Source organism: Streptomyces sp. 8N616 (assembly GCF_052246385.1).
Lineage (GTDB): Bacteria > Actinomycetota > Actinomycetes > Streptomycetales > Streptomycetaceae > Streptomyces.
In genome coordinates this window covers 115343-173013 of record NZ_JBQQBY010000005.1, presented here as the reverse complement: position 1 = coordinate 173013, position 57671 = coordinate 115343, and the positions used below count along the sequence as shown (strand labels likewise).

The following is a 57671-nucleotide window of genomic DNA, read 5'->3' as shown; positions in this document are numbered from 1 at the left end:
CGGTGTGCGAGACGTGCGGACCGAGCACCGCCAACGCCCATGCGGTGTGCTGTATCGAGACATCGCTGCGGTACAGGCACGTGGTGACGGCCTGTTCGAAGGCCTCGCCCGGCACCAGCTCGGCAGCCCCGCTCACGCCGCCGGCGCTGCCTCCGCTGCTCGCGCCGCCCCCGCCCGAGGCGCGGTGGTCCTCGATCAGCGCCCGCGTCAGCAGGGGATTCCCGCCGCCGAGCCGGTGGAGGTCCGAGACGAGCGGGCGCGTGCCCCACCCCTCCTGGCCGAGGGCGGAGATCATTTCGGCCACTCCGTGCCGCTGGAGAGGGCGCAGCCGGATAGTGCGGCAGCCGGGCAGCCGCAGCAACTCGACCCGCAAGCGGGTATTTCCGGGCAGGAAGCCGCTGTTTTCCCCCAGCACCACCAGAATACGGCTGGCGTCCAGTCGGCGAGCCAAGTAGAGCACGCATTCCAGGGAATGGGTGTCGACATGGTGTACGTCGTCGATGCGGAGCACCACCGGACTTTCCCTTGCCTTTTCCAGGACAATCCCGCAGAGCTGGGGAATCGCATTCACCACCACGGCGGGCAGTGCTCCCTCGGCTCGCCGCACCGGCGCAGTCACCGCCACCAGGTCCAGCAGCCGTGCCGCGCGCCTGGCGTCCGCGCCCGGCAGATCCGCGCCGAGCAGCAACTGCCCCATCACTCCAAGGGGTAGCTCCCGCTCGGCATCCGACGCTGTGGCCTGGAGCAACAGCGCCCCAGCAGCGATTGCGCGCTCGCCGAAGGCACGGAGCAGCGCGGTCTTTCCGCTGGCCACCGCACCGCTTACCAATAACACTCCACCATGCCCGGCCGCGCAGGCGTCGAGCATGCTCTCCATGATCGATAATTCTTCGTCACGGTCCACCAAGTTCATGAGCCGACTTCCCCCGCCCCCCACATCCGGCGGCTGATTCTTGGAGTGGCACAGATGGTCAGCCGGATCCAATCCTTCAACGTGACCGGCCACGTGTGTGACGATTCTGCCGTACCGGAAAATCGGCCGCCAGCGCCATTTGACCCAATCATGCCGGACAACCGCGAAAATCCGCCACGCACCCCATGATCGGACTTCCTCATTCCGTATCAGGCGATGTCTCTTGTGGGCATTCCCAGGAATCGGAAGGCAATGAGCCGTTTTCCAACCTGCTTGATTGCGGGGCGAGTTGGCGAGAACGCGGGTGCCCGACCACGCACCCGGGGGTGGACTCGCCGCGCCCATGGCGTGGTTCAGCGTCGGCTGCGGAAGGTGCGACGCAGGTCATCGACCCAGCCGTCGGGGATCTCCCAGGGGATGACGTGGCCGCCGCTCTCGTGAGCCCGGGACGACCGGCTCACCCCGCACGGCCGGGAGTTGGGCCCCGGGCTGCAGGCGCTGTGGGACTGGGGCGCCGTCGCACCGGCTCAGCACGCCGAACCCGCCGGCGGCGCGTCGACGTAGCCGAATACGTCAGAGAGGGAGGTCGTCGGGCAGGACCCGGAAGGCCTTGTGGCGGCCGAGAGGGCGCACCGCGCGGAAATCGCGGCGGTCGAGGGTGAGGATCGCGTCGGTGTCGTAGTCGGCGGCAAGGGCTACGTTCACAGCATCAGCGAGGTCGAGGTCGAGGCTGCCGTAGCGGGCACGTACGGACTGCCCGACGCCCAAGTGATCCTCCGTGATCCCAGGCACGGAGACGCGGCCGCGGCGCATCCAGTGCCGGATGTCGTCGATCGCGCTGATGGCTGCCTCGCGACCGAGTTCACGTGTGGCACCTACCCGCTCCCGTCCGCCCCGTGACGCTGTCGGCGCGGGTTGTCCAGCGGCTCCGGCCGCAGCTCGTCGTCGCGCGGCGGAGTGGTCTGCGCGTCGGTGACGTCGGTGGTGCCGTTCGGGCCGTCGAGCGACTCCGGCTCCTCGGCGTCCTCCTCCGCGACCGGCAGCGGCAGTGTGTCGCGCCGGCCCATGACCCACACGCGGTGGGGGTCGAGGAAGTCGATCAGGTCAATGAGCGTGTTGTGGACGGCGGTCAGCCGCTTGAGCCCCGCCTCGGGGGCGTCTGCGAGGCCGTCGATGTAGTCGAGCACGGGTTGGAACCGCCGCGCGTACTCCGGATCGCTCTCGAGCTTCACACGGAACTCCATGTACCCCAGGCAACGCCGACGGGCCTGGTCGGCTGCCTCGGGCACGACCATCAACTCCCCGATGAGCTGTTGTTCGCCCCCCTGCAGCACTCCGGTCCGCCCGTGGTCCTCGTGTCCTGCAATCGCGCCTCTCACCGCGGCGAGCAACTCCACGAGCCGACGATTGCGCCGACGGCTGCCCAGATCGAGGAAGCCCGCCTCCCGGAAGAGGATGTGCACCCAGCCCTGGTACAGGGCCAACCGGTAGAGGCTTTCGTACCGGTTGTACTCGTCCTGCCGGGCCGTGCCAGGCGCGATCTGGGTGACCGGCCGACCGGACAAGATCGCTACGGTGTTGCCCAGGCGCGCCTGCAGGCCCGCCGCTGCCTGGAGCAGGGGATCGCGGTAGCGGCTCACACGGTCACGGCGAGCCTGTTCGCGGTCGGAGTGCTGGCGACGCCACTCGAACAGTCCGCCCAGCATCACGGTCACGATCGCACCCGCTACTGAGACGACTGCTGAGACCAGCGACACGGTGTCCATTGTTGGTGCCCCCTGGCGGATCGCTCGCGTGGCTGCCGAACCTACCGCGGGGCGCTGGCCTAGGAGTTCACTTCAGAGGTTATTCTGAACGATCAGTCATGAACGCCGCCCATACCCTTCCACGTACGTCGCCAGGGCCTTCTTGTCCACCTTGCCGTTGCCGCTGAGCGGCAGCGAGTCAAGGGCAAGGCAGCGGCGAGGGATCTTGTACGGCTCGATCTGCAGACGCAGCGCTGCCAGCGTCTGTTCGGCCGTGAGGTCACCTGTCACCACGAGCACCGACGATGGTCGCGCCGATTCGGGGTGGTGACCGGGCGGCAGGACGGCCGCCAGCCGAACCCCGCGAATGGCCTGTGCGGCGGCCTCGACCTCTGTGGTACTGACCCGGAAACCGCGCTCCTTGTAGATATCGTCGCGGCGGCCTTGGACGTAGAGGTAACCTTCCGGGTCCATCCAGCCGTAGTCACCGGTGCGCAGTGCGGGCTGCTGACCGTCGTCGCGAAGGAAGCGCTGAGCGGTCTGCTCCGGGCACTTCCAGTAGCCGTCCATCACGTGCGGCCCCCGAACGATGAACTCGCCCACCTCGCCCGGCGGCAGTGGGTTGCCGTTTTCGTCCGCGACGTGCACATGAGTGCCCGGCAGAGGTCGCCCTGATGCGCCGGGGCGTCGAAGGTCCTCGTCGGGTGGGTTGATCGCGACGCGTTTGCACTCGGTGAGCCCGTACATGAGCTGCACGCTCATGTGCGGCAGGGCGGCGCGAAGCTGGGCGAGCGTCTTCGGCGGCATTGCCGCTCCGGTATTGGTCAGCAACCGCAGGGGTGGCGGCTCGCCCTGGTGACGGGCGAGGAGCCAGGCCAGTGTTTCCGCGATGGCGGGGAGCGCGGGCAATACCGTGGCTTGGGATCTTACGAGATTGCGCAGCAGCGGCGGCCCGGCTTCGGCCGTGGAGCCCAGCCTGATGTGGGCTCCGCTGAGCAGGCCGAGGAACAGTTGGTATTTGCCGTAGTCGAAGGACAGGGGGAGAGGTGTGTAGACGACGTCATCACGCCGGTATTTCAGCCGACTGTGTATGGCTCGGGAGACAAAGGCCGCCTGCTGGTGAGTCGTGACCACGGCTTTGGGCCGAGAGGTGCTTCCGGAGGTATAGATCAGGCACAGGGGGCGATCCGGCGAGAGGGATTCCGGCACGGTTCCGGCGGGTGGTTCGCTGTCACTTGCCGAGGCGATCGCGCCGCTGTCAACGACGCGGACGCCTCGCCTGATCGCCACCTTCTGCATGTCGGGATCGTCCGCGACGACGAGCGCTGGGCTGGTGTCGTCGAGCACATGCTCCATGGCGGCACCGGTGGTCTTCTCATGGAGAACGCAGTACACCGCTCCGATGCGTGATGCGGCATACATGAGTTCCGGGACGACGACCGAGGTCGGAACGGCGATCACGACGATGCCGCCGCGGGGAACCCCGGTGCGCCACATCCATGAGGCGAGGCGGACACTCTCCGCGCGCAGCTGACCGTATGTGAGTTGTCGGCCTGCGCTGGTGATCGCAGGAGAATCCGGGGTCTTCTCGGCACGCTCATCGAGCCAACGGTGAAGGAGATTCTCCATGGTTCCCTTCCCAGCCCGTGTCAGCGGCCGCCACCGCGAACACGAGCGCCTTTTTGTGCGTGATGGTGACGTTGATTGTTGTGACGGAGAGGTTTCTGGCGATGGTTCGGGCTCTCCTGTGCAACGTGACCACGGGTTGTCCGGACGGGTGGCGGAGAATCTCGACGTCGTGCCACCATGCGCCGCAGACGAAGCCGGTTCCCAGCAATTTCACGACGGCTTCTTTCGCGCAGTAGCGGCCCGTGAGGAACTCCGCCCGCCGGGAACCGGCCATGCCGTCGACGAGCCGAAGTTCCTCTGCGGTGAAGGCCCTTTTCAGAGATCGCTCCCGCGACAGGACAGGTTCCAGGTCGTCGACGGTCAACAGGTCCGCTCCGATTCTCACGCGGCACCCTTCCCTGGCTGTTTCACCCGGTACTTACGCGCTCGCGCTCTCGGCCGGAGGTGCGCCTTCCAGCCGCTTCGCGACGAAATCGGCCAGGGTGCCGACCGTCGCGAAAATGCACTCGTCGAGTTCATGCGAGTCCTCGATGGCGATACCTGCGCGGTCCTCAATCTCCCCGAGCAACGTCAGCAGGTCAGTGGAGTCGAGGTGCAGGCCATCGACCAGACCCGTCCTGTCATCAAATTCCACGTCAGTGGTCGGCCGGACGCTCTTGATGGCCTCACGAACCACATCGGCGCCATGCTTGCTTGGCATCACTCATTACTCCTCAGCGACTTGGTTCAAGGAAGTCTTACGTGGTTTTCTTCATCGAACAGGGTGCGCCGTCACGGCACGCTCAGGACGAGCGCGCCCCCAGGGCACCGGGCTCTGCGTCGTCTTGAAAATCCACACGGATCTGGCGGGACAGCAGGTCCTCGGCAGTGTCACGCTTCCGGATCAGATGGTGCCGGCCCTTGTAGGCCAGGACCTCTGCCGGGAACCCCTGACCATTCATGTAGGCGATGGAGGCTGTCGGCCCGTACGCGCCGTACATGTGCACACCGATGAGCTCGCCCGGCTGGACCTCGGGAAGCGTCACGTTCCTGGCGATCACGTCGGTCGGCGTGAGGAGTGGGCCGGTTACGTGGCAGGGGCCGGCAAGCGGACGGTCGATGTCGGACAGGAACTGGGTCGGGAAGTTCCGCTTCACGGCGGTTCCCAGGCCCACGGCCGCCATGGCCGCATTGGTTCCGCCATCAGTGATCACAAATCGTTCGCCCCGCGAAAACTTGATGTCCCGGACTCGGGTCACGAACGTGCCGCTCCGGGCGACGAGGTAGCGGCCCGGCTCCATCGCAACCGCGGCGTCGGGGTGACGGCTGCGGAATGCCGTGACCGCTTCGTTGATGCCCTTGACCATCACGTCTTCGTCGGGGTCGGTCTCGCCCGGGAAGTACCCGAGTCCGATGCCGCCGCCGATGTCGACCATCGTGACGGTGATTCCCAGGGCGTCGGCCGCCTTGTCCGCCAGGTCGAAGATGCGGCCGGTATTCGCGACGACGACATCCGCATCCAGAATCCGCGTTCCGGTGTAGACCTGGATACCGATGATCTCCGTGTTCGGATGACGGCGGACAAGGTCGGCCGCATCCAGCAGTTGCTCCTCATCGACACCGAACTGACGAGGCCGTCCGGCCATCGTCAGCCGCCCGCCTTGGACTCCGAAGCTGGGGTTCACGCGCATCAGCACGCGTGTGCGCTTACCGGCCGCCCTGCTGAGCGCGTCGATCCGGCCCAATTCTGTGAAGGACTCGCAGATGATGGCCCGGACGTCACCTGCCACCAGCAGTTCCAGTTCCTCCCGGCTCTTGCCAGGGCCGGTGAAGAGGATGCGGCTGGGATGGACACCCGCCGCCAGTGCGGTCTTGAACTCGCCGAGGGAGCATACCTCCGCGCCCGCACCCAGCCGGCGCAGGAGGCTTACGATGCTCACGTTGGGGTTGGGCTTGAGTGAGTAAAACATCTGGACATGCTTGTCGAGACCGGCACGCAGAGCGTGATAGGTGCGTTCGATCTCATCCCCGTCATAGACGTATAACGGGGTACCGAACTCCTCGGCGATCTTCGAGATGCCGACTCCTTGGACTTCGTACTCACTCATGGTCTTTTCCTCGCTTTCGCTGATGGTTGGGACGGATGGCGGACGAACGCCGACGTGTTCACCTGGGCAGGCGGGAACGGCAAGACTGGAATCGCGTTCCGAAGCGCCAGTCCGAACGCGTCGGCATCCGTAAGGCACCTCTTCTCCGTACGACGCAAGGGATCGATCAGGGGAACGACACCGACCGTTGTCCCGTTACCGCGTTATCCAGTCGGCTTAACTGACCGCACTAGGGTGCTCGAGGCGGCAACTTGACGTCAAGCAGGCGCACTTGAAAAAGCAGCAGAAATACGTGCGCCTGTGCGCCGCGGAGAACAACACCAAGTTTGCCGTCCAACTCAGCCATTTCTGCTATGGGCTGCGCTGCTACTCATCTGTGGGCCTGACAATTGCTCATGTTTCTTTTCGGCCGGACGCTGGGCACGTGGGTGAGTAGGGTAGCTGCGGGAGCAATTGGGCCCACTGGGCGCGACTGATCGGCCGGATGAGCTCGCAGCTGCGTTTGGTCACCTGGGCCGGGTCGGTGTCCCACAGCCGGACCGTACCGTCGGCGCCGGTGGTGGCGAGAGTGCGCCCCTCAGGGCTGAACGCCACGCCGTAGGCGCTCCCGGTGTGCCCGGTAAGCGCGGCCACGAGTCGCCGGTCGGCCACGTCCCACAACTTGACGGCCTCGTCGTAGCTGGTGGTGGCCAGGGTTTGTCCATCGGGACTGAACGCCACCCCGTAAGCGCTTCCGGTGTGCCCGGTCAGGGTGGTGATGTGGCGGCGGCTCGCCACGTCCCACAGCCTGACCGTACTGTCGGAACCGGCAGTGGCGAGGGTTTGTCCGTCAGGGCTGAACGCCACCTGCCAGATATTTCCGGCGTGACCGGTGAGCGTGGCCACCTGGCGCCGGCTGGGCACGTCCCAAAGCCTGACTTCGCCGTTGGAGTTCGTGCTGACCAGAGTGCGGCCATCGGGGCGGAACGCCACGTTGTTCGTGGCGGTGCCGTGACCCTCGTGACCGGTCAGCACGGCGACCTGCCGGTAACTGGATGTGTCCCACAATTTGATCGTCCCGTCACCGCTGGTGGTGGCAAGGGTGCGTCCGTCGGGGCTGAACGCCACGCCTCCGACGGCGTCCACGTGGCCGGGGAGTCGGGTGATCCTGCGGCGGCTGGACGTATCCCACAGCCTGACCGTGCCGTCGTTGCTCGCCGTGGCCAGCGCACGCCCGTTGGAGCTGAACGCGATGCCCCGGACCGCGTGGGTATGGCCGGTCAGGGTAGCGATCACACGGCGTTCAGCGGCGTCCCACAGCCTGACCGTCCCGTCATCCCCGGCGGTCGCCATCGTGTGCCCATGAGGGCTATACGTCAGCACACCGTTGGAGACCAGGGGCCGGGGGGTGAGGATTGCGTCGCTGAGGCTCCACAGCACGGCGCTCTTGTCGTAGCCGACGGTGGCGAGGGTGCGTCCGTCGGGGCTGAACACCGCACCGTAGACGTTGCCGGTGTGGCCGGTCAGCGTGGTGATCTTGCGGTGGCTGGCCATGTCCCACACTTTGACCGTCTCGTCCCTGCTGGTGGTCGCGAGGGTGTGCCCATCTGGGCTGAACGCCACGCCCACGACGGCGCCGGCGTGCCCGGTGACCGTGGTGGCCTTGCCGTTCCTGGCCGTGTCCCACAGCCTGGCGGTGCCATCGTTGCTCGCCGTGGCAAGGGTGCGTCCGTCGGGGCTGAAGGTCACTCCGTTGACTTCGCCGGTGTGGCCGGTCAGTGTGGCACGCTCGCGGCGGCGGGTCGTGTCCCACAGTTTGACGGTCTTGTCGCGGCTGGTGGTGGCCAGAGTACGTCCGTCGGGGCTGAACGCCACCCCGTTGACCTCGCCCACATGCCCCCTCAGCGTCGCAAGCTCACGGCGGCCGGCCACATCCCACACCTTCACCGACCTGTCGCGACTCGCCGTAGCCACAGTCCGCCCATCAGGACTGAACGCCACCCCACTGACCCCACCCACATGCCCCCTCAGCGTCGCAAGCTCACGGCGGCGAGCCACATCCCACACCTTCACCGACCTGTCGCGACTCGCCGTAGCCACAGTCCGCCCATCAGGACTGAACGCCACCCCACTGACCTCACCGGCGTGACTGGTCAACCGGGCAGCGAAGTATCGGCTTTGGGAGCTGAGGAGCGCGCTCCGGGCCTCGACGAGGGTGGGATCATGCTCGAAGGCTTCGACGGCCTGCAATATCGACGCCTCCGGTTTACCGGCCGCGGCCAGCATGAAGGAGTCGGCCGCCAGCTTCCGGGCCACGGCGATCCGTCGCTGGTCCTGTGCGCTCTGGCGTTGCTGGAAGGCGACACCGCTTGCCGTAAGGGCCAGTACGAGCAGGGTGGCCAGCGTGATGACCAACTGGCGTCGGCGCCGGGTGCGCCGCAGGGCGGCCCGGCTGCTGGCATCCAGGAACGTGCGCTCCAGCGGCGTGAGATCGGCGTGGTGTGCGGGGTCGGCGGCCCAGTCGCGGGCCAGGTCAAGGGCAGTGCCTTGGTAGAGATGGGCGGATTCCCGGTGGGCACGGTCCCAGGCATCGGCGGCTCCGGTGAGCTGCTGATGGATACGCAGCCCAGCCCGGTCTGTGGCGATCCACTCGTGAAGCCGCGGCCAAGCCCGCAGCAGGGCCTCGTGGGTGATCTCGGCGGTGTCCGCATCGAGAGTGACGAGCCGTGCGCCGACGAGGGCTTCCAGAGCCGCAAGGGCGGTGTCGGGGGCGGGTAGATCATGAATCAGACGGGTGCGGTTGACTCGACGGCGGGTGTCCTCGGTGCCCTCGCCGACCTGGACCATCCGCAACATGAGGAGGCGGGCTGCCTGCTGCCCCACGGGGTCGAGCTGGCCGAAGGCCGCCTCGGCGGTGGCGGCGACCGCGCCTTTGATGCCGCCTGCCTTCTGGTATCCGGACACCGTCAGCGTGTGGTCCTCGTGGTGCTGCCAGGTGGCGCGCAGGGCGTGGGCGAGCAGGGGCAGCGCCCCGGGAGCGTGGCTCTGCTCGGCCTCATCGCTGGTGTTCAGATCGCGTAGCAGAACCTCGACCAGTCCCGCTTGCAGGGCATAACCGGTGACCCCGACAGGGCGGACGATCGCGTCCCGCACCTCGGAGGCGTTCATGGGACCGACGACGACCGGGGTGTTCTGCAGTGAGGGCCGCAACTCGGGGTAGGTGGCGCAGTGGCCGTAGAAGTCCGCCCGTACTCCCAGGACGACCAGCGCCGGCGGTTCGTCGCCACCGTCGCCACCGGCGATGGCGCACAACGCGCGGACGAACGCGCGGCGCTCGTCCTCGTCGGCGCACTGGGTGAAGACCTCCTCGAACTGGTCCACGACCACGACCAGCCGTACACCGGTGATCTCTGCCTGCCCGGCGCGTTCGCGCAGCATGGCGCTCACGGCAGCGGTCAGGCGGCCCGGCTTGTCGGCCCACTGCTCGGGTTGCTCGGATTTCTGGGATCGGTCGGGTAGCTCGGGCAGGCGCACTTCCGCGGCGCCCGCCAGCCGCCCCAGCCGGGTCGTCAGCTCGGTCAGCGGATGCTCTGTCGGGGTGATGAGCAGATGCGGCCAGGTCTTGGATCCGGGTACCGGCACATCTCCCCTGGCCAGGGCGGGGAGCAAGCCGGCGCGGAGCAACGAGGACTTGCCGGAGCCGGAGGGGCCGACCACCACCAGCGGGCCGGTCGTATCCATGCGTCCGGCCAGCGCGTCGGCCAGTTCCGCGGTCAACCGCTCCCGTCCGAAGAACCACTGGGCCTGGCCGGGGCCGAAAGCCGTCAGCCCGGGATACGGGCACACCGGCGATGCTCCGCTGTCGGAGGCCGAGGACGGCCCGGGCGAGGCCGGGCCGCCGAGGGCGGGCGGCGGCTTGTAGGCCGGGTTCGGGCAGAGCACCAGATCATCGATCCACGAACTGCCGTGATGGCGAGGGCGCGGGAAGCCCCGCGCGGGCAGGGCCCGGTTCAGGTAACGGCAGGCGTGACGCAGCGTCAACTGCCTTGGGCCTTCCGTATCCCCCTCGGTTAGCAGGCGGATCAGCTCACCGGTGAAAGCGGTGTGCGCGGCTCCGGGCGGGGCCAGCGCCAGTTCATCCCGGGCTGCGGCGGCCAGGACGTACCCACCATGCACCCTGGCCAGGTCGGCCTCCTGCCCGTCGGCGTCGCCGAGGACGCCCACCGCCCGCCCGGAGAAACAGCAGTCGAGCACGACGACGATCGACCGGGCCGGGGTCTGCAACAGCGAGTCGCGGATCGCCGTGTAGGCCAGTGCCGTGTGCGCCACCCGGCTGGGACGCGGGTCGGTGGCCGTCGTGGCCAGGTATAACTCACCGGCGGGGCTCACCAGCCCGTGGCCCACGTAGTGGACCCACAGCACGCCTTGAGCCCGCTCGGCTTCCTCTGCGACAGCGAGCCCCAGTTCGGTGGGGTTCGCAGGGTCCCGCAGGATGCGCAGGTTCTCCTCCGCCAGTCCGCACCGCTCCACCAGCGCCTGTCCGAGGTCGGTGAGGGTGCCGACCACCGCCGGAACCCGCGGCAGCCCGGAGGCTGCGGTGTGTGTGCCGGTACCCATCAGCAGCACCCGGGTTCCCGGTGTGCTCAACGTCGTTGTGAGCGTCGTCATGAGCACCCCTGCCCGGATGCGTTGCCCGGGCTGCTGCTCCCGGCCCGGCCGGCGGCCAGCGCGCCCTGCTCCAAGGCAGGTGGATCCGAATCCACCAGTCGGGACAACTCCCCGACCAACTCCCGCACTTCAGCCATGTCCGTGCTGCGGACCCGCTGGGCCGAGACCTCCACACCGGCCCCATCCGGCCGGGTCACCTTGCACACCACCTCACCCGTGCGGTGCCGCATCCAGGAGATGACCGCGCTCGCCAGCACCGCCGAAGCCCCGCCAGGGGCCAGCACGACCGCCAGCGTCTCCGGGACTGAGCCGAGAGTGCCGCGGCGTGGCGGCTGCTCGACCAGCCATACCCGGCCCCGCAACTCCTCCTCCGCAGCCAGCCACCCATGCAAGGACCGCAGCTCGTCAGCAGCTTCGGCAGCCCCTGCGCCTGTGACTCCTGCCGCCGTGACCTCGACTGTTAGATCCATCAGCCCCCCACCCGACACTCATGTCGATCCCGGACTCCGACACCGCCGACGAGGACCACGGCTCCCGCTCTCCTTCGCAGGACCAGGCACTGGCGGCCGAGAGCCGCAGACGGTAGCGGAAATCTCCCGGGTGGTTACGGGGGCGAGGAAGTCCAGGCCTCCCCTCGTCCGACTCCGGTCCCGGCTTTGCCCTGCTAACCGGCTGCGGCGAGGCAGGCCCGCCACCGGGGCGACGGATGGTGGTGAACCGGAGCCTGAGGGAGCGCCCCGCCGACAACGCGCCCCCGCACCCCCGGGTGAGCTCCTGGGAGTCTGTCGGTCTTCCACCGGCGGGTGCCGCGCAAGCCCTGGCCCCGGCTCGCCGCATCCGGACAATTCCGCGGTCCGGCGGCCGGCGGAAGTCTCGGTCGGCCTCGCCTCACAGCTCTCGGCACGTGCGGTGAGCCAGAGCGAGGCCATACGTCGTGTGAAGGATCAGTCATACGAACTCTCGGAGGCCACCCTGGGCTCTGTCGTATTCGGAGCCTCACGCCGCGTACAAGCCGGCACGCCGCGCGACGCGGGCCGGCCCTCACCCTCGCTCTGAGCCGGTGACCACGTAGTTCGTCGTCCCGAATCCATCAAAGGCACAGCCGAGACCGAGATCGAGGCCGCTGTAGCGGGCACGTACGGACTGCCCGACGCCCAAGTGGTCCTCGGTGATCTCGGGCATGGAGACGCGGCGATCTCGGGCATGGAGACGCGGCCCCGGCGCATCCAGTGCCGGATGTCGTCGATCGCGCCGATCGCCGCCTCGCGGCCGAGCTCGCGCAACAGCGCTGCTCGGCAACAGCGGCGTCAGCCCTCGTCGGGGACCAGCCTCAGCGAGATGCTGTTGATGCAATAGCGCTGGTCCGTCGGGACCGGGTAGCCCTCGCCCTCGAAGACGTGGCCCAGGTGGGAGCCGCAGCGGGCGCAGCGGACCTCCGTACGCACCATGCCGAACGAGCGGTCCTCGATCAGCTCGACCGCATCGGAGTCCTTCGGGTCGTAGAAGGACGGCCAGCCGCAGTGCGACGCGAACTTCGTGTCGGAGCGGAAGAGCTCGGCGCCGCACGCCCGGCAGGCGTAGACGCCGGTCGTCTTGGTGTCCGTGTACTCGCCGGTGAAGGCGGGCTCCGTGCCGGCCTCGCGGAGCACCTTGTACTCCTCGGGGGACAGCTCGGCGCGCCACTGCTCGTCCGGCTTCTGGACCTCGTAGGCCATATCGGCTCTCTCCTCAGTTCTCCAGGCGGGCGAGGATCCTGGGACCGAGGTCGGTCACATCGCCCGCGCCCATCGTGAGAACGAGATCACCGGGCTTCGTCATTCCTGCGATCACGTCCGGTGCGGCGGCCATGTCGTGCTCGGCCCGTACGTCCGCGCCGGCGGCCGCCGCCGCGTCGATGATCAGGGCGCTGGTGACGCCGGGGAGCGGGTCCTCGCGGGCCGGGTAGATGTCGAGGACCACGGAGGCGTCGGCGAGGGTCAGCGCCTCGCCCATCTCCTTGCCGAGCTCCTGCGTACGCGAGAAGAGGTGCGGCTGGAAGACGACGAGGATGCGGGAGTCCGCGGCGGCCGCGGCGCCGCGCAGCGCCTCCAGGTCGGCGGTCATCTCGGTGGGGTGGTGGGCGTAGGAGTCGATGACCTGGACGCCCCTGGCCTCGCCCTTGAGCTGGAGGCGGCGGCCGACTCCGGTGTACGCGGTGAGGGCCCGGGCGAGGTCGGCGGGCGCGATTCCGAGGCGGGCGCCGGCGGCCAGCGCGGCCACCGCGTTGTGCGCGTAGTGGCGGCCGGGGACGGAGACGGTGAAGGTGATCTCCTCGCCGCTGCCGTCGAAGGCGACCGTGACCTCGCTGGTCATGCCCTTCGGGGTGATCTTCAGGATCCGGACGTCGGCGCCCTCGTCCTCGCCCACGCGCACGACGTTCAGGCCCTCGCGGCCGGTGACGCGCGCGGCGAGCTCCCGGGCGCCGGGGTGTTCGCCGACGACGAGGTGGCCGCCGGGGCGGATCTTGGCGACGAAGGCCTCGAAGGACTCGTAGATCTCGTCCAGCGAGGCGTAGTTGGCGTGGTGGTCGAGCTCGACGTTGAGGACGATGGCGACCTCGGGGTCGTACTTCTGGAAGCTGCGGTCGCTCTCGTCGGCCTCGGCGACGAAGATCTGGCCGGTGCCGTGGCGGGCGTTGGTGCCTGGTCCTGCGAGGTCGCCGCCGATCGCGTACGAGGGGTCGAGGCCCAGCTCGGCCAGCGCCACGGCCAGCATCGAGGTGGTCGTGGTCTTGCCGTGCGTGCCGGCGACGGCGATCGGGCGCGTGTCCCGCATCAGCGAGGCGAGCGCGTCGGAGCGGTGCACGACGGGAATCCCGAGTTCGGCGGCGCGGGCCAGCTCGGGGTTGTCGGTGCGGATCGCGGACGAGACGACGACGCTGGTCGCGTCGTCGGCGAGGTGCTCGGCGGCGTGGCCGATGTGCACGGTCGCGCCGAGCGCCCGCAGGGACTCTGCGGTGGCGGACTCCTTCGCATCGCTGCCCGCGACCTTGGCACCGCGCTGGGCGAGGATCTTCGCGATGCCCGACATTCCGGCGCCGCCGATGCCGATGAAGTGCGGTCGGTCCATGGCGGAGGGGATGCCGGGTGCCATGCGTGCGTCTCCCAGGTCGGTGTGGCCGTACGAGCGGTGGGCGGCGGTGCGCCGGCGGGGCTCGCGCTCGTCAGGCGCGGTCGTAGGTCGCGGTCGTCGTGCTCGCTGTGCGAGGGGACAGCCTATTCGGTGTGGGCGTACAGCTTGAGCACGGGGACGCCGACCTTGTGGCGGGCGCGGGAGGTCCAGTCGCGGTGGAAGAACTCCTCGACCAGGTGCGGCCGGGTCAGGACGATCACCTCGTCGGCCTTGGTCTGCTCCACGATGGAGCGCAGCAGCTCCAGCGGCTGCTTCTCGACGACCTGGCCGATGGCTTCGCTGCCCGCCTCGCGCAGCGCCTCGAGGGAGTGGTTGAGCGCCCGCTCGGCGGGCTGGAGAGCGGCCTGCCCCTCGGGCTCCCTGCCCTCGCGGACGGCTTCGTCGAGCTCGCCGAGCGCCACGTCGTCCAGGGCCCGCAGCAGGCGGTCCTGGTCCCCGTGCGGCTGCATGAGCACGACGAAGGAGGTCGGCTCGTCACCGTGCAGGCTGGTGACGAGTTCCACATCGGTGGGAACCAGCGGCTTCTCGATCATGAGTACGGTCGTGAACACGGCAGGACCCTCCGTCCTCGCGGGCCACACGCTCTACGGAAACCATCATTCCGCACCGAATGTCAGATCCGACGGTAACGAGTGAAGAGAAACCCGGCCTCCTCCAGGACGGACGTCAGGGTGAACCGGCCGGGATCGGCAATCGCATGCCCGTCCATGATCCGCGGCGCGGCGCCGACGGTGACCAGGGGCGCGAGCGTCAGGCACAGCTCGTCGAGGTCTCCGCTGGCCGCGAACTGGCCGAGGAGGCGGGGACCGCCCTCGGTGAGTAGCCGGGTGTGGCCGCGGTCGGCGAGCGCCTGCACGGCCCCGTCGGGATCGATGCCCTCGCCGTCCCCGGCGATGATCACGTCGGCGCCGGCGGCGCGGGCGGCGTCGGCGCGGTGGGTGTGGTGGGCGGCGCCGGTGAGCACGATGGTGGGGACGACCGGCTCGGAGAAGAGCGGGCCGGCGAAGTCGAGGTCGAGGCTGGCGGTGACCACGGCGATCGCGGGCGCGGGCGCCTGCCCGAGCGCCTTGCGGCGCTCGGCGAACGCCTTCCGCGCGCGAGCGGGCCGGTACCCCTCGTGCCGTACGGTCTCGGCGCCGACCACGACCACGTCGGCGAGGCCGCGCAGCACGCCGAAGATCCGCATGTCGGCGTCGGAGGAGAGCGGCTGCGACCGGCCGCCGTGGTGGGCGGCGCCGTCCAGCGACGACACCATGTTGCCGCGCAGCCAGGCGCGGCCGGAGGCGCCGGGCTCCTCGGGATACGCGTAGGCCTCGGCGAGCTCGTCGAGATTCCACTCCCGCCACTCGCGATCGGCGAGCAGCTCGGGGGTGGCGGCGCTGCGGTCGGGGGGGAACAGGCGTCGCATATGGGCAGTCTGACATGGTGCCCTCGCCGGGCGGGCCATGCGGAATCCCGGTGCCAGGCGCCGGTCGCCCCCGGCCCCGGGGGCGGGGCGAGCCCGCGCGGGCCCGGGAGGTCCCGGGCCCCGGACCGGGCTGCCGGGACGCGGACACCTAGCCGGGCCGGCCGCGGGCGCCGAGCCGGGCCTGGGTCCGGCGGGCGCCGGGCCGGGGCGGGCGCCGGGACGGACCCGGGCGCCAAAGCGGACCCGGGCGCCGGGACGGACCCGGGTACCAAAGCGGACCCGGGTACCAAGGCGGACGCGGTTGCGAGGGCGGACCTGGGTGGTACGACGGACCTGGGTGGTGCGGCGGACTCGGGCGAGGCTCGCTGCAGGTTGGCGGGGATTCCGCGCGGAGTGCAGGGCCGGCAGAGGCGGGTGGCGCCCGCGGGGGTTCGGGCCTGCGGGGCCCAGGTCACAGCGGCGTCCTCCTCGGAGGGATTACGCTGAGGGGCTGTGTCGTCATCCGTGCATGCATCCGAGCCGGGCTCGAAAGCCGCCGCTTCCCCCGACGGGAGTCCCCTCGCGCTGTGCGGGCGCGAGCCCCACGTCCCCGCCGAGCGGCTCGTCGCCGAGATGGTGCCGCCGCCGCGGTTCGACGCCGTCCGCTTCGCGACGTACGTACCGGACTCCGCGCAGCCCAGCCAGGCCGAGGCCGTCCGCGTGCTCAGCGGCTTCGCCGACGGCATCAGCGGGGCCACGGCCGCCGGCGGCGGCAAGCGCCGCTGGTTCGGCAGGAAGCCCGCCGCCCCGTCCGGCCCCCGCGGCGTCTACCTCGACGGCGGGTACGGCGTCGGCAAGACGCACCTCCTCGCCTCCCTCTGGCACGCCACCCCCGCCACCCCCGACCGCAAAGCCTTCGGCACCTTCGTCGAGCTGACGAACCTCGTCGGCGCCCTCGGCTTCCAGCAGACCGTGCAGACCCTCAGCGGCCACCGCCTCCTCTGCATCGACGAGTTCGAGCTCGACGACCCCGGCGACACCGTGCTCGTCTCCACCCTCCTCGGCAAGCTCGTCGACGCGGGCGTCGCGCTCGCCGCGACCTCCAACACCCTGCCCGGCAAGCTCGGCGAGGGCCGCTTCGCCGCCGCCGACTTCCTGCGCGAGATCCAGGGCCTGGCCGCGCGCTTCCGGCCGCTGCGGATCGACGGCGAGGACTACCGCCACCGCGGGCTGCCCGAGGCCCCGCCGCCGTATTCCGATGAGGAGGTCACCCGCGTCGCGTACCGCACCGCTGGTGCCTCGCTCGACGACTTCCCGTCTCTCCTCGGCCACCTCTCCCGCGTGCACCCGAGCCGCTACGGCGCGCTCTGCGACGGCGTCGAGGCCGTCTGCCTGACGGACGTGCAGGCCGTGCCCGACCAGTCGACCGCGCTGCGGCTCGTGGTCCTGGCCGACCGGCTGTACGACCGGGAGGTGCCGGTGGTTGCCTCCGGCGTGCCGTTCGACCGGCTCTTCGGCGAGGAGATGCTGAAGGGGGGCTACCGGAAGAAGTACTTCCGGGCGATCTCGCGGCTCACCGCGCTGGCGCGCGACGCGAAGCCGCTCGTCGAGGCGTAGTCGGGGGCGTGACCGAGGGGCTCGCGGCGCGGGCGCAGAAGGTTCCCGCGACGCGCACCGCGTGATACACACGGCCGGGTCATATCTCTGTCCGCCAACAGGGAGTTGCCCATGTCTGCGACACGACGTCAGGTCCTGGCCCGTACCGGTGCTCTGGGAGCGGGGATCGCCTTCGCCGGGAGCATCTCGGAGATCTTCGCCGGTACGGCGGCCACCGCGCACGACTGGGGAGGCAGCGGCGGCTACGGCCCGCTCGTCCCCGACCCCGAAGGACTCCTCGACCTCCCCGAGGGCTTCCGCTATACCGTCCTGTCCCGCGAGGGCGACGAACTCCGCTCCGGCCACGGCAAGGTGCCCGGCAACCACGACGGCATGGCGGCCTTCCCGGGCCGGCAGGGCCGCACCCACCTGGTGCGCAACCACGAGAACCGGGTCGACGCGAAGATCCGCGTACCGGCGGTCGACGGCCTGACGTACGACCCCGAGGGCAAGGGCGGCTGTACGGCCCTGGAGCTCGGCAGGGGCAACCGCGTCCTCGGCGAGCGGGTCGCCATCGCCGGCACGGCCGTCAACTGCGCGGGCGGCCCGACCCCTTGGCACACCTGGCTGACCTGCGAGGAGACCGAGGACAAGGCCGGGACCAACGGCTACACCAAGGACCACGGCTTCATCTTCGAGGTCGACCCGTACGACCCGCGCCACACCGAGCCCGTGCCGCTCACCGCCATGGGCCGCTTCCAGCACGAGGCGATCGCCGTCGACCCGGGCAGCGGGATCGTCTACGAGACCGAGGACGCGTTCGAGAAACCCTTCGGGCTCTTCTACCGCTTCCTGCCCGCGAAGCCGCTGGGCGGGCGGGGTTCGCTGCGCGCGGGGGGCCGGCTCGAGGCGATGCGGGTACCAGGCGTGCCCGATCTGTCCGTGGTGCAGGGGGCGGGGACGACCTTCGACGGCATCGAGTGGGTGCCCGTACCGGACCCGGCGGCCAAGGAAACCCCGGTCCGGTTCCAGGACTTCGGCCCGGAGGGCATCACGCACGCGCAGAAGCTGGAGGGGTGCTACTGGGGCGGCCGCTGCGTCTACTTCGTCTCGAGCTTCGCGAAGAGCGCACAGGGGTCGGCGGCCGACCACTTCGGGCAGGTCTGGCGGTACGACCCGGAGCGGCGGCGGCTCACCCTGGTCGTCGTCTTCGGCCCGGACACGGATGTGCAGATGCCGGGCGAGTCGCCCGACAACATCACGCTCGCGCCGGGCGGCGGGCTGATGGTCTGCGAGGACGGAGAGGGGGCGCAGCACGTCTTCGGGCTCACGCGGCGCGGGCAGGTCTACGCGATGGCGCGCGGGCGCCAGAACATCGGGACGCCGGAGGAGCCGGCGTGGGGGGAGTTCGCGGGGATCACGTTCTCGCCCGACGGCCGCTCGATGTACGTCAACTGCTATACGCCTGGGACGACGTTCGCGGTCACGGGCCCCTGGCGCTGAACGGCCCCGGGACCCGGCACCCGGTTCCCGCCCACCCGCCCTTGGGGGCGGGTTGGACGGCAACGGGGACCCGATCGGGGGTTGATGATGTGCCGAGGGCGTGGCGGGATCTTACGCTCCGTACATGATCCAGAACCTCGCGCACCGGCCCGTACTCCGCGCGCGGCGCAGGACCGCCCCCGTAGCGCCCCTCCTGACACCGCTGCTCGCCCTCGCTCTCGCCGCCTGCGGCGGCTCTGAGGGCGGCGGCGGGCGGGGCGAGCCGGCGTCACCGAGCGTGCGGGAGACGGCCGTTCACGGCCGCGGGCCGGACAAGGCCGGGCCCGCGGCCGGCGCCCCGGCCGCACCCACGCTCCCGGCGAAGGACGGCCGCACGCCCGTCTTCTCGCACGGCGCGCGCGACGGCGGCAAGCTCGTGGCGCTCACCTTCGCCGCCGACATGGCCCCCGAGCACGGGACGCGCGCCGCGGGCGGCGAGCGCTTCGACAACCCCCGGCTCGTCGCCTCGCTGCGGCGGATGCGCGTACCGGCCACGATCTTCATGACGGGCCGGTGGGCGGACGAGTACCCGGACCAGGCGCGGTCGCTGGGCCGCGACCCGCTCTTCGAGGTCGGCAACCACTCGTACAGCCACGGCTCCTTCTCGGACTCGACCTCCTGCCGGGGGCTGCGGCCCGTATCGCCCGACGCGATGCGCGCCGAGGTCGACCGGGCCTTCGCCGCGATCCGGCGGGCCGGGGTCCCGGACCCGGTGCCGTACTTCCGTTTCCCCGGCGGCTGCTTCGACGACCGGGCGCTCCGCGCCGTCACCCCGGCCGGGGTGACGGCCGTACAGGGGGACGTGGTGAGCGGCGACGCCTCCGCGGACACGGCCGACGAGGTGGCGGAGCGGGTGCTTGCGCGGGTGAAGCCGGGCTCGGTGGTCGTCATGCACGCCACGCTCAGCCGGGCGCCTGGGACCGACGCCGCGGTGCGGCGGATCGTTCCGGAGCTGAGAGCCCGTGGCTACCGCTTCGTCCGGGTCTCGGAACTGATCGGCACGGGCCGGGGACAGGACCGGGACCAGGGCGAGGACCGCGGCCAGGGTCAGTAGCTCGGGGGTCAGGAGCAGGGGCAGGGGCCAGGGGGGCCAGGGGCCGGCAGTCAGCCGGAGCAGGCCGTGCGCTGAGCCTCCTGCCACTCGCACACCGGGCACAGCGTCGCGCCGGGGTGCGCCGTCCCGTACTCCGTCGGTTCGCCGCACAGCACACAGTCGGCGTACGGAGGCCCGCTCACAGGCCCTTCGAGGCCCGCCTTCGCCGCCACCGACGCCGTGACGACGGCCCGGTCGTCGGCGTAGCAGCCGTCCGCCTGGTTCGCCCGGTCCGCCCGGTCCTCGCGTCCGTCCATCCGCCCCCGCTCCCTCCGGTCCCATGCTCCCAGTGTGCCCGGCGGCACCGTACGGCCCGCCGCTCAGCGCGCGTACGCGGTCGGCGGAACCCCGATCGTGGCCGTGAAGTCGCGGACGAGGTGGGCCTGGTCGCTGTAGCCGAGGTCGGCGGCGAGACCGGCCCAGTCGACGTCCGTGGCCGTGGCGGCGCGCTCGAGGGCCTCGTGGATGCGGTAGCGCAGGATGACCCACTTGGGGCTGACCCCGACGTACGCCGCGAACAGCCGCTGGAGGCCCCGTACGGACAGCCCTTCCGCTTCCGCAATGTCGGCGACGTCGGCGACGCGCCGGAGCGTGCGGTCCGTACGGATGCGGTGCGCGATGGACATGGCGAGATCGGCCTGTGGGTCCGCCTCCGGGCGCAGGCCGAGGAGGAAGGCGTCGAGGGCTGCGACGCGGGCGTCCTCGTCCTCGGGGCCGAGGATCCGTGCGGCCGGATCTCCGGAGCCCCCGCCCTCGGGAACCCCGCACTCAAGAACCCCGCCCCCGAGGACGTCGGCGAGCGGCAGCCGCCGGCCCGTCCACTGCGATACGGGCCGGCCGGGCGCGAACGGCCTGAAGCCCCCGGGCCGGAACTGCACACCGCATACGCGGCCCCGGCCCTCGAGCTTCTTCGTGAAGAGCTCCAGGCCGATGCCCGCGACCTCGCCGAAGCCGGGCCGGTCCCCGTAGCGCTGGAAGACGATGTTGACCGAGGGGTGCGGCACCACGTGCGAGGCGTACGGCTCGGACAGATCCCAGTCGATGAGCCAGTAGTGCTCGAGATACGGCCGGAGCGACTCGGCGGGCTCGCGGCGCCGGAAGTGCACGCGCGCGATGAGGTCCGGGGCGTCGAGGATGCCCCGGGTGTCGCGCCGTGGACCCGCCATGGCGGCGATCCTATGCCGCCCTGCGGCGCCGCTGAACCGTCCTGCACCGTCCCCCGCCTGTTGACCCCGGGCCCGCCTTCCGTGTGTCGCGTTTCTTCAAGCCGCCGCCCCGGGTCGCTCGTACCGTCGCACCCATGACGACCGAGATCAGCGAACTGCTCGACGCGGCGGCCCGGCGGGCGGTGCCCGTGGTGCGCGGTGTGGCCGAGGACCGGTTCGGGGAGCCGACGCCGTGCGCCGAGTACGCCGTGCGCGACCTGCTCAACCACCTGTTCCATGTAGTGATCAACTTCCAGGCGCTCGCCGCCAAGAAGGACGCCGACTTCACCACGACGCCCGACTACCTCGACGGCGACTGGCGCACCCGCTTCACGGACGAGGCCGCCCGGCTCGTCGGAGCCTGGGCCGCGCCGGGCGCCGACGAGGGCGTGACGGGGACCATGAACCTCCCGGCGCGGACGGTTGGCAGCATGGTGCTGCTCGACCTGACCGTGCACGCGTGGGACCTGGCGCGCGCGACGGGCCAGGAGTTCACGCCGGACGAGGGCAGCGTGCGGGCGCTCGGCGCGCTGGTGGACGAGATGGGCCCGACGGCGCGCCGGATGAAGGTGTTCGGCGACCCCATCGACGTACCGGAAGGGGCGTCCTCGTTCGAGGCGCTGCTGGCCGCGACGGGGCGGGACCCCCACTGGAGCCCCACCGTCCGGGCCTGATGGCCTGGGCTCACTCGACCGGCGCCCGGCGCCTGGTTGGGCCCCCGGCCCCTGCCTACGCTCGCCCCATGAACCCTCAGAAGGCCCCTTCCGGGCAGGGCGGCACGTCCTCCGCGACCGAGGACGTGGCGCACCTGCTGGTGCGCTGCCTTGAGGCCGAGGGCGTGGAGTACGTCTTCGGGATCCCCGGCGAGGAGAACATCCGCTTCGTCGACGCGCTGAACGGCTCGGGCATCCGGTACCTCCTGGTCCGCCACGAGCAGGGCGCCTCGTTCATGGCCGAGATGTACGGGCGGCTGACGGGCCGGGCCGGGGTGTGCTCGGCCACGCTGGGGCCCGGCGCCATCAATCTGCTGCTGGGCACGGCCGACGCGACGACCAACAGCACCCCCGTGGTGGCCCTTGCGGCACAGGGCTCCCTGAGCCGGCTCCACAAGGAGTCCCACCAGGTCATCGACCTGGTGTCGATGTTCGCGCCGGTCACCCAGTGGTCGGCTCGGGTCCACAGCCCCGATGCGGTACCGGAGATGGTGCGCAAGGCGTTCAAGACCGCGCAGAGCGAGCGCCCCGGGGCCGTGTTCCTCGCGGTCCCCGAGGACGTCGAAGGAGCCCGCACGACGGAGCCGCTCGCCCCTCTGCAGGTCGACACGGTGCATGCCGACGCCCCGTCTCGCTCGCAGATCGAGCGCGCCGCGGAGGTACTCGCGACGGCCCGCCACCCGGTGGTCCTGGCCGGCCATGGCGCCGCCAGGTCCGGCGCCTCTGCGGCCCTGGTGCGTTTCGCCGAACAGCTGAATGTGCCGGTGGCGACCACCTTCCACGGCAAGGGCGTGTTCCCGGACGACCACCCGAACGCCCTGGGCGCGGTCGGCTTCATGCGCCACGACTACACCAACTTCGGCTTCGATACGGCCGATGTGCTGGTCTGCGTCGGGTACGAGCTGCAGGAGTTCGACCCCGTAAAGATCAATCCGGATGGCGAGAAGCGCATGGTGCACCTGCACCGGTTCGCCGCCGAGGTGGACCGCCACTATCCGGTGACGGTCGGCGTCGAGGGCGATGTGTCGCAGGCCCTCGAGGCTCTCGCGGCCGCGGTGCCGCAGAGGTTCGCCTACGAGGGAGCAGGTGAGCGCATCCGGACGCTGCTCACCGAGGAGCTGGAATACGGGCGGCGCAGCGAGGCGTGCCCGCTGGTGCCGCAGCGCGTGGTCGCCGATGTGCGCGCCGCGCTGGACCGCCACGACGTCGTGCTCGCCGATACCGGCGCCGGGAAGATGTGGATGGCGCGGCTCTACCCGGCGTACGAGCCGGAAACCTGTCTGCTCTCCAACGGGCTGTCCACCATGGGGTTCGCGCTGCCCGGCGCGATCGCGGCCAAACTCGCCCGCCCGGGGCGGCGGGTGCTGGCGATGATGGGAGACGGCTCGTTCCTGATGAACTCCCAGGAGCTGGAGACGGCCGTACGCGAACGCATCCCCCTGGCCGTCCTCGTGCTGGCCGACGAGGAGTACGGGCTCATCACCTGGAAGATGGAGCTCGAGCTCGGCCGTCACAGCCACACCCGCTTCACCAACCCGGACCTGGTCGCCTACGCGGAGAGCTTCGGCGCGCGCGGCCACCGGATCAAGTCGGCCGACGAGCTGCTGCCGGTGCTGCGAGGCGCTCTGGACGACGGAGGGGTGTCTGTGATCGTCTGCCCCGTCGACTACTCCGAGAACCTGCGGCTGACCGACCGGCTCGGCGAGCTCCACGGTCCCTTCTGACCAGGTGCTTCGCTCCTGGACCCCAGGGGTCCGGGGTCCGGGTTCGGAGGCCGGAGTCCGGAGCGGACAGGCCCTAACCCGCCGAGGCCTTCTCCGGCGTGGCCTCGCTGGGCCTGACGATCACGAAGCCCTCGCCCTCCAGCTTGAGCTGAACCGCCTCGCCCGAGCCGCCGCGCAGCATCGAGCCGAAGCTCTGCGAGCGGTTCAGGGAGCTGTGCAACTGCGTGCTCCACCCCACGACCGCGTCGGTGTCGACGAAGACGGGGGCGTGCGCGGAGACCGGGATGACTATGGGTTCGCCCTCGCAGACGATGCCGAGCCTGCCGTGGCCGGTGAACACGCTGTTGAAGATGCCGCCGCCGACCATCCCCGCGCCCTTCACCACCTTGATCTCGTAGCCGAGGGTCGCGTCGAAGCACAGGACGTTGCGCCCGTTGACGGTCAGGCTGTCGCCGGGGACGAGGTCGACGATGAAGCAGTTGGCGGCCTCGTGGGCGAACCACGCCTCGCCCTGGCCGCGGACGGCCATGAGCGCCAGGCCCTCGCCGGTGACCGCGCGCTTGAGGAACTTCCCCACGCCCTGGCCCTGCTTCTCGAAGCGCAGATCGCCGCGGAAGGCGACCATCGCGCCCTGCCGGGCGTAGCACTCGCCGTTGACGGCGTACTTGATGGACTTGGAGTTCTGCAGCGTCATGCCGGGCTCGGTGGCGGGCACGACCATGTTGGCGGAGGCGAAGAGATCGCTGTGCATGCGGCGCATCGTCCCCCGGAATCTCCCGGTCCGCCAAGGGCGTCGCGGGCGCGGGCGGATACGGCCGGGCGATCCGGCCGCCGCCGAGCCGCATCTCAGGTGCCGCAAAGCGGCCTCCAGGGCGCCGGTCGGCCGCCCTCAGCCGCCCTTCAGGTGCTGCTCAGCCGCCTCTCAGGCGCCGCCCGGCCGCTCGGACGCGGCTGGCAGACTGGGGCAGGTGACCAGCCCCGAGACCTCCCACTCCGATGCCGAGCGGGACGCCGCGCCGCAGTTCGTCCTGCCGCTCGTGATCCGTATCGAGAAGGCCGCGCCCCCGGCCCGTACGGACTCCCTGGAGACCGCCGCGCGCGCCGTGCTCGTGCTGCTGTCGGACGAGCGGGCCGCGGCCGAGGGCGGCGAGTGGTACGAGGCCGTACGGGACTGGCAGGACGCCCGCATCCGCAAGGTGGTGCGGCGGGCGCGCGGTGCGGAGTGGCGACGGGCGGAGGCACTGCCGGGCGTCACGGTCACCGGCGAGCGCGCGGAGCTACGGGTCTTCCCGCCCGTGCCCCTCGACGGCTGGCCGAAGGACCTGGCGCGGCTCCAGGTCTCGGGTACGGAGCTGGAGGACCCCGATCCGCCCGCCGCGCCCGACCCCGCCCGTCCTGTGCTGTGGCTCAGCCCCGAAGTCGGCATGTCGGCGGGCAAGGCCATGGCCCAGGCGGGGCACGGAGCGCAGCTCGCCTGGTGGGAACTCCCGGAGGCCGAGCGGGAGAAGTGGCGGGCATCGGGCTTCGCGCTGGCGGTGCGGACGCCGGACGCCGCGCGCTGGGCGGAGCTCACGGAGAGCGGACTGCCGGTCGTACGGGACGCGGGCTTCACCGAGATCGCGCCCGGCTCGTGCACGGTCGTCGCCGATCACCCGGCGCTGCGGGAACCGGGCGGGCCCGGCACGATCGGCACCTCTCGCTGACCGGCGGGACGAAAGGTCGCGACGCGAGGACGCGACGAGATCGGAATGAACACGGGAAGCCCCTGCTCCGTATTCAACGTCGCTACCAGGCCCGGGGCTGATCAAGCAGCTTGACCGACCGCTCAGTTCGCGCTTGGCTGACGCACCTCGACCTCCCCCTGGTCTCACGTACCGGGGGAACGCGTGTGCCGCGACGTCAGGAGAATGCGAGACACCTTGCGACACATCAACGGAACGAAGCTCATCATCGCGGCCCTCGCCGCGACGCTCGGCGCGCTGATCTACCCCGTCTGGTCGTACGCCGACCGCTCGGGGACCGGTCAGGCGAACCTCGCGACGGGGACGGTCTCCACTCAGTGGGGCCCGCTGTCCGCCCAGGACCGGGATTTCCTCGTCAAGGTGCGGCTGGCCGGGCTGTGGGAGATGCCCGCCGGGCAGCAGGCGATCCAACGCGCCCCCACCAAAGCGGTACGGGACTGCGGTGACCACCTGATCGTCGGGCACACGGACCTCGACCAGCGTGTGCGCTTCGCTGCGGGGAAGCTGGGGGTGGAGCTGCCGAACCAGCCGAACGAGCAGCAGCTGGGCTGGCTCAAGGAGCTCACGGACGCCGACGGGATCGTGTACCAGAGGAAGTTCGCGAACCTCCTGCGCTCGGCGCACGGCAAGTTCTTCGGCCAGATCGGAGCGGTCCGCAACTCCACCCGCAACACCCTCGTCCGGCAGCTGGCCGACGCCGCCAACATGACGGTCCTCGACCACATCACGATGCTGGAGAAGACGGGGATGGTGGACTTCGACTCCATCGCGAACGACGCGGCGGAGGCCCCGCCGGCCAGCCCGACCGGCCCGCCGCCGCCCACGTCGACCGTGATCCCCGCCCCGATTCCCGTGGTACCGGGCGATGGAGTGACCACGACCTCGAAGCCTTCGCCCAAGCCGACAGGAGAGACGACGGCGGATTCCACGACGGCGCCGCAGCTCGGGTCGCAGTCGGGCAGCGGAACCGGTGACGGGTCCGGCTACGGGTCCGGCGACGGCTCCGGTTCGGGATACGGGCACTGACGTGCGTAGCCGCTGAGGCAGGTCAGGCCTCGTCGCCGAACCTCAACCCTCGAACCTCGAACCTCAAATCAAGCTCTGAACCGGCGGCTTCGAGGATTCGGCCCCGTGCGGCGGGGCCATCACTCCGGCACCTGTCGAACACGCGAGGGAGGAGGCGGGCCATGGAGCGCTTGGGTACGGGCATCGGATGGCGGCCCGAGATCGCCGACACGGTGGCGGAGCTGCCCGGTCTCGACTGGGTCGAGGTGGTCGCAGAGAACATCTGCCCCGGGCACCTCCCCGCACCGCTGCTGCGGCTGCGGGAGCGCGGCACGACCGTCATCCCGCACGGCGTCTCGCTGGGCCTCGGCGGCGCCGACCGCCCCGACCCTGAGCGGCTCGCCGCCCTCGCCGAGCGCGCCGAGGCACTCGGCGCGCCGCTGGTCACCGAGCACATCGCCTTCGTACGGGCCGGTGGGCCGCTGACCGCCTCGCCGCGGCTGGAGGCCGGGCACCTGCTGCCGGTGCCGCGCACACGCGACGCGCTGGACGTGCTGTGCGAGAACGTCCGTATCGCGCAGGACGCGCTGCCGGTGCCGCTGGCGCTCGAGAACATCGCGGCGCTGATCGCCTGGCCGGCAGAGGAGATGTCCGAGGGGCAGTTCCTCGCGGAACTGGTCGAACGCACCGGCGTCCGCTTGCTGATCGACGTGGCGAACCTCCACACGAATCACGTCAACCGCGGCGAGGACCCGGCGAAGGCCCTGGAAGAACTGCCGGTCGAGGCCATCGCGTACGTGCACGTGGCGGGCGGCATCGAGAAGGACGGCGTGTGGCACGACAGCCACGCCCACCCGGTGACCCAGCCGGTCCTGGACGTCCTCGCGGAACTCCGCGCCCGTACGGACCCGCCGGGCGTCCTCCTCGAACGCGACGAGGACTTCCCGGCGGCGGAGGAACTGGCGGCCGAACTGGCCGCGATACGGGCGGTGATGGAGGCGACGCCGAAGTCCCGGCCCGGCGGCCGGGCAGTCACGACCCGGCCCACGAACGGGGCCGCGACGGGCATCACGGAGAGCCGCCCGCCGGGCGCGGGGGCTTGGCAAGGCGCCTCGTCGGCGGACGCTTCCGGCGCCACTCCCCCGACGACAGCCACGAGCGGGGGCCTCCGGCCAACCCCCGCAACCGAGCCCGCGGCCATCCACACGGACGCGGCACAGCCCGCAAGCGGAACCACGACGGGCAACGCGGGAAACCCCCCGCTGCCGTCGGCAGCGGACCGGGTCACGCCACAACACACCTCGTCCGCAGGCGTATCCGGCACCACTCCCCCGACGACAGCCACGAGGGGGAACCTCCGGCCAACCCCCGTGCCCGAGCCCGCCGATGGCCACACGGACGCGAGCGGGATCATGGCCGACGGCGGGGAGAGCCCGTCGCGTACCGCGGCGCAGAGCGCCGACCTCGGTACGCGGCGCGCTGCCGAGGCCGGGCGGGAGCGGGTCGGGCTGGCGCAGGCTTCGCTGTTGTCCGCGCTCGTGGCCGGGACGCCCGCTCCCGAGGGCTTCGACCGGCAGCGGCTGCGCGTGCAGAGCCGCGCGCTGGCCGCCAAGCGGGCCGATGTCGTCGCCAAGGTCGCCCCCGAACTGCCGGAGATCCTCGGCCCCGCCTACCGGCCCGCGTTCCTCGGCTACGCGCACATGCGCCCGATGACCGATGGCTACCGCCGTGACGCCCTCCACTTCGCCGAGCACCTGCTGGCCACGGCCACCGGCCGCCCGGACTCGCTGAGCCCCGCGAGCCCGGCCGGCCACGCGAGCCCGGCCGGTAGCAGGAGTCCGGTCGCAGATCCGGCCGTGCGGCGGCGGCTCCACGCCTGGTGGCTGGAGCGCTCGGGTCCCGCGCCGCTGCCCGCCAACCGCTTCGCGCGGCTGCTGCGCAGCGCGCTCCGCGGGCGGGGGCGCCGGGCCGCGTAGCGCCCGGCCGCGGCCCGGCCCGCCGCTCAGCCCCACCCCGCCCCGCCCCGCCCCGGAAGCGAGTTTCCGCGAACCGTTACCCAGATCATGCCTGGCGCATTACCGTGCGGTGCCGCAGGAGGCACCCCTCATGCGATCCATCACCAGCACCGGCCTGGTCCTCGTGGCGCTCACCGCGACGCTCACCGCGCTCGTCTTCCCCATGTGGACGTACCGCGACAGATCCGGCACGGGCCTCGCCAACCTCGAAGCCGGGACCGTCGCCACCGCGTGGGGCCCGCTGTCCGCCGCCGACCGGGACTTCATCGTCCGGGTACGGCTGGCCGGGCTGTGGGAGCTGCCCGCCGGGCAGCAGGCGATCGAGCGTGCGCCGACCCAGGCGATCGCGGACGCGGGCGAACACCTCGTGGAAGGCCACACCTTCCTCGACGCGCGGGTCCGCGAGGTCGCGGCCCGGCTCGGCATGGAGCTGCCCAATGAGCCGAACGAACAACAGAAGCGCTGGCTGGGCGAGTTCACGGCCGCACACGGCATGGACTACGCGAGCGCGTTCGCGAACATCCTGCGCATGGCCCACGGCAAGGTGTTCGGCGTCATCGGCCAGATCCGGCACACCACACGCAACAGCCTCGTGCGCGAACTGGCCGACGACGCCAATACGACCGTTCTCGACCACATGACCATGCTCGAACGCACGGGTCTGGTCGACTTCGACGCCATCGCGAGCGAGGAGGCGGGCAGCGCCACGGCGTCCCCGACCGGCCCGCCGCCACCGCCCGCATCGCCGAACGCCCCGCCGGCCGAGCCCGCCGCCCCGTCCTCCAGCTTTCCGCTGCCGCCGCCCGCGACACTCCCGGAGAAGCCGGAACCACCGGAGAATCCGGAGAAGGGCGAGAAACCGGACAACGCGAAGAAGTCCGGGAAGGACGCACAGGACAGTGCGGCGGACAGCCACATGAAGAAGTGACACGGCCCGTAGGGCCTTCCGCCTCACCCCCGGCCCGGCTCCGGCGTCCGCATCGTGGAAGGTGTCTGGCGCGCCGTCCCCCACCCTCAGTAGAACTCCCGCATGTGGGTCCTCTTCCTCCTCGTCGCCTGGGTCGCCGCCGTCGCCTCGGCCGCGCGCCTGTGCCACGCGGCCGCAACCGCCGGGCGTACGCACGGCCCCGCGTCCACGGCCGCCGGTGCCGACGGCGACAGGGAGGGCAGGCGCCCGGCCCCACCGCCCCGTATCTCGATCTACGAGGCCGCGTTCCTGGCAGGTGGACCGCGCCGGGTCGCCGATCTGACGCTGCTCTCGATGTCGCGGCAGCGCCGCCTGCTGCTGGCCCACACCGGCTGGGCCACGGTCGTCGACCCGGAGGGCAGGGACGACCTGGAGCGTTCGGTGATCACGGCGATCGGCCCGGGCGGCCAGTCCCGCGTACCGGCGATCCGCGCGGCGCTCGCGGCCGCCGACGCCGTACGGACGCTGGCGGACCGGCTGGTGGCCGCCGGTCTCGCCGTACCGCCCCCGGCCGTCACGAACATCGCCACCGCCGTCCGGCAGGCCCAGTACGCGGGGCTGCTGGTGCTGCTGACCGGGGCCGCGGCGCTGTTCGTCCTGCCGCCTGAGGAGAGCTCGGGCCCGGTCGCCGCCTGGTTCGCGCTGCCGCTCGTGCTCGTCACCGGCTGCCTGGCGATAGCGCATGTCGAGATCCGCCCCGGCAGCCTGTGGGCGTCACCGGCCGGACAGCGCATGCTCGGCCGGATCGCCGCCACCCCCGCGGCCCGTACCGGCAACGGTGACCGCGACGGCGCCGGTGACGCTGCCGCCGGTCTGACGGCCTTCGCCGTACGCGGCCCCGCCGCCCTCGACGACCCCGCGCTGCGCGCCGCGCTCAGCGGCGACAACAGCAGCGGCAGCGGCCACCCGTGCCAATGGGAGTGACCCGCACGGGGGCTTGAGCCCCGACACCGGACAACGGTCCTTTACATCCCCAACTCCCCCACGAATCATCCTTTCCAGCATTTTTCATATGAAGGGATGACGCGTGAGAGCTGTAGCGCTGTACGGCGCCCTCGGGTCGCTGGTCCTCACCGCACTCGCCACCACCCCCGCCGGCAGCGCCACTCCCCCGCGCACACCGGATGCCCGCGCCGCGTCCGGACCGGCGACAGAACAGGTGGCAGGACCGGCGGCCGCCCGCCCGGACGCCGTCCCCGCGGACGGCACCCCCGAAGCCCGCGGCACCGCCGCCGCTGCCGCCCGCGCCGCGAAGGCCGGTATCCACTTCGGCCGCTGCCCCAAGACCGAGGACCTGCCGAAGCCCGTGGAGTGCGGCAGAGTCTCCGTACCGCTGGACTACGCCCGGCCCGACGGCCGCACCATCTCGCTCACCGTCAGCCGTGTCCGCGCCTCCGGCACCCGCCAGGCCCGCCAGGGAGCGCTGATCTTCAACCCGGGCGGGCCCGGCGCCTCCGGCATGCAGTTCCCTCTCTACTCGAAGCTCGACGAGTGGCGGCCGCTCGCCAAGGCGTACGACTTCGTCGGCTACGCGCCGCGCGGCGTCGGCCGCTCCGCACCGCTGTCCTGCCAGGACCCGGCCCAGTTCGCCAAGGCCCCGGCCAACTCCCCCATCCACCCGGACGATGAATACAAGGCCCTCCGCAAGGACCGGGCCCGGGAGTACGCCCGCGGCTGTTCCCTGCGCGCGGGTTCCGGCGTACGGCACTACACCTCGCTCAACAACGCCCGCGACCTCGACGTCATCCGCGCCGCCCTCGGCGAGCAGAAGCTCAACTTCGTCGGTGCCTCGTACGGCACGTACTTCGGCGCGCTCTACGCCACGCTCTTCCCCGGTCACGTCCGCCGCATGGTCTTCGACAGCGCGGTCAACCCCGACCCCCGGCAGATCTGGTACCGGAACAACCTCGACCAGTCGCAGGCCTTCGAGAGCCGCTGGGCGGACTGGCGCCGCTGGGTCGCCAAGCACGACTCCGTCTACCACCTGGGTCGTACGCAGCAGGATGTGCTGCGCTCCTACGAGAAGGCGCGGGTCAGGATCGAGCGCAAGCCGGCCGGCGGCAGGGTCGGCTCGGCACAGCTCCAGGCCGCGTTCCTGCAAGTCGGCTACTACGACGCGTACTGGGCGCGGAGGGCGTACGCGCTGTCGGAGTACCTGCGCGGCAACGCCAAGCCGCTGACCGAGCAGGCGGCGCCGCAGGAGGGGGCCGCGGAGGCGGAGGAGAACGGCAACGCCGTCTACACGGCGGTCGAGTGCAACGACGCCCCGTGGCCGACCGACTGGCGCACCTGGGACTCGGACAACACCGCGCTCGCCCGCGTCGCCCCCTTCGAGACCTGGGACAACGCCTGGATGAACCTTCCGTGCGCCTACTGGACCCAGCCCCGGCAGACGCCGCTGGACGTACGGACGGCCGCCCGCGCGCTGCCTCCCGTGCTGATCCTCGCGGCCGAGCGGGACGCGGCGACGCCGTACAAGGGCGCGCTGGAACTGCAGCGCCGGCTGGCAGGGGCGTCGCTGGTGACCGAGCGGCGGGCGGGCACGCACGGCGTCGCGGGCGGCGAGAACGCGTGCGTCAACCGCCACTTCGAGACGTATCTGCTGCGCGGCGAGACGCCGGGACGGCATGCGGCGTGCGGGCCGCGCCCCGAGCCCAGGCCTGAGAAGGCGGCGAAGCCGGAGCGCCGGGACAAGCGCGCGGTGCCCAAGCCCGTCATCTGAGGCAGGCCGTCGGGCCCCCTTGTGTCCTGTCTCCCCGCTTGTGCGGGGAGACAGGACACAAGCGTTGAGGGGGGTGCTCAGGCCAGTCCCGCCACCAGCTCCGCGACCGGCTTGCGGCGCCCGGTGTAGAAGGGCACCTCCTCGCGGACGTGCAGCCGCGCCTCGGAGGCCCGCAGGTGGCGCATGAGGTCGACGATCCGGTGCAGCTCGTCGGCCTCGAAGGCCAGCAGCCACTCGTAGTCGCCGAGCGCGAAGGACGCGACGGTGTTGGCGCGGACGTCGGGGAAGCCGCGGGCCATCTTGCCGTGCTCGGCGAGCATCCGGCGCCGGTCCTCGTCGGGCAGCAGATACCAGTCGTAGGACCGCACGAAGGGGTACACGCACACGTACTCGCGGGCGACCTCGTCGGCGAGGAAGGCCGGGATGTGCGCCTTGTTGAACTCGGCGGGGCGGTGCAGCGCCATGTTCGACCACACCGGCTCCAGTGCGCGGCCGAGCCTGGTGCGGCGGAAGAGGTTGTACGCCTCCTGGAGCGCGTTCGAGGACTCCGAGTGCCACCAGATCATGACGTCGGCGTCGGCCCGCAGCCCCGACACGTCGTACGTGCCGCGCACGGTGACGTCCTTCGCGGCGAGCTGCTCGAACAGCTCCTCCACGTCGGCCGCGTACCCGGTGCGGTCCTCGGGCAGCACGTCGCGGAGCTTGAACACCGACCAGAGGGTGTAGCGGATGACCTCGTTGAGGTCCTTGGCCTTCTTGCCGGCGTTCGGGATCTTTTCAGGGGCAGCAGTCATGCCCTCATTCTCGCTCGCCCCGGACGGTGGACTCCGGCAGGGTGGCCAGCAGCTCGTCGGCCGCGGTGCGCGCGCTCGCGATGCAGGCCGGGATGCCCAGCCCCTCGTACAGCGCGCCGCACACGCGCAGGCCCGGCAGCTTGGCCACCTGCTCGCGGATACGGGCGACCCGGCCGAGGTGGCCGACCGGGTACTGCGGCAGCCCGCCGTCCCAGCGGGTGACCGTGGCCGCGACGGGCCGGGCGGAGAGTCCCGTGGCGTCGCCCAGGTCGCCGAGCGAGACCTGGACGAGGTCCGCGTCGTCGCGCCGCAGATCGGCCTCGTCGCCGAACCGCCCGACCGAGGCGCGCAGCACGAAGAGATCCGGATCGGCGTCCGCGAGCCAGCCCCATTTGGCGCTGGAGAAGGTGGACGCCTTGATCGTGCGGCCGTCGACGGGCGGGACGAGAAAGCCGCTGCCGTCCGGCAGGGCGGACAGGTCCGCCCGCCGAAAAGCGAGGGTGACCAGGGCCATGGAGGCGTACTCGACGGCGGCCAGCTCGGCCGAGGCGGCCGGGGACTCGGCGGCGAGCAGCCGCGCCGCCACGGGCGCGGGCACGGCGAGCACCACCCCGTCGGCCTCGAGGGTGCGCACCGCCCCGGAGCGCTCCCGGACGACGACCTCCCAGGAAGCCCGTCCCGGGTTGCCCTCGTGCGCCTGCGTCCGGGCCGCCGCTGGGCTCGTGCCGGTGCCGTCGCCCGTCGCCCGGTCCGGGTCCCCTGGCGCCGGGCCTCCCGGCGTCAGGCCCGCGCCGCCCTCGCCGCGCCTGAGGGCGAGCCGCTCCACGGACGCGCCGGTGACCACGTCCGCGCCTGCTGCGCGGCAGGCGTCGGCGACCGCGAGCGGCAGGCGGCCCACGCCGCCGTCGATGCCCATGAAGACCGGGCCGCCGCCCTGCGTCGCGGGCTCCGCCACGGCCCGGCCCGACGCTGTCCGGTCCGCCGCCGTCCCGCCCGCCGCCGCCCGCGCCTGGATCTCCCGGACGCCCTCCAGCAGCGAGCGGTGGGTGCGCGCGGCCTCGAAGAGCTGGGGGACGGCGGCGCGCATCGAGATCCGGTAGGCGTCGCCCGCGTACACCCCGCCGAGCAGCGGCTCGACGAGACGGTCGACGACCTCGCGGCCGAGGCGGTCCGCGATGTACGCACCGACGGCGACGTCGTCGCCGACCTCCGTGCGCGGCAGCTCGCGGTCGCGCTCGATACGGGCCAGCCCCTCGTCCGAGATCACTCCGGACGCGGCGAGGGGCGCGAGATCGCCGGGCACGCCCATCACGTGCCCCTTCGGCATGGGCCGCAGCCGCCCCCGCGTCCACAGCGAGGCGGAGATGGTGGCCGGCGGCTGGAGGCGGTCCTCGAGCCCCACCGCGCGCGCCAGTTCCACGGCCTCCGGCCGCCGCGCGAGCATCGTCTCCGCGCCGAAGTCGACCGGCACTCCCGCGATCTCGCCCGCGTGCAGCTTCCCGCCGAGCCGCCCCGACGCCTCCAGGACGGTCACGCGTACGCCGGACGCGCTCAGCCGGTGCGCGGCCGCGAGACCGGAGATCCCGCCGCCGACGACTACGACATGGCTGCCCGTCCGCCGGCCGGTCCCCCGGTCCGTACGCGTGTCCGCATCGCTCATGTCCCCACTGTCTCAGACCCGGAAAGAGTCCTGACCGTGACCTCATCGGGACCGGCCGCCCGCAACCCGCCTTCACGCCACCTCGTCCAACGGGCAACAACGTCAACGGCCCTTGGGGGGACCACGATGCACCGTCCGACGTACCATCCCGCACCCAGCCCGGTGCGCGGTCCATCGACCGCGCGGCCGGCACGGCACCGCCGGCCGCTGACCGTCCTCGCCTCCGTCCTGCTCGCCGCCTCGCTCGGCCTCGCCGGGTGCAGCGGCTCGTCCGGCGGCTCGGTGGCGGAGTCGGCCGCCGACGCGAAGGGAGGGGCACCTCGTGAGGGGGCCGCGGCTCCGGACCAGGCGGAGGGAGGCCCGGCCGTCGGCGACCAGCGGCAGCAGCCGGGCGGTACGGCGGACGGGAAGGCCGCCCCCAGCAGGGCACCGAAGCTCGGCCCGTCCCACATCATCCGGACCGCGACCCTGACCGTCCGGGTCAAGGACGTCTCCCGCGCCGTCGGCGACGCACGCACCACGGCGGAGAACGCGGGCGGCTACGTCGGCGACGAGACCACGGACCGGGAGGCCCGGGGGCACGAGCAGTCCCGCATCGTCCTGCGCGTGCCGCAGGACGAGTTCGAGGGCGTCCTCGGCGACCTCGCCGGGTCCGGCAGGCTCATCGAGCGCAAGGTCGATGCCCAGGACGTGACCGATCAGGTGGTGGACGTCGAAAGCCGCGTCAAGTCGCAGGAGGCCAGCGTCGCCCGGGTGCGCGAGCTGATGGACCGGGCCACCAGGCTGTCGGACATCGTCAGCCTGGAAGGGGAGCTGAGTACCCGTCAGGCGGAGCTGGAGGCGCTCAAGGCGCAGCAGCAGTCGCTCAAGGAGCGGACCGGCATGGCCACGATCACGCTGGTTCTGACGGAGACCGCGCCGAAGCCCGCGCCGAAGCCCGAGGACGACGAGCCCGGCTTCCTGGACGCGTTGTCCGGCGGCTGGAACGCCTTTGTGACGGCGGTGCGGTGGGTCGCGGTCGCGGTGGGTGCGGTGCTGCCGTTCGCCGCCGCGCTCGCCCTGCTGTTCGTGATCTGGCGCGTGGTGCGGGGCCGGCTGCCGCGGCGCGCGCCCGGTACGCCCGCGCTCGCTACGCCGCCCGGTACGCCCTCGCCCGGCACGCCGCCCGGCACGCCCGCGCCCCGCGCACCCCGTCCGCGCGGCGTCACGCCCCCGCCGCCGGTGACCGTCCCGCCTCCGATCACGTCCCCCGAGCAGCCGGAGGAGAGCCAGCCGGAGGAGAGTCGTAAGGAGGACTGAGCGGCCGGCGCCCGTAGCGTGGCCCTGCCGGCGCGGGACGCCGGTGCGTGCTACGACGGCGGGCGACGGTGGCGGAAGGAAGCGCGATGGCGACGCGGGCGCAGCGGCTGGTGGTCATCGGCGGGGACGCGGCGGGCATGTCCGCCGCGTCCCGGGCGCGCAGGCTGAGAAAGCCGGACGAGCTGGAGATCGTCGCGTTCGAGCGCGGGCACTTCACCTCGTACTCGGCGTGCGGCATCCCGTACTGGGTCGGCGGCACCGTGACGGGGCCCGGCGGCCTCGTCGCCCGTACGCCCATCGAGCACCGCAGGCGCGGCATCGGCCTGCGGCTGCGCACCGAGGTCACCGAGATCGACCCCGACCGGCAGCGGGTACGGGTCCACGACCTCGACGCGCGGGACGGCGAGCGCTGGGAGGACTACGACCACCTGGTGCTGGCCACCGGGGCGCGCCCACTGCGCCCGGACATCCCCGGCATCGACGCGCCGGGGGTCTACGGGGTGCAGACCCTCGACGACGGGCAGGCGCTGATCGCCGGGCTCCGCGACCGGGCTCAGGGGCTGCGGGCGGTGGTCGTGGGCGCGGGCTACATCGGAGTGGAGATGGCCGAGGCGCTGGTCAACCGGGGCTGCCGGGTCACCGTTCTGGAGCGGGCGGAGCAGCCCATGTCCACCCTCGATCCGGACATGGGCCGACTGGTCCACGAGGCCATGAGCGGCCTCGGCATCGAGACGGTGACGGGCGCGGAGGCCACCGAGATCCGCAGGGACGCGGACGGGCGGGTAGCGGCGGTGCTGACGGCGGACGCCGAGTACCCGGCCGACCTGGTCGTGCTGGGCCTCGGCGTGCGCCCCGAGACGTATCTCGCGCTGCGGGCCGGGCTGCCGCTCGGCGAGTCGGGCGGCCTGCTCACCGACCTGGCGATGCGGGTGCGGGGATACGACAACATCTGGGCGGGCGGCGACTGCGTCGAGGTGCTGGACCTGATCTCGGGCCACACCCGGCACATCGCCCTCGGGACGCACGCCAACAAGCACGGCCAGATCATCGGCACCAATGTGGGCGGCGGTTACGCGACCTTCCCCGGAGTCGTGGGCACGGCCGTCAGCAAAGTCTGCGACCTGGAGATCGCGCGGACCGGGCTGCTGGAGGCACAGGCGGCGGCCGCCGGCCTGCAGTACGTGACGGTGACCATCGAGTCGACGAGCCGGGCCGGGTACTACCCGGAGGCGCGCCCGATGACGGTGAAGATGCTCGCGGAGCGCCGTACGGGGCGGCTGCTGGGCACACAGATCGTCGGCCGCGAGGGCGCGGGCAAGCGCGTCGACATCGCGGCCGTGGCCCTGACGGCGGGGATGACGGTGGAGCAGATGACGACGCTGGACCTCGGCTACGCGCCACCGTTCTCGCCCGTGTGGGACCCGGTGCTGGTCGCTGCGCGCAAGGCGACGGCGGCGGTCGCGCAGGATCTGCGCGGTCAGTAGGCCGAGGAGTGCGGGCATTCGGTGCGCCGGGCCTGGCACACCCGGGTGAACGGGTGCGGTCGGGCTCTCGGTGATAATCGCCCACATGCCCGACACCCGGATACCGGCCGCGGCCCCACCGCGCACCCCGCGCCGCGACGCCTCTCTCCTCCGCGAGCGCGCCGCCGCCTCCCTGCGCGCGGCCGCGCCCGCCCTGCTGGCGTACGCCTCGGTGCGGCTGCTCGGCCTCGTGATCCTGGGCACGGCGGCCGCGGCAGCCGGGAAGAGCCCGCACACACTGCTCAACGCGCGCTGGGACTCCCTCTGGTACGCGCGGATCGCGACGGAGGGCTACGGCTACGAGATCCGGCTGCCGGACGGCGACGTCCACTCCGACCTCGCCTTCTTCCCGCTGCTCCCGGCGCTGGAGCGGGGCATCTCCGAGATCACGCCGCTGAGCGTGCCGGACGCGGGCCTGCTGGTCTCCTGGCTCGCCTCGCTCGTCGCCGCGTGGGGGATCTACGCGATCGGCGCCCGGCTGCACGGGCCGCGCGGGGGCGTGCTGCTCGCCGCGCTGTGGGGCGCGTACCCGACCGCGTTCGTGCAGTCGATGGCGTACACCGAGACGCTGTTCACGGCGCTGGCCGCGTGGGCGGTGTACGCGGTGCTGACCGGGCGCTGGGTCTGGGCGGGCGGCCTGGCCGTGCTCGCGGGGCTGACCCGGCCGTCCGCGGCCGCGGTCGTGGCGGCGATCTGGATACCGGCGGCCGTCACCCTCGTCCGCGAGTACCGCGCCGGTGCACGCGCGGGCGAACTGCTGCGCGGGCACGCGCGGATGCTGCTGGGCGTCGTCCTCGCGCCCCTGGGCTGGCTCGCGTACGTGCTGTACGTGGCCGTGCGCAACGGCGGCCTCTTCGCCTACTTCGAGGTGCAGGGGGAGTGGGGCAACGGCTTCGACGGCGGCCGCGCGCTGGCGGGCTTCGTCTGGCAGAACCTCACGTCCAACGTCCTGGCCGGGCTCGGCCTGTGCGCGGCGCTCGCGCTCGTCTTCTGGCTGCTGTGGCTGTGCTGCGTGCGGCAGCGGCAGCCGTTGCCGCTGGTGGTGTACACGGCGGCGGTGGTGTTCGTCTCGCTGGTGGGCGCGGGCTATTTCGGCTCCAGGCCGCGCCTGATGATGCCGGCGTTCCCGCTGCTGCTCCCCGCGGCGGTGGCCTTGCTGAGAACGCGCCCTGAGCGCACGGTGGCGATCCTGGCCGCAGCCGCGGTGGCCTCCGCCGCCTACGGCGCGATTACCCTGCTCGGCTCAGGCCCGCCGTGAGCATGCCCACAACCTCAGTGGGAGGTCTCGGTGTGGACGAAGTCCACGAGGTGGGTCAGGGCGTCGGGGTCCGTTGTGGGCAGCACCCCGTGCCCGAGGTTGAAGACGTGGCCGGGAAGCTCCCGCGCCGCGACCAGAACCTCACGCGCCTTGTCCTCCACCGCCCCCCGCGGAGCGAACAGCACCGCCGGGTCCAGGTTCCCCTGGAGCGCCTTCCCCGGCCCGACCCGCCGCGCCGCCTCGTCCATCGGCACGCGCCAGTCCACGCCCACCACGTCCGCCCCCGCCTCGCCCATCAGCCCGAGCAGCTCGCCCGTACCGACGCCGAAGTGGATGCGCGGCACCCCGTACCCGGCCACGGCGTCGAAGACCTTGGCCGAGGCGGGCAGCACCGAGCGCCGGTAGTCGGCCGGGGCGAGCGCGCCGACCCAGGAGTCGAAGAGCTGCACCGCCGAGGCGCCCGCCTCGATCTGCACCTTCAGGAAGGCCGCGGTGATGTCCGCGAGCCGGTCGAGCAGGTCGGCCCACAGCTCCGGGTCGCCGTACATGAGCGCCTTGGTGTGCTCGTGGTGGCGGGAGGGACCGCCCTCGACCAGATAGCTGGCGAGCGTGAACGGCGCGCCCGCGAAGCCGATGAGCGGCGTCGCGCCCAGCTCGCCGGTGAGCATGCCGACGGCCTCGGTCACGTACTTCACGTCGTCCGGCTCGAGCGCCCGCAGCCGCGCCAGGTCGGCGCGGGTACGGATCGGCTCCGCGACGACCGGCCCGACACCGGGCTTGATGTCGAGGTCGAGCCCGATGGCCTTGAGCGGTACGACGATGTCGCTGAAGTAAATGGCGGCGTCGACCTTGTGGCGGCGGACCGGCTGCAGCGTGATCTCGGTGACCAGGTCGGGCCGCATGCAGGACTCGAGCATGGGGATGCCCTCGCGCACCTTCAGGTACTCGGGCAGTGAGCGCCCGGCCTGCCGCATGAACCACACCGGCGTATGCGGCACGGGTTCCCCGCGGCACGCCTTCAGGAAGGCCGACTCCGCGGCTGCTGTGCTGGTCTGCTGCTGGCCCGTCGGGCGGTCGTTGGCACTCACGCCAAGAATCTTCGCATGCGGCGGGAAGACCGTGTGCGCACCCGGGTGTCCCTACCCGTCGGCGGCTCCGGTTCCGCCTAGTCTTCATGCTCATGGCTGCGGCTCAGGAACGAATCCCGGATGGCGCTGACGGCACCGGCAACACGGAAGAGGACGGCAATCCGCTCGCCTTCCGGCAGGCGGTCGAGGCGCTGCGCACCGCGCGGCTGCGGCCGGAGATGGAGATCGATCAGGCCCGCCCGCCGCAGCGGCTCGCCCCGTTCTCGTACGCGCTGGAGGCGGCCGTCGTCCAGAGCGGCAAGGACCTGGCCGACGGCCGGCTCGTCCTGCTGCACGACCCGGCCGGGCACGACGCCTGGAAGGGCACCTTCCGACTGGTGACCCTGGTGCGGGCCGAGCTGGAGCCGGAGATGGCGGCGGACCCGCTGTTGCCCGAGGTGTGCTGGTCGTGGCTGACCGGGGCGTTCGAGGCGCGCGGGGTGGCATACGGGGAACCGAGCGGGACGGTGACGCTGGCCGGCTCGCACTACTTCGGCGGCCTCGCGAACCGGGCGCCCGCGACGCAGATCGAGATCCGGGCCTCGTGGACGCCGCGCGAGGGTGCGGGGGGTGCGCCGGACGCGGGGGCGCACCTGGCCGCGTGGTGCGAGCTGCTGTGCCAGATCGGCGGACTGCCGCCGGGCGGCGGCCCGGACGCCGCGGTGGTCTCACTCCCCCAGCGCCGCGGCCCCCACCCCCGCTGACCCCAGAGCCCCCACCGCCCGCCCCAGGTCCCCCGGCGCACTGACCGACCTGGCCACCGGGCCTCACCCGCCCCCGCGGCCCCAGCACCGCGCTTCCGGACGGCGCGCCGGACCGTCCCACGCACGCGCCCTTCTTCAGGGCGGGTCATCAGGGCGGGGCGCGTGGGAAAACCGCGCCGGAGGCCGGTGTGGCCGCGGCTCGCGGCTGCGGGCCGGCGGATCATTGCTGATCGATCGCGCATCCGAATTGCCCGAATTGTTACTCACCAATCGTGATCATTTACTAAAGCTGCCCAGGTTTGCTGCCGAAGGAGTCTGTGACCCTTTCCCGCACGGATCGCCCCGACTTATCCCCAAGGTCGGCCCACGTCCGCACTCCCCCAGGAGGCCTGGTGTCCGTTCTCCTCGAGCAGCCTTCAAGCCTGGTCGCCTATCGCCCCAACAAACCGACGGCCATGGTCGTCGTCGCCGACCCCCGCGTCCGCTCCACCGTCACGCGCCATCTGTGGGCGCTCGGGGTGCGCGACGTCATCGAGGCGTCGTCGATCGCGGAGGCCCGTCCCCGAGTCGGGAACCCCCGCGACATCTGCGTCGCCGACGTCCACCTGCCCGACGGCTCCGGCCTGACCCTGCTGTCCGAAACCCGCGCCGCGGGCTGGCCGAACGGCCTCGCCCTGTCCGCCGCCGACGACATCGGCGCCGTACGGAACGCGCTGGCCGGCGGCGTCAAGGGCTACGTCGTCACCGGCACCCGTACCAACCTCGGCATCCCGGGCCGGCCGGGCGCGGCGCCGATCGGTGCGGCGGCCGCCCGTATGCACCGCCGCCCGCCGGGCGCCCCCGGACACCCGGGGGGATACCGCGAGCTGTCCGGCCGAGAGGTCGAGGTCCTGCGGCTGGTTGCGGAGGGCCAGTCCAACAAGGCCATCGGCGTCTCGATGGGACTGTCCGCGCTGACCGTCAAAAGCCACCTCGCCCGGATCGCACGCAAGCTCGGCACCGGAGACCGCGCCGGCATGGTGGCCGTCGCCCTCCGCACCGGGATCATTCACTGAAGCACTGAGATCACGAGATGACGGCGCCCGCCGACGGAACGTTCCGTCGGCGGGCGCCTCACGTCGGCGGATACCCTTGACTGGTGACCGACGCCCAAGAGACCGCAGCAGACCGCACACTGCGAACGCCCCGGGGAACTGCCACACCAGCAGTCGCCACCGCGGGCCCGGACCTCAAACCGGCGCCGGTCCCCTTGCTCGAGCCCCACGAGGGCATTCCGCCGGTGACCAGCACCTCCGCTGCACTCGCCGAGATCGTCACGGCCTTCGCCGCCGGCACCGGCCCCGTCGCCGTCGACGCCGAGCGCGCGTCCGGCTACCGCTACGGGCAGCGCGCGTATCTCGTGCAGCTGCGCCGCGACGGCGCGGGCAGCGCCCTGATCGACCCGGTCGGCTGTCCCGACCTGTCCGCGCTGGGCACCGCGCTCGGCGACTCCGAGTGGGTGCTGCACGCCGCGACCCAGGACCTGCCGTGCCTGCGCGAGATAGGCATGACGCCGCAGCGGCTGTTCGACACCGAGCTCGCGGGGCGGCTGGCGGGGTTTGCGCGGGTCGGCCTCGGCGCCATGGTCGAGGGCGTCCTGGGCTACGCCCTGGAGAAGGGCCACTCCGCCGTGGACTGGTCCACCCGCCCGCTGCCCGAGCCGTGGCTGCGCTACGCCGCGCTGGACGTGGAGCTGCTCATCGACCTGCGGGACGCGCTGGAGGAGGAGCTGGCCCGGCAGGGGAAGCTGGAGTGGGCCCACCAGGAGTTCGCGGCCATCGCCGCCGCGCCCCCGGCCCCGCCCCGCAAGGACCCGTGGCGCCGTACGTCCGGCATGCACAAGGTGCGGCGGCGCCGGCAGATGGCGGTCGTACGGGAGCTGTGGACTGTACGCGACCGGATCGCGCAGCGCCGCGACGTCTCCCCGGGCAAGGTGCTGGGGGACGCGGCCATCGTCGAGGCCGCCCTCGCGATGCCGTCCAGCGCGCAGGCGCTCGCGATGCTGCCCGGCTTCGGCCACCGGATGGGACGCAGACAGCTCGAGCAGTGGCAGGCAGCCGTGGAACGGGCCCGGGAGCTCCCCGAGACGGAGCTGCCCCAGCCGGGCCAGCCGGTGACGGGACCGCCGCCGCCCCGCTCCTGGGCGGACAAGGACCCGGCCGCAGCGGCCAGGTTGTCGGCGGCGAGGGCGGGCGTGACGGAGCTGGCGGAGAGCCTGAACCTGCCGCAGGAGAACCTGATCACGCCGGATACGGTGCGGCGGCTGTGCTGGGAGCCGCCTGCGGAGCCGACGGTGGAGGCGGTTTCCGCCTTCCTCGCCGCGTGCGGCGCGCGCCCCTGGCAGATCGAGCAGACGGCCCCCCTCCTGACAGAAGCCCTGGCAGTCAGCGCCTGACCGCCGGTTGTGGGCATTCGTTCCGCGGGGGGAAAGGGTGGGCACAACCGGGGCCACCGGCGTGCAGCCGCGTACGGAACGGCAACCCCCGGCGGCCGGTCACGCGCCGCTGCCGGGTGCGGGCCGCTGTGCCCACCCTCCCCCATAGCCTGAACGGCATGGGGGCACCCCCATCGCCCCGCGGAACGAATGCCCACGGCGGCAGCGGCGCACGTGTGATCTGCGACGCTCCGGGCGGCAGGGGTGGGCAGCATGGTTACCCACAAGTAGCATGAGGTGGAGAGCCGCCGCAGGAAGCCACGCCTCGCAGCCGTCGCGGGCAGCTCCGCACCGCGGAGCGGCCACCGCGGCGAGCGGCCCCGTGCCCCGCTTAAGCATCAGGAGGAGAGCCAAGTGCCTCGTACCGCTAGGGACGTCGTCTTCGTCGACGGCGTCCGCACCCCGTTCGGCAAGGCGGGCCCGAAGGGCATCTACCACGAGACCCGGGCCGACGACCTGGTCGTCAAGTGCATCCGCGAGCTGCTGCGCCGTAATCCGGACCTGGACCCGGCCCGCATCGACGAGGTCGCCATCGCCGCGACCACGCAGATCGGTGACCAGGGCCTGACCCTCGGCCGTACCGCGGGCATCCTCGCCGGTCTCCCGCAGTCGGTCCCCGGCTACTCCATCGACCGCATGTGCGCCGGTGCGATGACCGCCGTCACGACCACCGCCGGCTCCGTCGCCTTCGGCGCGTACGACGTGGTCGTCGCGGGCGGTGTGGAGCACATGGGCCGCCACCCGATGGGCGAGGGTGTGGACCCCAACCCGCGCTTCGTGTCGGAGAAGCTGGTCGACGAGTCCGCCATGTTCATGGGCATGACGGCGGAGAACCTGCACGACCGCTTCCCGCACATCACCAAGCAGCGCGCCGACGAGTACGCGGTGCGCAGCCAGGAGAAGGCCGCCAAGGCGTACGCCAACGGCAAGATCCAGCAGGACCTGGTGCCGATCTCCGTGCGTCGTACGAACGCCGAGGCGGGCGAGACCGGTTGGGGCCTGGCCACCGCGGACGAGCCGATGCGCCCGGGCACCACGCTGGAAAACCTGGCGGGCCTCAAGACCCCGTTCCGCGCGCACGGCCGGGTCACCCCGGGCAACGCGGCCGGTCTCAACGACGGCGCGACCGCCTCCCTCATCGCCGCCGAGGACGTGGCCCAGGAGCTCGGCCTGCCGGTCAAGATGCGCCTGGTGTCGTACGCCTTCGCGGGCGTCGAGCCCGAGGTCATGGGCATCGGCCCGGTCCCGTCGACCCAGAAGGCCCTCGCCAAGGCCGGGCTCTCGATCGACGACATCGGCCTGTTCGAGATCAACGAGGCCTTCGCCGTCCAGGTGCTGGCCCTGCTCGACCACTACGGCATCGCCGACGACGACCCGCGCGTCAACCAGTACGGCGGCGCCATCGCGTTCGGCCACCCGCTCGCGTCCTCCGGCGTCCGGCTGATGACGCAGCTGGCCCGGCAGTTCGAGGAGCAGCCGCACGTCCGCTACGGCATCACCACCATGTGCGTCGGCTTCGGCATGGGCGGCACCGTGATCTGGGAGAACCCGCACTTCGAGGGGGCAGGCAAGTGACCACCACCGCCGAGCTGTTGAAGGGCGCCGCAGAGCTCTTCCCCGACGAGGTCGTGACGCAGGCGCACGTACGCCACCTCGACCTCCCGCAGGGTGCTGGGCGCTTCGCGCTCATCACGCTGGACAACGGCCTGGACCACACCAAGCCGACCACCTTCGGCCCGCAGTCGCTCGCCAACCTCAACACGGCGATCGACCAGGTCGAGAAGGAGGCCGCGGGCGGCGACATCGTCGGTGTCGGCATCACCGGCAAGCCGTTCATCTTCGCGGTCGGCGCCGACCTCAAGGGCGTCGAGCTGCTGAAGCGCCACGAGGACGCGCTCGCCATCGGCAAGGGCGGCCACGACGTCTTCAAGCGCCTGTCCACGCTCGCCGTGCCCACCTTCGCGTACTACAACGGCGCGGCGATGGGCGGCGGTGTCGAGGTCGGCCTGCACTGCAGCTACCGCACCGTGTCCAAGGCGCTCCCGGCCTTCTCGCTGCCCGAGGTCTTCCTCGGCCTCGTCCCGGGCTGGGGCGGCTGCACGATCCTGCCGAACCTCATCGGCGCCGACCGCGCGGTCTCGGTCATCATCGAGAACTCGCTCAACCAGAACAAGCAGCTCAAGGGCAAGCAGGTCCACGAGCTGGGGATCGCCGACGCCATCTTCGAGGGCGCGGACTTCCTGGAGCAGTCCCTGATCTGGACCGCTTCGGTCCTCAAGGGCGACGTCGAGGTCGTACGCCCCGAGGTCGACCGCGGCGAGGCCTGGGACCAGGCCGTCGAGCGCGGCCGGCTCATCGCCGACGGCAAGGTGCACGGCGCCGCCCCGGCCGCCTACCGCGCGCTGGACATCATCGCGGCCGCCAAGAACGGCGACCTGCGCCAGGGCTTCGACGCCGAGGACCAGGCCCTCGCCGACCTCATCATGGGCGGCGAGCTGCGCAGCGGCATCTACGCCTTCAACCTCGTGCAGAAGCGCGGCAAGCGCCCGGCCGGCGCGCCGGACAAGAACCTGGCCCGGCCGGTCACCAAGGTCGGCGTCGTCGGCGCCGGTCTGATGGCCTCTCAGCTGGCCCTGCTCTTCGCGCGCCGCCTCGAGGTGCCGGTCGTGCTGACCGACATCGACCAGGAGCGCGTCGACAAGGGCGTCGGGTACGTCCACGAGGAGATCGACAAGCTGCTGCTCAAGGGCCGCGTCAGCCAGGACAAGGCCAACCGTCTCAAGGCGCTGGTGACCGGCACGCTCGACAAGGCCGCGGGCTTCGGCGACGCGGACTTCGTCATCGAGGCCGTCTTCGAGGAGATGGGCGTCAAGCAGAAGGTGTTCGCCGAGGTCGAGGCGGTCGTGCCGGAGCACGCCATCCTCGCCACCAACACCTCCTCGCTGTCGGTCACCGAGATGGCCTCGAAGCTCAAGCACCCCGAGCGGGTCGTCGGCTTCCACTTCTTCAACCCGGTGGCGGTCCTGCCCCTGCTGGAGATCGTCCGGGGCGAGAAGACCGACGACGCCTCGCTGGCCACGGCCTTCGGGGTCGCGAAGAAGCTGAAGAAGACCGCGGTCCTCTGCAAGGACGCCCCGGCCTTCGTGGTCAACCGGATCCTCACCCGCTTCATGGGCGAGATCCAGAACGTCATCGACGAGGGCACCCCGGTCGCTGTCGCGGAGAAGGCCGTCGAGCCGCTCGGCCTGCCGATGTCCCCGCTGGTGCTGCTGGAGCTGGTCGGCCCGGCCATCGGCCTGCACGTGTCGGAGACCCTGCACGGCGCGTTCCCGGACCGGTTCACCGTCTCCAAGAACCTGGCCGCCGTGGTCAAGGCCGGCAAGCGCGGCTTCTACGTCTACGACTCCGGAAAGCCGGAGCTGGACCCGGAGGTCGCCGCGCTGCTGGTCCAGGGCGACACCGTCCTCACCGAGGAGCAGGTGCGCGCCCGCGTGCTGGAGGCCGTCGCCCAGGAGATCGGCCTCATGCTGGACGAGGGTGTCGTCGCCGAAGCCCAGGACATCGACCTGTGCCTGATCACCGGCGCCGGCTGGCCCTTCCACCTGGGCGGCATCACGCCGTACCTGGACCGCGAAGGCGTCTCGGAGCGGGTGAACGGCAAGAGGTTCCTGGAACAGGGCGTCGCCAGCGTCCCGGCGTAGGTCCCGGCGTAGCCCGCGCCCCGTACAACGGGCGGCGCCCGCCCGCGGTTCGACTCCGCGGGCGGGCGCCGTCGCGTTTCCCGGTGGCCTCCCTCCGGGCGCGCGCTGCAGCGCTACAGGTTCGGCGGGTGCATCCGGCTGTGCGACCGGCTGTAGAGGAAGTAGATGACGAAACCGGCGATCATCCATCCGCCGAACCGCACCCAGGTCTCGGCCGGGAGGTTGATCATCAGCCACAGCGAGGCGCACACCGAGGCGATCGGCAGCAGTGGTACCCAGGGCGTACGGAATCCACGGGGCAGATCGGGACGGGTCCGGCGCAGGACGATCACGCCGATCGCCACGAGGAGGAAGGCGAAGAGCGTGCCGATGTTCACCAGCGTCGCCAGCTCGGTGATGCTGGTGAATCCCGCGATGATGGCGATGATCACGCCGAGCAGGATCGTCGAGCGGTACGGCGTGGCGTAGTGCGGGTGCGTCCTGGAGAAGAACCTGGGGAGGAGCCCATCGCGGCTCATCGCGAAGAACACCCGGGTCTGGCCGAGCAGCAGAATCATGCACACCGTGGTGAGACCGACCGCGGCGCCGAAGCTGATGGCGCCCGCGTACCACGGGTGACCGGTGTCCTTGAAGGCATCGGCCAGCGGAGCGTCCACGCTCAGCTGGTCGTAGCGCTGCATGCCGGTGACCACGATCGACACGGCGACGTAGAGGAGCGTGCAGATGAAGAGCGAGCCGAGGATGCCGCGTGGCATGTCGCGCTGCGGATTCCTGGTCTCCTCGGCGGTCGTCGCGACGATGTCGAAGCCGATGAAGGCGAAGAAGACCACGGCGGCGGCCGTGAAGATGCCCTGGACTCCGAAGGACGAGGGCTCGTAGCCGAACATGAGCTGAACGAGCGGCGCGTTGAGACCGGACACCTCGGCTGATGGCGTCGCCTCGGGGATGAAGGGGTCCCAGTTGTCGACGACGATGAAGAAGGACCCCGCGATGATGACGATCAGCACCACGGTCACCTTGATCGCGACCACAATCGCCGTGAGGCGCGCCGACAGCTTCACACCGATGGTCAGGATCGCCGTCAGCAGGAGCACCAGCAGGAAGGCCAGAAGGTCGAACCCGAAGCCCTCCGCCACGTCGGGGCCCGACCACTCATCCGGCAGATGCCAACCGACGTTGTCCATCAGCGAACGCACATATCCGGACCAGCCGACGGCGACCACGGCGGTGCCGAGCGCAAACTCGAGAATCAGGTCCCAGCCGATGGTCCAGGCGGTCAGCTCGCCGAGCGTGGCGTACGAGAAGGTGTACGCGGATCCGGCCACCGGCACCGTCGAGGCGAATTCGGCGTAACAGATGGCCGCCAGGCCGCACACCACGCCGGCGGCGACGAAGGCGAGGGCCGTCGCGGGGCCCGCCGTGTTCCTGGCGACCGCTCCCGTCAGGACGAAGATGCCGGTGCCGATAATCGCGCCGACGCCGAAGACCGTGAGGTCGAAGGCGGACAGCGTTTTGCGCAGCCCGTGTTCCGGCTCCTCCGTGTCGAGGATGGACTGCTCCACCGACTTGGTCCGGAAGTAGCTTCCGGCGCTGCGGCTTTTCGGTTCCTGCATGCTCACCGTCGCACCTCCACGCGCGCACTCGTCCGGGCCATGCTTCTCGTACCCGTGGGGCAGGGGAGGGAGTACACCGTCGGGGACTACGGGAATCACCCGATGGGGTGGTGAGCGGTACAGCGCGCTGGGCCGGTCGGCGTACCCGTACGGGTTTCCGACCGGCCCAGGGGATGCTGCGGACATCGTCAGTCGCGAGCGGCCTCGGCGGGTTCGTCTCCGGTCGGCTCGTCCTCGTACCGCCCGTCGAGCTTGGCGACCAGGCCAGTAACCTGGCGGGCGATGTCCGGCGCCGTCAGCCCGATATCGGCCATGACCTCCTTGCGGGAGGCGTGGTCGAGGAAGCGCGGCGGGATGCCGAAGTCGCGCAGCGGCACGTCCACACCGGCGTCGCGCAGCGCCTGGGCGACCGCGGATCCGACGCCTCCGGCACGGCCGTTGTCCTCGACGGTGACGACGACCCGGTGCTGCTCGGCGAGCGCGGGCAGCTGCTCGTCGACCGGCTTGACCCAGCGCGGGTCGACGACGGTGGTGGAAATGCCCTGCTTGTCGAGCAGATCGGCGATCTCCAGGCACATGGGGGCCAGCGCGCCGACGGAGACCAGCAGGACATCCGGACGGGCCGTGTCCTCGGACGGCTTGCGGAGCACATCCATGCCGCCGATCCGGCCCAGCGCCTGGACGGCGGGTCCGACGGCGCCCTTGGAGTAGCGGACGACGGTCGGGGCGTCGTCGACCTCGACGGCCTCGCGCAGCTGGGCGCGGAGCTGGTCGGCGTCGCGCGGCGCAGCGATCCGCAGCCCGGGCACGACCTGAAGGATCGACATGTCCCACATGCCGTTGTGGGAGGCGCCGTCGGTGCCGGTGATCCCGGCCCGGTCCAGGACGAAGGTGACCCCGCACCTGTGCAGGGCCACATCCATCAGGACCTGGTCGAAGGCGCGGTTGAGGAAGGTCGCGTAGACGGCGACGACCGGGTGCAGACCTCCGGTGGCCAGGCCCGCGGCCGAAACCGCCGCGTGCTGCTCCGCGATACCCACGTCGTATACGCGCTCGGGGAAGGCCTTCGCGAACTTCTGCAGGCCGACGGGCTGCAGCATGGCCGCGGTGATGGCGACGATGTCCGCGCGCTCCTTGCCGAGTTTGACCATCTCCTCGCCGAACACCGAGGTCCAGTCGGCGCCTGAGGCCGCGACCGGGAGGCCGGTGTCGGGGTGGATGACGGGCACGGCGTGGAAGCGGTCGGCCTCGTCCTGGGCGGCGGGCTGGTAGCCGCGGCCCTTCTCCGTCAGGCAGTGGACGATGACCGGGCCGCCGAAGCGCTTGGCGCGCTGCAGCGCCGACTCCAGGGCCTCGATGTCATGGCCGTCGATGGGGCCGACATACTTCAGGCCGAGATCCTCGAACATGCCCTGCGGGGCGATGAAGTCCTTCAGGCCCTTCTTGGCGCCGTGCAGAGTCTCGTACAGCGGCCTGCCGACGACCGGGGTCCGCTCGAGGATGTCCTTGCCGCGGGCCAGGAAGCGCTCGTAGCCGTCGGTGGTACGGAGGGTCGCGAGGTGGTTGGCCAGGCCGCCGATGGTGGGCGCGTAGGAGCGCTCGTTGTCGTTGACCACGATGACGAGCGGGCGGTCCTTGGCGTCGGCGATGTTGTTCAGCGCCTCCCAGGCCATGCCGCCGGTGAGGGCCCCGTCGCCGATGACCGCGACGACATGGTCGTCCTTCTCCAGCACCTGGTTGGCCTTGGCGAGGCCGTCGGCCCAGCCGAGGACGGTCGAGGCGTGGCTGTTCTCGATGACGTCGTGCTCGGACTCGGCGCGGGAGGGGTAGCCGGAGAGGCCGCCCTTGGCCCGGAGCCTGGAGAAGTCCCGACGGCCGGTGAGCAGTTTGTGGACGTAGCTCTGGTGCCCGGTGTCGAAGAGCACCTTGTCCTTCGGGGAGTCGAAGACGCGGTGCAGCGCGATGGTCAGTTCGACGACGCCCAGGTTGGGTCCGAGGTGACCGCCCGTCTTGGAGACCGCTTCGACCAGGAAGGCGCGGATCTCCGCGGCCAGCCGGTTCAGCTGCTCCGGGCCGAGCCGGTCCAGATCGCGCGGTCCCGTGATGCGGGTCAGCAACTCCACCCGTGCCTCCTTGCAGTCGAGCTGTGCCTGTCGTGCTCTGCCGGTCCGTCGAGTCTAATGTTCCGCCCGTGGCGGCATGGCACGGGCGGTGCGATCTACGTCACGCGGATGGACCAGGACGCGCGTGTGCCCGGCACCACGGGGATGCCGGGCACACGCGCGCGTGAAGCGGCCGGGTCGTCAGGTGCGGCCGGCCGACTTCTGGGTCCTGCGGGAGACCGAGTCGATCACGACCGCGGCGAGCAGCACCGCGCCGGTGATCATGAACTGGATCTCGCTGGCCATGCCGAGCAGGTTCAGGCCCTGCTGGATCGACTGGATGACCAGCATGCCGAGCAGCGCGGACCAGATCTTGCCGCGTCCGCCGAAGAGGCTGGTGCCGCCGATGACGGCCGCCGCGATCACGTTCATGAGCGTGTTGCCCGCGCCCAGGCTCTTGGTCGCGCCGCCGGACAGGCTGGCAATGAACAGGCCGCCGACGACCGCCAGGAGACCCGCGATCACGAAGACGGTGATGCGCACCTTCTCCACGTTGATACCGGCGCGGCGAGCGGCCTCGGCGTTGCCGCCGACCGCGAAGATCTGCCGGCCGTAGGTTGTGCGGCGGACCACGAAGTCGCAGAAGACCAGCACCACCAGGAAGATCACCAGCGCCAGCGGGAGACCGCGCGACTGGTTCAGCTCGTACGCCGCGACGAAGGCGAGGGCCGCGACGACGACCGTACGCAGCACGATCTCGCTGAGCGGGCGGCCCGGCAGCCCGGCGGACCGCCGGCGGCTGCTGTCGAGCATCATCGAGCCGAGATACGCGACGCACGCGACGAGAGCCAGGCCGTACGCGGCGGCGACGTCCTCGAAGTAGTAGTTCGTCAGCTGGTCGACGATGCTGCCGCTCGGCGTGTTGATGCTGCCTTCCTGGCCCATCAGCCAGATCTGCAGACCGCTCCAGCCGAGGAATCCGGCCAGCGTGACGACGAAGGCGGGCACGCCGACCTTGGCGAAGAAGAAGCCGTGGATGCCGCCGATGACCGCGCCTGCGGCGATGGCGATCAGCACCGCGAGGCTGTCGCCCATGTGGTGGGTGACGCTGAGCACCGCCCAGATGGCGGCGCCGACACCGGCCACCGAACCCACGGACAGGTCGATCTCGCCCAGCAGCAGCACGAAGACGATGCCGACGGCCATGATGCCCTGGCCCGCGACATAGATGCTGATGTTGCTGAGGCTGTCGGCGGACAGGAAACTCTCGTCCAGCGACTGGAAGATGACGCCGATGACGATCAGGCCGAGGACGACGGGGATCGAGCCGAGCTCACCGCCGCGCACCTTGCGCTTGAACTCGGTCAGGTAGCCCTTGAGGCCCTGCTCGCGGACGAGGAGACGCGGGTCGACAGCGGGGATCGGGGCCGCGCTGTCGTCGATCACCTGCGGGGTCTTCGTATCGCTCACTGTGCTGCCTCCGCGGTGCGCGCCTGACGGCGGGTCACGGCGTTGTCCGTGGCGCCGGTGATGGCGGCGATGATCTCTTCGTGGGAGGTGTCCCTGACGGGGAAGACACCGTTGTTGCGGCCGAGGCGCAGCACCGCGACCCGGTCCGCGACCGCCTTCACATCGGCCATGTTGTGGCTGATGAGGATGACGCCGAGGCCGCGCTCGCGCAGCCGCTCGACCAGGTCGAGGACCTGCGCGGTCTGCTCGACACCGAGGGCGGCGGTCGGCTCGTCGAGGATGACGACCTTGGGCTCGCCGATCAGGGCACGGGCGATCGCGACGACCTGGCGCTGACCGCCGGAGAGGGACGCGATCGGGATGCGCACGCTGGGGATGCGGATCGCCAGGGTGTCGAGCAGCTCCTTGGCGCGCTTCTCCATCGCGACCTCGTCGATGACGCTCGCGCGGCGCACCTCGTTGCCGAGGAAGAGGTTGGCGACGACGTCGAGGTTGTCGCAGAGGGCCAGGTCCTGGTACACGGTGGCGACGCCCAGGTCCTGGGCGTCGTGGGGCCGGTTGATGGCCACCGGCCGGCCTTGCCACTCGATGGCCCCCTCGTCGATCGGGTGCACGCCCGCGATCGTCTTGACGAGGGTGGACTTTCCGGCGCCGTTGTCGCCGACGAGGGCGACCACCTCGCCGGTGTGGATCTCCAGGTCGACATCGGTGAGCGCCTGGACGGCGCCGAACCGCTTGGAGACCCCGCGCAACGCCAGCACGGGCGTAGCGGACACGTGAATCATCTCCTTCGCCGCCTCACCGGCGGGGGGTTCCGCGCAGTTGAGAATGCGCGGGGCGGAGGGGGTACCCCCATGCCGTTCAGGCTATGGGGGAGCGAGAGCAAGAGGGCTACGGGGATTGTCCGGCACCCGCCCCACCGGCGGGGGTGGAGGCGGGGCGGGTGCCGGACGGGCTTGCCGCCGTACGGCCAGTCGGCTTACGGCCAGGGGCCAACAGCCAGTGGACGTACGGGCACCGGCTACTGGATGCCGGCTTCCTTGCATGCCTTGGCGAAGTCGGCCGTGCAGATCTTCTCCGCCGTGTAGACCTGGTCCTTGATGATCGTGTCGTTGATGTTGTCCGAGGTCACGATCTGCGCGTCGTAGAGCCGGGCCGGGATGGCCTTCTTGCTCTTGCTGTCGACCTTCTCCGGGGTGATCGAGGCGATGTCCTCACCGTTGAGGAGCTTGACCGCGATCTCCGCCGTGGTCTCGGCCTCCGGCTTGATGCCCTTGTAGATCGTGAAGGTCTGGGAGCCCGAGAGGATCCGCTGCAGACCGGCGAGTTCGGCGTCCTGGCCGCCGACCGGAACGTCCTTGACACCGGCCGACTTCAGGGCGGTGATGATGCCGCCCGCCATGCCGTCGTTGGCGGAGTAGACGGCGTCGAAGCCGGTCTTGCCGAGGGAGGTGATCGCTGCGGCCATCTTCTTGTTGGCCTCGTCCGGCGACCAGTCCGGGATGTCCTGCTCGTAGACGACCTTCTTGACCTTGCCGTCGAGGACCTTGTGCGCACCGGACTTGAAGAGGCCGGCGTTGGGGTCGGTCGGCGAGCCGTTGATCATCACGACGCGGCTGTCGGCGGCCTTGTCGCCGAGCGCCTTGAGCACGCCCTCGCCCTGGAGCCGGCCGATCTTCTCGTTGTCGTAGGAGACGTAGGCGGAGATGTCACCCTCGGCCAGGCGGTCGTACGCCACGACCTTGACGCCCTTCTTGGCGGCCGAGTCGACCCACGACTTCGTCGCGGTGGCGTCCACCGCGTCCAGGATGATGACCTTGACACCCTTGGTGATCAGGGCGTCGAACTGCTTCTTCTGGGTCTCGGTGTCCTGGTTGGCGTTGTTGTACGCGACGTCGCAGTCCTTGCAGAGCGACTTGATCTTCTTCTCCATGATCGGCCGGTCGAAGGTCTCGTACCGGGTCGTCTTGTTCTCCGGCAGGAGAAGACCGATCGTCTTGTTGTCGCTGTCGCCACTGTCGCTGCCGGCCTTGCCACACGCGGCCATGGACAGGGCCATGGAGACCGCGGCCGTACCGATCACAACGCGACGCATCGTTGCGTTCATCTAGGAACCTCCCTGACGAGGCCGCGTCGTTGCGGCCGAGGTGGCTGGAAGTCAACTCGGCCGCCAGCTGAGCGTCAAGAAGTAAATCCTTAACGAGATGGCAACGGTGCCATTCGTTATCTAAGTGAAGGCGGGTGCCTGCGCCGACGGGGATCCATCCAAAAGGGATGAATCGCCCATTTCATTGAGCACGAGTGCGAGCGCGCCGAGCACTTCGGCACGGCCGCCGAGAGCCCCTGGAACGATGGACAACTGCCGTGCCGCGCTGGGGATCGCGTAACGCGCGACCGACTCCCGGATGGGCGCGAGCACCAGCTCTCCGGCCTCCGCGAGATCCCCGCCGAGCACCACCCGGCTGGGGTTGAGGAGGTTGCACAGATTGGCGACCCCGCTGCCGATGTGGCGGCCCACGTCGCCGACGACCCGGCGGCAGCCCGGATCGCCCTCCCGCGCGAGCTGCACCATGCGCTCCACGGTCAGATCCGGCCCGTGGCTGGAGCGCAGCAGCCCGAGGACGTAGCGGGCCGCCGTGAAGGTCTCCAGGCAGCCGCGGTTGCCGCAGCGGCACACCGGTCCCGACTCGTCGAGCGTGATGTGTCCGATCTCCCCGGCCGTGCCGCCGGGGCCCCGGTAGATCTGCCCGTTGATCACCAGACCGGCGCCGACACCGCTGGCGACCTTGATGTACGCGAGGTCCTTCACCCCCCGGCCACTCCCCCAGACCAGCTCGCCGAGGGCGCCCAGGTTGGCGTCGTTGTCGACGTGCACCGGCACGCCGAGCCGGCCCGTCAGCTCCTCGCGCGGGTTGGTGCCGGCCCAGCCGGGCAGGATCGCGCTGGAGCCGAGGGTGCCGGACTCGACGTCGATCGGGCCCGGTACGCCGAGCCCGATGCCGATGACCTTGCCCTGGCTGATGCCGGTCGCCGCGATCAGCCGGCTGACCAGGCTCTCCGCGCGGTCGAAACCCTGCGCCGCCGAGGCGTCCACGTCCAGCGGCTCGGCCTCCTCGGCGAGCACTTGGTGGGCCAGGTTCCCGACCGCGACCCTCAGGTGGGTATGGCCGAAATCCACGCCGACGACGATTCCGGCGTCCCCGCTGAGGGAGACGCTGCGCGCCCGCCTGCCGCCCGCCGATGTGGGCGTGACCTGGACCGTTCCACCGTCCTTGAGCTCGCGGACGATATTGGAGACCGTGGCGGCGGACAGCCCGGTGCTCCGGGCGATCTCCGCCTGAGTGAGCGAACCGGCCAGCCGCACCGCGCGGACGACCCGCTCCAGATTGGCCCGGTGCAGCGACGACTGCGATCCCGGAGTCTCCACCACGGTCTGATCACTCCCAGCTGGGGGCAGGACGGGGCCGCGACGCTGGGGACCCCGTCGTGTACAACATGTGAACTCTAAGATGAGCCCTCCAGGTTGTCTCCCGTCAAGACCTTGAGCGGCGGAGGCATCGAATGAGCGCCATCACACGTAGAAACTCGTACGGGCCCCGGACGCCGGCCCGTACGAGTTGTCGTGCACGCGCTTACTTCAGGGCGCCGGCCGTCAGGCCCGCGACCACCTGGCGCTGGAAGATGATGTACGCCGCCAGGACCGGCAGCATCGCCATCACCAGGCCGGCGAAGAGCCCCGACCAGTCGCCCTTGTAACCCTGGCTGACCGCGAGCTGGACCAGACCCTGCTGGAGGACCTTTTTGTCCGGGTCCGTATTGAGCACCGTCGGCAGCATGTACTGGTTCCACTGACCGAGGAAATTGAAGATCCCGACGCTGATCAGGCCGGGCTTGGCCATCGGCAGCATCACCTGGAAGAAGGTACGGGTGTGCGAGGCGCCGTCCATGAACGCCGCCTCGGCCACCGATGTCGGCAGGGTCCGGAAGAAGGCGGTCATAAAGAACACCGTGAACGGCAGCGAATACGCGATGTAGACCAGGACGAGGCCGTGCAGCGTGTTCAGCAGGCCCATGTTGTTCATGACGTAGAACAACGGGACCAGCGCCAGAATGATCGGGAAGCTCATCCCGCCGATGAAGAGGAAGTAGATGAAGCGATTCCCGGGGAATTCGAAGCGCGCCAGCACGTAGGCGGCCATCGAGCCGAGCACCATCGTGCCGATCAACGAGCCGCCCACCACCAGAATGGTGTTGAGGAAGTAGTCGCTCATGTGCGCCTGGGACCAGGCTCGCGACCAGTTTCCGAATTGCAGCGAGGAAGGCAGGCTCCACGGTGAAGTGAAGATCTCCCGGTCCGTTTTGAAGGACGTCATCACGGCCCACAGCAGGGGCATGGCGACCATGAAGGCCCAGAGAACCAGCATCCCGTGCGAGAAGACGTTCAGGACCGTCCCCTCGCGGCCCTTCTCCCCCGGGCCGGCCGGAGCCGGCTTGGTCGTGTCCACCGGCGAGTGCTCGCCGCTGACGTCCGCGGGAGGAGTGTCGGTGGCCTTCATCAGTACTCCAGCCGCTCGCGCCGGCCCAGTCGCATCACGAGGGCCGCGAAAGCCAGCGTGATGACGAGCAGGGCCACACCGATGGTCGTTGCATAGGCCGCCTGGCCGTCACGGAATGCCTTGACGTACACATACAGCGGCAGAACCGTCGTGGAGTAGTCGGGACCGCCGCCGTTGGGGCCCACGGTCATGATCTGCACGATCGCGAAGGACTCGGCGCCGAGCGCCAGAATTCCCATATAGACCCAGCCCGACTGCACGGTGTCCCAGAGCAGCGGCAGGGTGACCCTGAAGAACGTCGTGACGCGGCTCGCGCCGTCCAGCAGTGCCGCCTCGTAGAAGTCCTTGGGAATGGAGGACATTCCGGCGGAGAAGAGCACCACGAAGAATCCGACGGTGCACCAGACCAGGACCGCCATCACACACCAGAGGGCGAGGTCGGGGTCTCCGAGCCAGTCCGGCTGGACGCTGCCGAGCCCCACCGCCTCCAGCGCCGAGTTGAGCGCGCCGCTGTTGGGGTTGTACGCGAACCGGAAGAGCAGGGCGACGATCGCGATCGAGAGCACCTGCGGGAAGAAGTACACGATTTTGTAGAAGGACGAGCCGCGCACGCCGGCGATGGCGGCGCCTTTGCGGCGCCGCCCGCCGACGTTGATCATGAACGCGAAGAACAGCGCGAGGCTGAGCGTCACCAGCGGCAGCAACAGGACGAATGTCACGCTGTGTTGCAACGACTTCCAGAAGACGTCGTCGTCCAGCATCCGCTCGAAGTTGCCGAAGCCCACCATCTCGAATTCCGGGCTCAGCCCCGTCCAGTCCGTGAACGAGTAGTAGATGGACTGGACGAACGGCCATATGACGAAAAGCACATATATCGCCATAGGAGCCGCCAGGAATCCCACGATGAACCGGTACTTACCGTGCTGCATGGTTACCGACCCCGATCTTCCTGCGGGTGCCGCCGCTGGTGCTGACGTGCGCTCACCGGGTACTTCCGAGGATGCCCTGGACCTCCAAGCCGGGGTGGGGTACCTCGCGCTTGCGGGTGAGAATTCGGACTCCTGCGGAGCAGGGCAGGGGAAGCTGAGTCGCTACCAGGGCGATTCAGCGTACGCCCGCCGTCGTGATAAAGCGGGCCACATCGTGTGAGAGCTCTCAACTACCGTACCTCGCAGCTAGGTTGGTCATCATGACGACACCGCAGCTGGCCGAGCACGCCATGCACGCTCGGTACACATACCGGCTTCGTGTGTCGTCCACCGCCCAGGCCAAGTTGATGGCGGAGTGGGGGCGGTGCCGTTGGGTCTGGAACGAGTGCGTGGCCCGTTCGAAGAAGGCCCACCGCAAGGGGGAGAAGTGTGGCCCTGCGACGCTGGACAAGATGCTGACCAAGGCCCGGCGGATCACGCCCTGGCTGCGCGAAGGCTCGTCGGTTCCTCAGCAGCAGATCATCCGGGACTTCAGCACGTCGCGCACCAAGGCCCTCAA

At 71.0% G+C, this 57671-nt stretch carries 46 protein-coding genes and 2 pseudogenes (2 of these 48 running past the window's edge); 20 read left to right on the top strand and 28 right to left on the bottom strand.

Annotated elements, in window-relative coordinates; all coding sequences use genetic code 11:
- The 14 genes and pseudogenes from ACTWQC_RS06530 to ACTWQC_RS06465 all read right to left on the bottom strand — a co-directional run.
- A protein-coding gene (locus tag ACTWQC_RS06530) for an AAA family ATPase (protein WP_443314572.1) crosses the window boundary here: on the bottom strand, window positions 1–913 show its 5' end (the start). 1967 nt of this gene lie to the left of the window's left edge; the window shows 913 of its 2880 coding nt (coding positions 1–913); its start codon is at window positions 911–913; its stop codon lies beyond the left edge, outside the window.
- A 573-nt stretch (window positions 914–1486) separates the two neighbouring features.
- Window positions 1487–1786, bottom strand: a pseudogene (locus ACTWQC_RS06525) (VapC toxin family PIN domain ribonuclease); the annotation flags it as partial.
- 2 nt (window positions 1787–1788) lie between these two features.
- On the bottom strand, window positions 1789–2628 hold the full coding sequence (locus ACTWQC_RS06520) for a hypothetical protein (RefSeq protein WP_443314571.1): 840 nt from the start codon (window positions 2626–2628) through the stop codon (window positions 1789–1791).
- A gap of 147 nt (window positions 2629–2775) precedes the next feature.
- Window positions 2776–4287, bottom strand: coding sequence for a class I adenylate-forming enzyme family protein (locus ACTWQC_RS06515; RefSeq protein WP_443314570.1), 1512 nt, complete (start codon window positions 4285–4287; stop codon window positions 2776–2778).
- The gene (locus ACTWQC_RS06510; RefSeq protein WP_443314569.1) at window positions 4256–4672 is read right to left on the bottom strand and encodes a holo-ACP synthase; all 417 of its coding nucleotides are present in this window, start codon (window positions 4670–4672) and stop codon (window positions 4256–4258) included. Before ACTWQC_RS06510 ends, ACTWQC_RS06515 begins: the two co-directional genes overlap by 32 nt.
- A gap of 33 nt (window positions 4673–4705) precedes the next feature.
- A complete protein-coding gene (locus ACTWQC_RS06505) occupies window positions 4706–4987 on the bottom strand; it encodes a phosphopantetheine-binding protein (RefSeq protein ID WP_443314659.1) in 282 nt (93 codons plus the stop codon).
- 82 nt (window positions 4988–5069) lie between these two features.
- Window positions 5070–6374, bottom strand: coding sequence for a diaminopimelate decarboxylase (locus tag ACTWQC_RS06500; RefSeq protein WP_443314568.1), 1305 nt, complete (start codon window positions 6372–6374; stop codon window positions 5070–5072).
- Window positions 6375–6767: 393 nt separating this feature from the next.
- Window positions 6768–11021, bottom strand: a complete 4254-nt coding sequence (locus ACTWQC_RS06495) for a caspase, EACC1-associated type (protein ID WP_443314567.1) — start codon at window positions 11019–11021, stop codon at window positions 6768–6770.
- Entirely contained in the window at window positions 11018–11491 is a 474-nt protein-coding gene (locus ACTWQC_RS06490; RefSeq protein ID WP_443314566.1) for an effector-associated constant component EACC1, read from the bottom strand. Before ACTWQC_RS06490 ends, ACTWQC_RS06495 begins: the two co-directional genes overlap by 4 nt.
- 625 nt (window positions 11492–12116) lie before the next feature.
- Window positions 12117–12301 (bottom strand): annotated as a pseudogene (locus ACTWQC_RS06485) (hypothetical protein); the annotation flags it as partial.
- Window positions 12302–12328: 27 nt separating this feature from the next.
- The gene (msrB, locus tag ACTWQC_RS06480) at window positions 12329–12736 is read right to left on the bottom strand and encodes a peptide-methionine (R)-S-oxide reductase MsrB (RefSeq protein WP_443314565.1); all 408 of its coding nucleotides are present in this window, start codon (window positions 12734–12736) and stop codon (window positions 12329–12331) included.
- A gap of 13 nt (window positions 12737–12749) precedes the next feature.
- Window positions 12750–14153 (bottom strand): UDP-N-acetylmuramate--L-alanine ligase, encoded by a 1404-nt coding sequence (gene murC / locus ACTWQC_RS06475; RefSeq protein ID WP_443314564.1) that lies wholly within the window; start codon window positions 14151–14153, stop codon window positions 12750–12752.
- Between the two features lie 122 nt (window positions 14154–14275).
- Window positions 14276–14743: an indole-3-glycerol phosphate synthase gene (locus ACTWQC_RS06470; protein ID WP_443314563.1), complete on the bottom strand. Its 468-nt coding sequence runs from the start codon at window positions 14741–14743 to the stop codon at window positions 14276–14278.
- 62 nt (window positions 14744–14805) lie between these two features.
- Window positions 14806–15600: a pyrimidine reductase family protein gene (locus ACTWQC_RS06465; RefSeq protein WP_443314562.1), complete on the bottom strand. Its 795-nt coding sequence runs from the start codon at window positions 15598–15600 to the stop codon at window positions 14806–14808.
- A 504-nt stretch (window positions 15601–16104) separates the two neighbouring features.
- Between ACTWQC_RS06465 and zapE the strand changes: the two genes are divergently transcribed.
- The 3 genes from zapE to ACTWQC_RS06450 all read left to right on the top strand — a co-directional run bounded on the left by zapE (window position 16105) and on the right by ACTWQC_RS06450 (window position 19771).
- On the top strand, window positions 16105–17196 hold the full coding sequence (gene zapE, locus ACTWQC_RS06460) for a cell division protein ZapE (RefSeq protein ID WP_443314658.1): 1092 nt from the start codon (window positions 16105–16107) through the stop codon (window positions 17194–17196).
- A 111-nt stretch (window positions 17197–17307) separates the two neighbouring features.
- Window positions 17308–18678, top strand: coding sequence for an alkaline phosphatase PhoX (locus ACTWQC_RS06455; protein WP_443314561.1), 1371 nt, complete (start codon window positions 17308–17310; stop codon window positions 18676–18678).
- A 124-nt stretch (window positions 18679–18802) separates the two neighbouring features.
- On the top strand, window positions 18803–19771 hold the full coding sequence (locus ACTWQC_RS06450) for a polysaccharide deacetylase family protein (protein ID WP_443314560.1): 969 nt from the start codon (window positions 18803–18805) through the stop codon (window positions 19769–19771).
- Between the two features lie 50 nt (window positions 19772–19821).
- Here the strand turns inward: ACTWQC_RS06450 and ACTWQC_RS06445 are convergent, their stop codons facing one another.
- Window positions 19822–20067, bottom strand: a complete 246-nt coding sequence (locus ACTWQC_RS06445) for a hypothetical protein (RefSeq protein WP_443314559.1) — start codon at window positions 20065–20067, stop codon at window positions 19822–19824.
- Between the two features lie 63 nt (window positions 20068–20130).
- Complete coding sequence (locus ACTWQC_RS06440; RefSeq protein ID WP_443314558.1) at window positions 20131–20976, bottom strand: AraC family transcriptional regulator; 846 nt, start codon at window positions 20974–20976, stop codon at window positions 20131–20133.
- A gap of 134 nt (window positions 20977–21110) precedes the next feature.
- On the opposite strand from ACTWQC_RS06440, the gene ACTWQC_RS06435 reads away from it, so the two are divergent.
- The gene (locus ACTWQC_RS06435; protein ID WP_443314557.1) at window positions 21111–21689 is read left to right on the top strand and encodes a TIGR03086 family metal-binding protein; all 579 of its coding nucleotides are present in this window, start codon (window positions 21111–21113) and stop codon (window positions 21687–21689) included.
- A gap of 68 nt (window positions 21690–21757) precedes the next feature.
- Entirely contained in the window at window positions 21758–23452 is a 1695-nt protein-coding gene (locus ACTWQC_RS06430) for an acetolactate synthase large subunit (protein WP_443314556.1), read from the top strand.
- Between the two features lie 73 nt (window positions 23453–23525).
- Here the strand turns inward: ACTWQC_RS06430 and ACTWQC_RS06425 are convergent, their stop codons facing one another.
- On the bottom strand, window positions 23526–24203 hold the full coding sequence (locus ACTWQC_RS06425) for an AIM24 family protein (protein WP_443314555.1): 678 nt from the start codon (window positions 24201–24203) through the stop codon (window positions 23526–23528).
- A 217-nt stretch (window positions 24204–24420) separates the two neighbouring features.
- Between ACTWQC_RS06425 and ACTWQC_RS06420 the strand changes: the two genes are divergently transcribed.
- From ACTWQC_RS06420 to ACTWQC_RS06395, 6 genes are all read left to right on the top strand, one after another.
- On the top strand, window positions 24421–25155 hold the full coding sequence (locus ACTWQC_RS06420; RefSeq protein WP_443314554.1) for a peptidyl-tRNA hydrolase: 735 nt from the start codon (window positions 24421–24423) through the stop codon (window positions 25153–25155).
- 216 nt (window positions 25156–25371) lie between these two features.
- Window positions 25372–26220, top strand: coding sequence for a DUF4142 domain-containing protein (locus tag ACTWQC_RS06415; RefSeq protein WP_443314553.1), 849 nt, complete (start codon window positions 25372–25374; stop codon window positions 26218–26220).
- Between the two features lie 161 nt (window positions 26221–26381).
- A complete protein-coding gene (locus ACTWQC_RS06410) occupies window positions 26382–28175 on the top strand; it encodes a multinuclear nonheme iron-dependent oxidase (RefSeq protein ID WP_443314552.1) in 1794 nt (597 codons plus the stop codon).
- Between the two features lie 130 nt (window positions 28176–28305).
- The gene (locus ACTWQC_RS06405) at window positions 28306–29142 is read left to right on the top strand and encodes a DUF4142 domain-containing protein (RefSeq protein WP_443314551.1); all 837 of its coding nucleotides are present in this window, start codon (window positions 28306–28308) and stop codon (window positions 29140–29142) included.
- Between the two features lie 102 nt (window positions 29143–29244).
- Window positions 29245–30105 carry a TIGR04222 domain-containing membrane protein gene (locus ACTWQC_RS06400; protein WP_443314550.1) on the top strand — a complete coding sequence of 287 codons (861 nt, stop codon included), beginning with the start codon at window positions 29245–29247 and terminating at the stop codon, window positions 30103–30105.
- A gap of 103 nt (window positions 30106–30208) precedes the next feature.
- Entirely contained in the window at window positions 30209–31903 is a 1695-nt protein-coding gene (locus ACTWQC_RS06395; RefSeq protein ID WP_443314549.1) for an alpha/beta hydrolase, read from the top strand.
- A 77-nt stretch (window positions 31904–31980) separates the two neighbouring features.
- Here ACTWQC_RS06395 and hemQ read toward each other — a convergent pair whose 3' ends face one another.
- Together hemQ and hemG are read right to left on the bottom strand one after the other, a co-directional pair.
- Window positions 31981–32697 carry a hydrogen peroxide-dependent heme synthase gene (hemQ, locus tag ACTWQC_RS06390; protein WP_443314548.1) on the bottom strand — a complete coding sequence of 239 codons (717 nt, stop codon included), beginning with the start codon at window positions 32695–32697 and terminating at the stop codon, window positions 31981–31983.
- A 4-nt stretch (window positions 32698–32701) separates the two neighbouring features.
- Window positions 32702–34357 carry a protoporphyrinogen oxidase gene (gene hemG / locus ACTWQC_RS06385; RefSeq protein WP_443314547.1) on the bottom strand — a complete coding sequence of 552 codons (1656 nt, stop codon included), beginning with the start codon at window positions 34355–34357 and terminating at the stop codon, window positions 32702–32704.
- A gap of 126 nt (window positions 34358–34483) precedes the next feature.
- Between hemG and ACTWQC_RS06380 the strand changes: the two genes are divergently transcribed.
- The 3 genes from ACTWQC_RS06380 to ACTWQC_RS06370 all read left to right on the top strand — a co-directional run bounded on the left by ACTWQC_RS06380 (window position 34484) and on the right by ACTWQC_RS06370 (window position 38437).
- Complete coding sequence (locus ACTWQC_RS06380) at window positions 34484–35656, top strand: DUF4349 domain-containing protein (RefSeq protein ID WP_443314546.1); 1173 nt, start codon at window positions 34484–34486, stop codon at window positions 35654–35656.
- Between the two features lie 86 nt (window positions 35657–35742).
- Window positions 35743–37140 (top strand): FAD-dependent oxidoreductase, encoded by a 1398-nt coding sequence (locus ACTWQC_RS06375; protein WP_443314545.1) that lies wholly within the window; start codon window positions 35743–35745, stop codon window positions 37138–37140.
- 85 nt (window positions 37141–37225) lie between these two features.
- Window positions 37226–38437 carry a hypothetical protein gene (locus ACTWQC_RS06370; RefSeq protein ID WP_443314544.1) on the top strand — a complete coding sequence of 404 codons (1212 nt, stop codon included), beginning with the start codon at window positions 37226–37228 and terminating at the stop codon, window positions 38435–38437.
- A gap of 14 nt (window positions 38438–38451) precedes the next feature.
- On the opposite strand, the gene hemE is transcribed toward ACTWQC_RS06370, so the two are convergent.
- Window positions 38452–39525 (bottom strand): uroporphyrinogen decarboxylase, encoded by a 1074-nt coding sequence (gene hemE, locus ACTWQC_RS06365; RefSeq protein ID WP_443314543.1) that lies wholly within the window; start codon window positions 39523–39525, stop codon window positions 38452–38454.
- Window positions 39526–39617: 92 nt separating this feature from the next.
- Here hemE and ACTWQC_RS06360 point away from each other — a divergent pair, with 92 nt between their 5' ends.
- The 5 genes from ACTWQC_RS06360 (at window position 39618) to ACTWQC_RS06340 (ending at window position 46442) form a co-directional block, all read left to right on the top strand.
- Window positions 39618–40268, top strand: a complete 651-nt coding sequence (locus ACTWQC_RS06360; RefSeq protein ID WP_443314542.1) for a DUF3000 domain-containing protein — start codon at window positions 39618–39620, stop codon at window positions 40266–40268.
- Window positions 40269–40660: 392 nt separating this feature from the next.
- Window positions 40661–41323, top strand: a complete 663-nt coding sequence (locus ACTWQC_RS06355; RefSeq protein WP_360858984.1) for a response regulator transcription factor — start codon at window positions 40661–40663, stop codon at window positions 41321–41323.
- A gap of 83 nt (window positions 41324–41406) precedes the next feature.
- Window positions 41407–42702 (top strand): HRDC domain-containing protein, encoded by a 1296-nt coding sequence (locus ACTWQC_RS06350; protein WP_443314541.1) that lies wholly within the window; start codon window positions 41407–41409, stop codon window positions 42700–42702.
- 393 nt (window positions 42703–43095) lie between these two features.
- Complete coding sequence (locus ACTWQC_RS06345) at window positions 43096–44316, top strand: thiolase family protein (RefSeq protein ID WP_443314540.1); 1221 nt, start codon at window positions 43096–43098, stop codon at window positions 44314–44316.
- Window positions 44313–46442 (top strand): 3-hydroxyacyl-CoA dehydrogenase NAD-binding domain-containing protein, encoded by a 2130-nt coding sequence (locus tag ACTWQC_RS06340; RefSeq protein ID WP_443314539.1) that lies wholly within the window; start codon window positions 44313–44315, stop codon window positions 46440–46442. The genes ACTWQC_RS06345 and ACTWQC_RS06340 overlap by 4 nt, the downstream gene beginning before the upstream one ends.
- Before the next feature lie 113 nt (window positions 46443–46555).
- Here the strand turns inward: ACTWQC_RS06340 and ACTWQC_RS06335 are convergent, their stop codons facing one another.
- The 8 genes from ACTWQC_RS06335 to ACTWQC_RS06300 form a co-directional block, all read right to left on the bottom strand.
- Window positions 46556–48055 (bottom strand): amino acid permease, encoded by a 1500-nt coding sequence (locus ACTWQC_RS06335; protein ID WP_443314657.1) that lies wholly within the window; start codon window positions 48053–48055, stop codon window positions 46556–46558.
- A 188-nt stretch (window positions 48056–48243) separates the two neighbouring features.
- On the bottom strand, window positions 48244–50178 hold the full coding sequence (gene dxs / locus ACTWQC_RS06330) for a 1-deoxy-D-xylulose-5-phosphate synthase (protein ID WP_443314538.1): 1935 nt from the start codon (window positions 50176–50178) through the stop codon (window positions 48244–48246).
- A 180-nt stretch (window positions 50179–50358) separates the two neighbouring features.
- Window positions 50359–51627, bottom strand: coding sequence for a sugar ABC transporter permease (locus ACTWQC_RS06325; RefSeq protein WP_443314537.1), 1269 nt, complete (start codon window positions 51625–51627; stop codon window positions 50359–50361).
- Window positions 51624–52412, bottom strand: a complete 789-nt coding sequence (locus ACTWQC_RS06320) for an ATP-binding cassette domain-containing protein (protein WP_443314536.1) — start codon at window positions 52410–52412, stop codon at window positions 51624–51626. The genes ACTWQC_RS06325 and ACTWQC_RS06320 overlap by 4 nt, the downstream gene beginning before the upstream one ends.
- A 236-nt stretch (window positions 52413–52648) precedes the next feature.
- The gene (locus ACTWQC_RS06315) at window positions 52649–53734 is read right to left on the bottom strand and encodes a substrate-binding domain-containing protein (RefSeq protein WP_443314535.1); all 1086 of its coding nucleotides are present in this window, start codon (window positions 53732–53734) and stop codon (window positions 52649–52651) included.
- A 120-nt stretch (window positions 53735–53854) separates the two neighbouring features.
- Window positions 53855–55054 carry an ROK family transcriptional regulator gene (locus tag ACTWQC_RS06310; protein ID WP_443314656.1) on the bottom strand — a complete coding sequence of 400 codons (1200 nt, stop codon included), beginning with the start codon at window positions 55052–55054 and terminating at the stop codon, window positions 53855–53857.
- A 205-nt stretch (window positions 55055–55259) separates the two neighbouring features.
- A complete protein-coding gene (locus ACTWQC_RS06305) occupies window positions 55260–56183 on the bottom strand; it encodes a carbohydrate ABC transporter permease (RefSeq protein ID WP_443314534.1) in 924 nt (307 codons plus the stop codon).
- Window positions 56183–57112, bottom strand: a complete 930-nt coding sequence (locus tag ACTWQC_RS06300; RefSeq protein WP_443314533.1) for a carbohydrate ABC transporter permease — start codon at window positions 57110–57112, stop codon at window positions 56183–56185. Before ACTWQC_RS06300 ends, ACTWQC_RS06305 begins: the two co-directional genes overlap by 1 nt.
- A 260-nt stretch (window positions 57113–57372) precedes the next feature.
- On the opposite strand from ACTWQC_RS06300, the gene ACTWQC_RS06295 reads away from it, so the two are divergent.
- Window positions 57373–57671, top strand: partial view of an RNA-guided endonuclease InsQ/TnpB family protein gene (locus ACTWQC_RS06295; RefSeq protein WP_443314532.1) — the 5' end (the start) only. It continues 904 nt past the right edge of the window; only the first 299 of its 1203 coding nucleotides appear in the window; its start codon is at window positions 57373–57375; its stop codon lies beyond the right edge, outside the window.

Coding starts and splice junctions, on each gene's coding strand:
- ACTWQC_RS06425 (WP_443314555.1), bottom strand. CDS start 24,203: ATGCACAGCGATCTCTTCGCCTCCGCCAACATGGTCGTGCCCGCCACC.
- ACTWQC_RS06440 (WP_443314558.1), bottom strand. CDS start 20,976: ATGGCGGGTCCACGGCGCGACACCCGGGGCATCCTCGACGCCCCGGAC.
- hemQ (WP_443314548.1), bottom strand. CDS start 32,697: ATGACTGCTGCCCCTGAAAAGATCCCGAACGCCGGCAAGAAGGCCAAG.
- ACTWQC_RS06375 (WP_443314545.1), top strand. CDS start 35,743: ATGGCGACGCGGGCGCAGCGGCTGGTGGTCATCGGCGGGGACGCGGCG.
- ACTWQC_RS06370 (WP_443314544.1), top strand. CDS start 37,226: ATGCCCGACACCCGGATACCGGCCGCGGCCCCACCGCGCACCCCGCGC.
- ACTWQC_RS06465 (WP_443314562.1), bottom strand. CDS start 15,600: ATGCGACGCCTGTTCCCCCCCGACCGCAGCGCCGCCACCCCCGAGCTG.
- ACTWQC_RS06335 (WP_443314657.1), bottom strand. CDS start 48,055: ATGCAGGAACCGAAAAGCCGCAGCGCCGGAAGCTACTTCCGGACCAAG.
- ACTWQC_RS06515 (WP_443314570.1), bottom strand. CDS start 4,287: ATGGAGAATCTCCTTCACCGTTGGCTCGATGAGCGTGCCGAGAAGACC.
- ACTWQC_RS06320 (WP_443314536.1), bottom strand. CDS start 52,412: ATGATTCACGTGTCCGCTACGCCCGTGCTGGCGTTGCGCGGGGTCTCC.
- ACTWQC_RS06500 (WP_443314568.1), bottom strand. CDS start 6,374: ATGAGTGAGTACGAAGTCCAAGGAGTCGGCATCTCGAAGATCGCCGAG.
- hemG (WP_443314547.1), bottom strand. CDS start 34,357: ATGAGCGATGCGGACACGCGTACGGACCGGGGGACCGGCCGGCGGACG.
- ACTWQC_RS06300 (WP_443314533.1), bottom strand. CDS start 57,112: ATGCAGCACGGTAAGTACCGGTTCATCGTGGGATTCCTGGCGGCTCCT.
- ACTWQC_RS06505 (WP_443314659.1), bottom strand. CDS start 4,987: ATGCCAAGCAAGCATGGCGCCGATGTGGTTCGTGAGGCCATCAAGAGC.
- ACTWQC_RS06305 (WP_443314534.1), bottom strand. CDS start 56,183: ATGAAGGCCACCGACACTCCTCCCGCGGACGTCAGCGGCGAGCACTCG.
- ACTWQC_RS06410 (WP_443314552.1), top strand. CDS start 26,382: ATGGAGCGCTTGGGTACGGGCATCGGATGGCGGCCCGAGATCGCCGAC.
- ACTWQC_RS06400 (WP_443314550.1), top strand. CDS start 29,245: ATGTGGGTCCTCTTCCTCCTCGTCGCCTGGGTCGCCGCCGTCGCCTCG.
- ACTWQC_RS06495 (WP_443314567.1), bottom strand. CDS start 11,021: ATGACGACGCTCACAACGACGTTGAGCACACCGGGAACCCGGGTGCTG.
- ACTWQC_RS06360 (WP_443314542.1), top strand. CDS start 39,618: ATGGCTGCGGCTCAGGAACGAATCCCGGATGGCGCTGACGGCACCGGC.
- ACTWQC_RS06455 (WP_443314561.1), top strand. CDS start 17,308: ATGTCTGCGACACGACGTCAGGTCCTGGCCCGTACCGGTGCTCTGGGA.
- ACTWQC_RS06445 (WP_443314559.1), bottom strand. CDS start 20,067: ATGGACGGACGCGAGGACCGGGCGGACCGGGCGAACCAGGCGGACGGC.
- ACTWQC_RS06405 (WP_443314551.1), top strand. CDS start 28,306: ATGCGATCCATCACCAGCACCGGCCTGGTCCTCGTGGCGCTCACCGCG.
- ACTWQC_RS06450 (WP_443314560.1), top strand. CDS start 18,803: ATGATCCAGAACCTCGCGCACCGGCCCGTACTCCGCGCGCGGCGCAGG.
- murC (WP_443314564.1), bottom strand. CDS start 14,153: ATGGCACCCGGCATCCCCTCCGCCATGGACCGACCGCACTTCATCGGC.
- ACTWQC_RS06380 (WP_443314546.1), top strand. CDS start 34,484: ATGCACCGTCCGACGTACCATCCCGCACCCAGCCCGGTGCGCGGTCCA.
- ACTWQC_RS06435 (WP_443314557.1), top strand. CDS start 21,111: ATGACGACCGAGATCAGCGAACTGCTCGACGCGGCGGCCCGGCGGGCG.
- ACTWQC_RS06490 (WP_443314566.1), bottom strand. CDS start 11,491: ATGGATCTAACAGTCGAGGTCACGGCGGCAGGAGTCACAGGCGCAGGG.
- ACTWQC_RS06430 (WP_443314556.1), top strand. CDS start 21,758: ATGAACCCTCAGAAGGCCCCTTCCGGGCAGGGCGGCACGTCCTCCGCG.
- msrB (WP_443314565.1), bottom strand. CDS start 12,736: ATGGCCTACGAGGTCCAGAAGCCGGACGAGCAGTGGCGCGCCGAGCTG.
- ACTWQC_RS06315 (WP_443314535.1), bottom strand. CDS start 53,734: ATGAACGCAACGATGCGTCGCGTTGTGATCGGTACGGCCGCGGTCTCC.